The sequence below is a fragment of the Desulfosporosinus acididurans genome, assembly GCF_001029285.1.
GTDB classification, from domain to species: domain Bacteria; phylum Bacillota; class Desulfitobacteriia; order Desulfitobacteriales; family Desulfitobacteriaceae; genus Desulfosporosinus; species Desulfosporosinus acididurans.
Genome location: NZ_LDZY01000001.1, coordinates 57,672 through 115,342 on the forward strand (window position 1 = coordinate 57,672; position 57,671 = coordinate 115,342).

54 protein-coding genes, 10 tRNA genes, 1 pseudogene and 3 riboswitches (2 of these 68 cut by a window edge) are annotated in these 57,671 nt (G+C 40.5%); of the genes and pseudogenes, 14 read left to right on the forward strand and 51 right to left on the reverse strand.

Annotated features, from left to right (window positions below; genetic code table 11):
• The 4 genes from DEAC_RS00230 to DEAC_RS00245 all read right to left on the reverse strand — a co-directional run.
• Nucleotides 1–167, reverse strand: partial view of an FGGY family carbohydrate kinase gene (locus DEAC_RS00230; RefSeq protein WP_047808044.1) — the 5' portion only. It extends 1,357 nt beyond the left edge of the window; 167 of the gene's 1,524 nt are visible here — the first part of the coding sequence; the start codon lies at nucleotides 165–167; its stop codon lies beyond the left edge, outside the window.
• Between the two features lie 101 nt (nucleotides 168–268).
• Nucleotides 269–382, reverse strand: a riboswitch (FMN riboswitch).
• A gap of 47 nt (nucleotides 383–429) precedes the next feature.
• Entirely contained in the window at nucleotides 430–1,158 is a 729-nt protein-coding gene (locus DEAC_RS00235) for a YkgJ family cysteine cluster protein (protein ID WP_047808045.1), read from the reverse strand.
• A 46-nt stretch (nucleotides 1,159–1,204) separates the two neighbouring features.
• Nucleotides 1,205–1,852, reverse strand: a complete 648-nt coding sequence (locus DEAC_RS00240) for a hypothetical protein (RefSeq protein WP_047808046.1) — start codon at nucleotides 1,850–1,852, stop codon at nucleotides 1,205–1,207.
• 86 nt (nucleotides 1,853–1,938) lie between these two features.
• Nucleotides 1,939–2,985: a C40 family peptidase gene (locus DEAC_RS00245; RefSeq protein WP_053006230.1), complete on the reverse strand. Its 1,047-nt coding sequence runs from the start codon at nucleotides 2,983–2,985 to the stop codon at nucleotides 1,939–1,941.
• A 72-nt stretch (nucleotides 2,986–3,057) separates the two neighbouring features.
• Between DEAC_RS00245 and istA the strand changes: the two genes are divergently transcribed.
• The gene (gene istA, locus DEAC_RS00250) at nucleotides 3,058–4,569 is read left to right on the forward strand and encodes an IS21 family transposase (RefSeq protein ID WP_047808047.1); all 1,512 of its coding nucleotides are present in this window, start codon (nucleotides 3,058–3,060) and stop codon (nucleotides 4,567–4,569) included.
• Nucleotides 4,562–5,299, forward strand: coding sequence for an IS21-like element helper ATPase IstB (istB, locus tag DEAC_RS00255; RefSeq protein ID WP_047808048.1), 738 nt, complete (start codon nucleotides 4,562–4,564; stop codon nucleotides 5,297–5,299). Before istA ends, istB begins: the two co-directional genes overlap by 8 nt.
• Here the strand turns inward: istB and DEAC_RS00260 are convergent.
• The 3 genes from DEAC_RS00260 to DEAC_RS00270 form a co-directional block, all read right to left on the reverse strand.
• A complete protein-coding gene (locus DEAC_RS00260; protein ID WP_047808049.1) occupies nucleotides 5,243–5,692 on the reverse strand; it encodes a hypothetical protein in 450 nt (149 codons plus the stop codon). The two genes, istB and DEAC_RS00260, sit on opposite strands and share 57 nt — an antisense overlap.
• 249 nt (nucleotides 5,693–5,941) lie before the next feature.
• Entirely contained in the window at nucleotides 5,942–6,979 is a 1,038-nt protein-coding gene (locus DEAC_RS00265; protein ID WP_053006231.1) for a diguanylate cyclase, read from the reverse strand.
• Nucleotides 6,980–7,205: 226 nt separating this feature from the next.
• A complete protein-coding gene (locus DEAC_RS00270; protein ID WP_047808050.1) occupies nucleotides 7,206–7,889 on the reverse strand; it encodes a DUF998 domain-containing protein in 684 nt (227 codons plus the stop codon).
• A gap of 351 nt (nucleotides 7,890–8,240) precedes the next feature.
• Here DEAC_RS00270 and DEAC_RS23435 point away from each other — a divergent pair, with 351 nt between their 5' ends.
• A complete protein-coding gene (locus tag DEAC_RS23435; RefSeq protein WP_161796402.1) occupies nucleotides 8,241–8,393 on the forward strand; it encodes a hypothetical protein in 153 nt (50 codons plus the stop codon).
• Nucleotides 8,394–8,526: 133 nt separating this feature from the next.
• On the opposite strand, the gene DEAC_RS00275 is transcribed toward DEAC_RS23435, so the two are convergent.
• The 4 genes from DEAC_RS00275 to DEAC_RS00290 all read right to left on the reverse strand — a co-directional run bounded on the left by DEAC_RS00275 (nucleotide 8,527) and on the right by DEAC_RS00290 (nucleotide 11,432).
• Entirely contained in the window at nucleotides 8,527–8,736 is a 210-nt protein-coding gene (locus DEAC_RS00275; protein WP_047808051.1) for a DUF1657 domain-containing protein, read from the reverse strand.
• A 97-nt stretch (nucleotides 8,737–8,833) separates the two neighbouring features.
• On the reverse strand, nucleotides 8,834–9,088 hold the full coding sequence (locus DEAC_RS00280; protein ID WP_047808052.1) for a hypothetical protein: 255 nt from the start codon (nucleotides 9,086–9,088) through the stop codon (nucleotides 8,834–8,836).
• Between the two features lie 168 nt (nucleotides 9,089–9,256).
• The gene (locus DEAC_RS00285; protein ID WP_200903068.1) at nucleotides 9,257–10,420 is read right to left on the reverse strand and encodes an FprA family A-type flavoprotein; all 1,164 of its coding nucleotides are present in this window, start codon (nucleotides 10,418–10,420) and stop codon (nucleotides 9,257–9,259) included.
• Between the two features lie 316 nt (nucleotides 10,421–10,736).
• Nucleotides 10,737–11,432, reverse strand: coding sequence for an MBL fold metallo-hydrolase (locus tag DEAC_RS00290; protein ID WP_047808054.1), 696 nt, complete (start codon nucleotides 11,430–11,432; stop codon nucleotides 10,737–10,739).
• Nucleotides 11,433–11,528: 96 nt separating this feature from the next.
• Here DEAC_RS00290 and DEAC_RS00295 point away from each other — a divergent pair, with 96 nt between their 5' ends.
• A complete protein-coding gene (locus DEAC_RS00295) occupies nucleotides 11,529–11,897 on the forward strand; it encodes a VOC family protein (RefSeq protein ID WP_047808055.1) in 369 nt (122 codons plus the stop codon).
• A 296-nt stretch (nucleotides 11,898–12,193) separates the two neighbouring features.
• Here DEAC_RS00295 and DEAC_RS00300 read toward each other — a convergent pair.
• From DEAC_RS00300 to sigI, 12 genes are all read right to left on the reverse strand, one after another.
• Nucleotides 12,194–12,281: transfer RNA gene (locus DEAC_RS00300), tRNA-Leu, on the reverse strand.
• Between the two features lie 3 nt (nucleotides 12,282–12,284).
• Nucleotides 12,285–12,359, reverse strand: a tRNA-Cys gene (locus DEAC_RS00305).
• An 11-nt stretch (nucleotides 12,360–12,370) separates the two neighbouring features.
• Nucleotides 12,371–12,444, reverse strand: a tRNA-Gly gene (locus DEAC_RS00310).
• Nucleotides 12,445–12,450: 6 nt separating this feature from the next.
• Nucleotides 12,451–12,525 (reverse strand) — tRNA-Asn (locus tag DEAC_RS00315).
• A 7-nt stretch (nucleotides 12,526–12,532) separates the two neighbouring features.
• Nucleotides 12,533–12,623: transfer RNA gene (locus DEAC_RS00320), tRNA-Ser, on the reverse strand.
• Nucleotides 12,624–12,632: 9 nt separating this feature from the next.
• Nucleotides 12,633–12,717, reverse strand: a tRNA-Leu gene (locus tag DEAC_RS00325).
• A 6-nt stretch (nucleotides 12,718–12,723) separates the two neighbouring features.
• A tRNA-Thr gene (locus tag DEAC_RS00330) sits at nucleotides 12,724–12,799 on the reverse strand.
• A 7-nt stretch (nucleotides 12,800–12,806) separates the two neighbouring features.
• Nucleotides 12,807–12,895: transfer RNA gene (locus tag DEAC_RS00335), tRNA-Ser, on the reverse strand.
• Nucleotides 12,896–12,914: 19 nt separating this feature from the next.
• Nucleotides 12,915–12,998: transfer RNA gene (locus tag DEAC_RS00340), tRNA-Tyr, on the reverse strand.
• A 32-nt stretch (nucleotides 12,999–13,030) separates the two neighbouring features.
• Nucleotides 13,031–13,106 (reverse strand) — tRNA-Ala (locus tag DEAC_RS00345).
• Nucleotides 13,107–13,647: 541 nt separating this feature from the next.
• Nucleotides 13,648–14,676, reverse strand: coding sequence for an anti-sigma factor domain-containing protein (locus DEAC_RS00350; protein ID WP_047808056.1), 1,029 nt, complete (start codon nucleotides 14,674–14,676; stop codon nucleotides 13,648–13,650).
• Nucleotides 14,669–15,385: an RNA polymerase sigma-I factor gene (gene sigI / locus DEAC_RS00355; protein ID WP_047808057.1), complete on the reverse strand. Its 717-nt coding sequence runs from the start codon at nucleotides 15,383–15,385 to the stop codon at nucleotides 14,669–14,671. Before sigI ends, DEAC_RS00350 begins: the two co-directional genes overlap by 8 nt.
• Nucleotides 15,386–15,689: 304 nt before the next feature.
• Nucleotides 15,690–15,830: riboswitch (cyclic di-AMP (ydaO/yuaA leader) on the forward strand.
• 3 nt (nucleotides 15,831–15,833) lie between these two features.
• On the opposite strand from sigI, the gene DEAC_RS00360 reads away from it, so the two are divergent.
• A complete protein-coding gene (locus DEAC_RS00360) occupies nucleotides 15,834–16,592 on the forward strand; it encodes a C40 family peptidase (protein WP_047808058.1) in 759 nt (252 codons plus the stop codon).
• Nucleotides 16,593–16,782: 190 nt separating this feature from the next.
• On the opposite strand, the gene DEAC_RS22020 is transcribed toward DEAC_RS00360, so the two are convergent.
• Nucleotides 16,783–18,414 carry a cell wall-binding repeat-containing protein gene (locus DEAC_RS22020; protein WP_083995776.1) on the reverse strand — a complete coding sequence of 544 codons (1,632 nt, stop codon included), beginning with the start codon at nucleotides 18,412–18,414 and terminating at the stop codon, nucleotides 16,783–16,785.
• Between the two features lie 373 nt (nucleotides 18,415–18,787).
• Between DEAC_RS22020 and DEAC_RS00370 the strand changes: the two genes are divergently transcribed.
• Complete coding sequence (locus DEAC_RS00370; RefSeq protein ID WP_047808059.1) at nucleotides 18,788–19,504, forward strand: Bax inhibitor-1/YccA family protein; 717 nt, start codon at nucleotides 18,788–18,790, stop codon at nucleotides 19,502–19,504.
• A 182-nt stretch (nucleotides 19,505–19,686) separates the two neighbouring features.
• Nucleotides 19,687–20,796 (forward strand): GerAB/ArcD/ProY family transporter, encoded by a 1,110-nt coding sequence (locus DEAC_RS00375; RefSeq protein WP_047808060.1) that lies wholly within the window; start codon nucleotides 19,687–19,689, stop codon nucleotides 20,794–20,796.
• Here DEAC_RS00375 and DEAC_RS00380 read toward each other — a convergent pair.
• A complete protein-coding gene (locus tag DEAC_RS00380; protein WP_047808061.1) occupies nucleotides 20,740–21,849 on the reverse strand; it encodes an HD-GYP domain-containing protein in 1,110 nt (369 codons plus the stop codon). The two genes, DEAC_RS00375 and DEAC_RS00380, sit on opposite strands and share 57 nt — an antisense overlap.
• A gap of 93 nt (nucleotides 21,850–21,942) precedes the next feature.
• Nucleotides 21,943–22,026, reverse strand: a riboswitch (cyclic di-GMP riboswitch).
• A 328-nt stretch (nucleotides 22,027–22,354) separates the two neighbouring features.
• Here DEAC_RS00380 and DEAC_RS00385 point away from each other — a divergent pair.
• Together DEAC_RS00385 and DEAC_RS00390 are read left to right on the forward strand one after the other, a co-directional pair.
• Nucleotides 22,355–23,590: a D-alanyl-D-alanine carboxypeptidase family protein gene (locus DEAC_RS00385; protein WP_053006233.1), complete on the forward strand. Its 1,236-nt coding sequence runs from the start codon at nucleotides 22,355–22,357 to the stop codon at nucleotides 23,588–23,590.
• Between the two features lie 25 nt (nucleotides 23,591–23,615).
• Nucleotides 23,616–24,251 carry an MBL fold metallo-hydrolase gene (locus DEAC_RS00390; RefSeq protein WP_047808062.1) on the forward strand — a complete coding sequence of 212 codons (636 nt, stop codon included), beginning with the start codon at nucleotides 23,616–23,618 and terminating at the stop codon, nucleotides 24,249–24,251.
• 92 nt (nucleotides 24,252–24,343) lie between these two features.
• Here the strand turns inward: DEAC_RS00390 and DEAC_RS00395 are convergent, their stop codons facing one another.
• From DEAC_RS00395 to DEAC_RS00445, 10 genes are all read right to left on the reverse strand, one after another.
• Nucleotides 24,344–24,805, reverse strand: a complete 462-nt coding sequence (locus DEAC_RS00395) for a CBS domain-containing protein (protein ID WP_047808063.1) — start codon at nucleotides 24,803–24,805, stop codon at nucleotides 24,344–24,346.
• Nucleotides 24,806–24,877: 72 nt separating this feature from the next.
• Complete coding sequence (locus DEAC_RS00400) at nucleotides 24,878–26,539, reverse strand: MFS transporter (RefSeq protein WP_242847036.1); 1,662 nt, start codon at nucleotides 26,537–26,539, stop codon at nucleotides 24,878–24,880.
• A 420-nt stretch (nucleotides 26,540–26,959) separates the two neighbouring features.
• Nucleotides 26,960–27,082, reverse strand: coding sequence for a hypothetical protein (locus DEAC_RS24445; RefSeq protein WP_014827772.1), 123 nt, complete (start codon nucleotides 27,080–27,082; stop codon nucleotides 26,960–26,962).
• A 392-nt stretch (nucleotides 27,083–27,474) separates the two neighbouring features.
• Nucleotides 27,475–28,524, reverse strand: coding sequence for a M28 family metallopeptidase (locus tag DEAC_RS00415; RefSeq protein ID WP_047808066.1), 1,050 nt, complete (start codon nucleotides 28,522–28,524; stop codon nucleotides 27,475–27,477).
• A 153-nt stretch (nucleotides 28,525–28,677) separates the two neighbouring features.
• Nucleotides 28,678–29,184 (reverse strand): HyaD/HybD family hydrogenase maturation endopeptidase, encoded by a 507-nt coding sequence (locus DEAC_RS00420; protein ID WP_053006234.1) that lies wholly within the window; start codon nucleotides 29,182–29,184, stop codon nucleotides 28,678–28,680.
• 33 nt (nucleotides 29,185–29,217) lie between these two features.
• The gene (gene cybH / locus DEAC_RS00425) at nucleotides 29,218–29,967 is read right to left on the reverse strand and encodes a Ni/Fe-hydrogenase, b-type cytochrome subunit (protein ID WP_047808067.1); all 750 of its coding nucleotides are present in this window, start codon (nucleotides 29,965–29,967) and stop codon (nucleotides 29,218–29,220) included.
• 13 nt (nucleotides 29,968–29,980) lie between these two features.
• Entirely contained in the window at nucleotides 29,981–31,693 is a 1,713-nt protein-coding gene (locus DEAC_RS00430) for a nickel-dependent hydrogenase large subunit (RefSeq protein WP_047808068.1), read from the reverse strand.
• 57 nt (nucleotides 31,694–31,750) lie between these two features.
• Nucleotides 31,751–32,851, reverse strand: coding sequence for a hydrogenase small subunit (locus DEAC_RS00435; protein WP_242847037.1), 1,101 nt, complete (start codon nucleotides 32,849–32,851; stop codon nucleotides 31,751–31,753).
• A gap of 211 nt (nucleotides 32,852–33,062) precedes the next feature.
• Complete coding sequence (locus DEAC_RS00440) at nucleotides 33,063–33,950, reverse strand: GNAT family N-acetyltransferase (protein WP_047808070.1); 888 nt, start codon at nucleotides 33,948–33,950, stop codon at nucleotides 33,063–33,065.
• Nucleotides 33,951–33,987: 37 nt separating this feature from the next.
• Nucleotides 33,988–34,890, reverse strand: a complete 903-nt coding sequence (locus DEAC_RS00445) for a DUF2156 domain-containing protein (RefSeq protein ID WP_047808071.1) — start codon at nucleotides 34,888–34,890, stop codon at nucleotides 33,988–33,990.
• A gap of 293 nt (nucleotides 34,891–35,183) precedes the next feature.
• On the opposite strand from DEAC_RS00445, the gene DEAC_RS00450 reads away from it, so the two are divergent.
• Nucleotides 35,184–36,674 (forward strand): B12-binding domain-containing radical SAM protein, encoded by a 1,491-nt coding sequence (locus tag DEAC_RS00450; protein WP_047808072.1) that lies wholly within the window; start codon nucleotides 35,184–35,186, stop codon nucleotides 36,672–36,674.
• A gap of 178 nt (nucleotides 36,675–36,852) precedes the next feature.
• Here DEAC_RS00450 and DEAC_RS00455 read toward each other — a convergent pair whose 3' ends face one another.
• Both DEAC_RS00455 and DEAC_RS00460 read right to left on the reverse strand, forming a co-directional pair.
• Complete coding sequence (locus DEAC_RS00455) at nucleotides 36,853–37,920, reverse strand: PrpR N-terminal domain-containing protein (RefSeq protein ID WP_047808073.1); 1,068 nt, start codon at nucleotides 37,918–37,920, stop codon at nucleotides 36,853–36,855.
• 305 nt (nucleotides 37,921–38,225) lie between these two features.
• Nucleotides 38,226–38,987: pseudogene (locus DEAC_RS00460) on the reverse strand (zinc-binding dehydrogenase); the annotation flags it as partial.
• Nucleotides 38,988–39,231: 244 nt separating this feature from the next.
• On the opposite strand from DEAC_RS00460, the gene DEAC_RS00465 reads away from it, so the two are divergent.
• Together DEAC_RS00465 and DEAC_RS00470 are read left to right on the forward strand one after the other, a co-directional pair.
• The gene (locus DEAC_RS00465) at nucleotides 39,232–39,492 is read left to right on the forward strand and encodes a hypothetical protein (RefSeq protein WP_047808074.1); all 261 of its coding nucleotides are present in this window, start codon (nucleotides 39,232–39,234) and stop codon (nucleotides 39,490–39,492) included.
• A 132-nt stretch (nucleotides 39,493–39,624) separates the two neighbouring features.
• Entirely contained in the window at nucleotides 39,625–40,797 is a 1,173-nt protein-coding gene (locus DEAC_RS00470; protein ID WP_047808075.1) for an amidohydrolase, read from the forward strand.
• Between the two features lie 239 nt (nucleotides 40,798–41,036).
• Here the strand turns inward: DEAC_RS00470 and DEAC_RS00475 are convergent, their stop codons facing one another.
• Nucleotides 41,037–41,312 (reverse strand): hypothetical protein, encoded by a 276-nt coding sequence (locus tag DEAC_RS00475; protein ID WP_047808076.1) that lies wholly within the window; start codon nucleotides 41,310–41,312, stop codon nucleotides 41,037–41,039.
• Nucleotides 41,313–41,614: 302 nt separating this feature from the next.
• Between DEAC_RS00475 and DEAC_RS00480 the strand changes: the two genes are divergently transcribed.
• Nucleotides 41,615–42,508: a metallophosphoesterase gene (locus tag DEAC_RS00480; protein ID WP_047808077.1), complete on the forward strand. Its 894-nt coding sequence runs from the start codon at nucleotides 41,615–41,617 to the stop codon at nucleotides 42,506–42,508.
• Nucleotides 42,509–42,956: 448 nt separating this feature from the next.
• On the opposite strand, the gene DEAC_RS00485 is transcribed toward DEAC_RS00480, so the two are convergent.
• From DEAC_RS00485 to DEAC_RS00490, 3 genes are all read right to left on the reverse strand, one after another.
• Nucleotides 42,957–43,358: a hypothetical protein gene (locus DEAC_RS00485; RefSeq protein WP_047808078.1), complete on the reverse strand. Its 402-nt coding sequence runs from the start codon at nucleotides 43,356–43,358 to the stop codon at nucleotides 42,957–42,959.
• Between the two features lie 208 nt (nucleotides 43,359–43,566).
• Nucleotides 43,567–43,806 (reverse strand): hypothetical protein, encoded by a 240-nt coding sequence (locus tag DEAC_RS24065; RefSeq protein WP_083995783.1) that lies wholly within the window; start codon nucleotides 43,804–43,806, stop codon nucleotides 43,567–43,569.
• Between the two features lie 73 nt (nucleotides 43,807–43,879).
• A complete protein-coding gene (locus DEAC_RS00490; RefSeq protein ID WP_047808079.1) occupies nucleotides 43,880–44,752 on the reverse strand; it encodes a M23 family metallopeptidase in 873 nt (290 codons plus the stop codon).
• Between the two features lie 114 nt (nucleotides 44,753–44,866).
• On the opposite strand from DEAC_RS00490, the gene lexA reads away from it, so the two are divergent.
• On the forward strand, nucleotides 44,867–45,484 hold the full coding sequence (lexA, locus tag DEAC_RS00495) for a transcriptional repressor LexA (protein WP_047808080.1): 618 nt from the start codon (nucleotides 44,867–44,869) through the stop codon (nucleotides 45,482–45,484).
• A 295-nt stretch (nucleotides 45,485–45,779) separates the two neighbouring features.
• Here the strand turns inward: lexA and DEAC_RS00500 are convergent, their stop codons facing one another.
• The 10 genes from DEAC_RS00500 to mutL form a co-directional block, all read right to left on the reverse strand.
• A complete protein-coding gene (locus DEAC_RS00500; RefSeq protein WP_242847038.1) occupies nucleotides 45,780–46,883 on the reverse strand; it encodes a D-alanine--D-alanine ligase family protein in 1,104 nt (367 codons plus the stop codon).
• 130 nt (nucleotides 46,884–47,013) lie between these two features.
• Nucleotides 47,014–47,559, reverse strand: a complete 546-nt coding sequence (gene lepB / locus DEAC_RS00505; RefSeq protein ID WP_047808082.1) for a signal peptidase I — start codon at nucleotides 47,557–47,559, stop codon at nucleotides 47,014–47,016.
• 68 nt (nucleotides 47,560–47,627) lie between these two features.
• Entirely contained in the window at nucleotides 47,628–48,893 is a 1,266-nt protein-coding gene (locus DEAC_RS00510; RefSeq protein ID WP_047808083.1) for a methionine gamma-lyase family protein, read from the reverse strand.
• Nucleotides 48,894–48,925: 32 nt separating this feature from the next.
• Entirely contained in the window at nucleotides 48,926–50,536 is a 1,611-nt protein-coding gene (gene hflX, locus DEAC_RS00515) for a GTPase HflX (protein ID WP_047808084.1), read from the reverse strand.
• A 21-nt stretch (nucleotides 50,537–50,557) separates the two neighbouring features.
• Nucleotides 50,558–51,523 carry an AAA family ATPase gene (locus tag DEAC_RS00520; protein WP_047808085.1) on the reverse strand — a complete coding sequence of 322 codons (966 nt, stop codon included), beginning with the start codon at nucleotides 51,521–51,523 and terminating at the stop codon, nucleotides 50,558–50,560.
• A 74-nt stretch (nucleotides 51,524–51,597) separates the two neighbouring features.
• Nucleotides 51,598–53,421 (reverse strand): translational GTPase TypA, encoded by a 1,824-nt coding sequence (gene typA / locus DEAC_RS00525; RefSeq protein ID WP_047808086.1) that lies wholly within the window; start codon nucleotides 53,419–53,421, stop codon nucleotides 51,598–51,600.
• A 186-nt stretch (nucleotides 53,422–53,607) separates the two neighbouring features.
• Nucleotides 53,608–53,847 (reverse strand): RNA chaperone Hfq, encoded by a 240-nt coding sequence (hfq, locus tag DEAC_RS00530; protein ID WP_047808087.1) that lies wholly within the window; start codon nucleotides 53,845–53,847, stop codon nucleotides 53,608–53,610.
• 35 nt (nucleotides 53,848–53,882) lie between these two features.
• The gene (gene miaA / locus DEAC_RS00535) at nucleotides 53,883–54,824 is read right to left on the reverse strand and encodes a tRNA (adenosine(37)-N6)-dimethylallyltransferase MiaA (protein ID WP_047808088.1); all 942 of its coding nucleotides are present in this window, start codon (nucleotides 54,822–54,824) and stop codon (nucleotides 53,883–53,885) included.
• Between the two features lie 13 nt (nucleotides 54,825–54,837).
• Nucleotides 54,838–55,638: a class I SAM-dependent methyltransferase gene (locus DEAC_RS00540; protein WP_047808089.1), complete on the reverse strand. Its 801-nt coding sequence runs from the start codon at nucleotides 55,636–55,638 to the stop codon at nucleotides 54,838–54,840.
• Between the two features lie 99 nt (nucleotides 55,639–55,737).
• Nucleotides 55,738–57,671, reverse strand: the 3' portion of a protein-coding gene (mutL, locus tag DEAC_RS00545) for a DNA mismatch repair endonuclease MutL (RefSeq protein WP_047808090.1). Its footprint extends 70 nt past the window's final position; 1,934 of the gene's 2,004 nt are visible here — the last part of the coding sequence; its start codon lies off the right edge, out of view; it ends in the stop codon at nucleotides 55,738–55,740.

Here is a 57,671-nt window from a genome sequence, read left to right on the forward strand (position 1 = left end):
GATAGGTATTCATCAGCATCCATATCCACCCATCCCGGCTGGGGGCAGCTCATCGTTGTCTGATTGGATGCTTTTGCGACACAGTGCATAGTTTCAGTATAAACAGCCACTTTTACGCTTTGTGATCCTGCATCAAAACTAAGATAGCAGCTTTCCAAAGTATACATCTCCTTTAATGTTTATGAACGATAATAAAAAATTCTCTTAAGCATCCTTAAGAGAATTTGACAAGACAAACTTAATACATAATAGCGATTATGTATATGAACATCACCTTCTCTCATCCAGACTATACTGTCGGCTTCGGAATTCAACCGAATCTGCTTTACGGCTCGCGGGCTTTACCGCCGATAGGGAATTTCACCCAACCCTGAAGGATAATTATATTAACTTATTAATAAAGTAACACCATTGCTTCACTTTGTCAATTTAAGCCAATTCCCCAGATATCAGATCTTTTAAGCGCTCAGTACCTAAAGAAAGCAATTGAAAACCAAATTTCATTAACTGAACATCATCATGCCTTATCTCTTCAAATCGTTCCACAGTTACATCCATTTTTTCGAGCAAGGAAGTATTATGCCTTAAATAACTTTTGAAGTTATCCAAATCGTAACAAGCTAAGAAGAATAACTTAATCATCTTATTATCAATTTCAAGCTCACCTGTAAGTTTTAAATAACTAGGGATTTGACTAAACCCTTGTTCCATTTCTTCGTAAATTTCTAACCCCTGGTCAGAAATCCACTCTTTAATAGTTTGGCTTTTTTTCTCATTCAACCCATGGCAACGGGAAGATTCAAAAATAAAGGAGTATTTTCCTCCCCCCAGCATGTCCACCGGCGCAATACGGCAAGACCAGGGCCGTTCTTTATAAACCCTACACCCTTTTGGGGTAATGAAAGGACATGTTAAATTATCCTCCTCAGACATCTTAATCTGAACTATAGAAAAACCGGTGGGCAATTGCACGTTTAGAGTGTATTTATCCAGGAATTCTTCTGAAGAAATGCCGAGCAAATTTTTCATTCTGAGGACATCATAAGGTGTAAGATAAATATTAATGTCGCGGCAGCATTTTTTAAAACAATCGAGACCGTCATGACAAAGAAAATTAAACTCACTGTCCTCATTCAAAACTAACTTTCGCTGATCCATAATTAACTAAGTCTCCTTCCACTCCTTGTCGTTGTATAGCCAGAATTCAGTTCTCATCAACGTAATCAAAACTTACAAACCCACCGCCCAATGCAGTTGTCTGAAACCATTGCCCTAAATCAATTTCTTTTATATACCCGTCATCCAAAATTCTTATCGTTGCTCTGCTGTCTTCTTCGGCGTAAACCATTGAAATGATGGTTACCCAGTGCCAAGAATCCAATCGTTTTTCTTCTCCATTATCTAAATTTAGGAAAGCTACAGGTCTGTCATTGCCCAATGCTTGATCTAAAAACATCAAAAGTTGCTGAAATAAGGGACGAGATTTTCGGCCTTTAGGTACATCTAAAATTTCAAGTTGTATAGTTCGTTTCATTGCTTCAGCATATTTCAGAACGTCATCGCCGAAAAGTTTTGTCGTTGGAATTCCGCGCATTGTTGGTTTCACATATTGATAAACTTCTTCCATTAATAATAAGGCCTTACGCTTTGTCCATAGCCGCTTATCCGATATTGAGCTCTTTCGCGTACAGTTGAGATAATACACAATATTCGTTGCAACCGTCGGTCCGCATCCAGCTCGACGCTGCCACATCGTAGTATACCACTCTTGATTGCAGCCATAAAAACTATTTTGAGTATCTTCTTCCTGTATTTTAAAAATATTTTCGTTAGCAATTGATCGATTTATCATAGGATCCTCCAGAAATAGAATTTGGTGAGGAGATGAAGGCCATTATAGTAATTATACCGTAAAGATCATCCGTTTTAATAGCCGCGTTAGAGTTTTTCTAGAAAAGCCACACGCCTGGCACCCAAATAGCGTGAAGCCCAGTAAGAATTCGTTATATTATCAAAACAAACGCCGTATGCCTCAGAATCAATCATCATATTGTTTCCAATATAAATCCCTACATGAGATGCACCAGCTTCATAAGTGCTGAAGAAAAGGAGATCACCGGGTTTTAGATCCGTTTCGGGAATTCCTATGCCCTCCTTAAACTGATCTTGAGACACGCGATTTAATTTAACTCCAAAATGCCCATATACATACTGAACAAATCCTGAACAATCAAAACCGGGACTTGGAGTAGTTCCGCCCCAAACATAAGGCGTTCCCAAATATTGTTCAGCGTAGGCTAAGATAGACTGAAAATTATAAGGAATAGACACTAACTGCTTGTTTTTGCTATTTAAAAGATCAGCGTCAGCAGCATCACTTGGATTTATGCCGTCCGCACGCCCGGCTGCAGCTAATGAGGTTTCTAAGGATTGTTCTTGAGCCAATTCATCGATATTGGATTGTACTTCTAATGAAGAAAGTATTGTTGTTTTCTCTTGAGAATTCACTTGAGCAAGAAGATTTTGCTGGGTAGATAAGAGCTGTTGCTGTGTTTGTTGTAATTTCTTTTTATCTTCAAGCGAGGCCTTTACTGAAGCCATTTTCTCACTGATTAAGGACTGCTTCTTAGTAATATTGGTATTGGCAATTGAAATCTCCTGATTCAAGTCTTTAAAATCGTCAATAATATAAGAGACATATTCCCAGCGATCAAGAAAGTCTGACATACTCGTGGATTGAAATAACACTTTCATATATGGAAGATAACCCACTTCTTCATTTCCACTTTGATAAAAAGTATTTAGGATATCTCCCAATTTATCACTATCGTCTTGATGTTGCTTTTGAAGCTGAATTTCCTGCGTTTGCAAATCCTTAAGTTGTTTTTGTTGGCTTGTGAATGGTAAACTAAACCATACACATTTACGCCAATGAAAGCATACAGGTTTCTGCCACAAAGCATACAACTTTTTGCCAACAACCATACAACTTAAATCAAATACAGCGATCGGACTTTGTTAGAATAGTGACTAGCAAAGAGGTCAGGAGCTGTTAGAATGAAAGGATTTAAGATGTATAAACAGATACAACAACTTAAAGAGATTGGATTCACTCGGTCTCGGACAGCCAAGCAGCTGAACATAAATCGAGAAACTGTAACACGGTATTGGAACATGACAGCGGATGAATTCGCCAAGCAGCTGTATAGCATTAACCGGGAACTGTTACTTTCAAACTATGAGGAAATTATCATCAACTGGTTGAAACAATATCCAACAATGACAGCCGCCCAAGTATGCGATTGGCTCAAGGAGCATTACAAAGAGGATATCAAGGAACGAACTGTCAGTCGTTATGTCAAAGGGTTACGAGAGGAATATAATCTGAAAAAATCCAATCATCCCAGGGATTATGAGGCTGTAGAAGAGCTCCCAATGGGGCAGCAGTTACAGGTGGACTTTGGTGAAAAGTGGATGCAATCCATTGATGGGCAGCGTGTAAAGATTCGCTTTGCAGCCTTTGTACTCGCTCACGCACGTTACAAATGGGCATTCTTTCAAACTCGGCCATTCACAACAAGCGATCTGGTTTCAAGCTGTCATGAGTGCTTTAGATATATAGGTGGGATGCCGCTAGAAGTGGTATTTGATCAGGATAGTATCGTCAGTGTATCGGAAAACTATGGAGATATTATTCATACCTTTGAGTTTGAGAAGTTCCGGCAAGAATGCAATTTAAAAGTATACCTCTGCCGCGCAGCTGATCCGGAAAGCAAGGGTAAGATCGAGAATGTGGTTAAATTCATCAAGTATAATTTCCTTGAAAACAGACTTTTTGCGGATGAGGAAGTTCTCAACAGTTCGTTCCTAAAATGGCTGGATAGAACCGGTAATGCGAAAATTCACGGCACTACCAAAAAGATACCCGCCAAGGTGTTTGAAGATGAACGTGAACACTTAAGGCCCCTGCTAGACATCCGATCAAACAGTGATGTAACCATCTACAGAAACGTTCGGAAAGATAACACGATCGTCTACGACAGCAATCGGTACTCTTTACCTCTTGGTACATACAACAATCAAAAAGAGGTCAGCATTGAAGCGAAGAGTGAAAAATTGACGATTATGACCGTATTCGGTGAATTTATCTGTGAACATCCCATCGCAACCGGCAGAGGTCAATTAATTAAGAGCACCAGTCATACCAGAGATACTACAGACTCGATGGATAAAGCTCAAACTACTGTTGATGAGTTGTTATTATTCAAGGCAACCGATTTTCTGCAGACAATTCGAACAGAAAAAGCGCGTTATGCCCGTGATCAGTTCCGGTTGCTGCAAACATTATGCGATAACTATGGGATTGATGACGTACTCAATGCCATCAAATATTGTGAGGTGAGCAAACTCTTCGGAATAACGTATGTAAAGGATTTTTTAGAGCATAGTGCCAAACCAAAGCAAGTCATCGTCCTCAATACTATTCCGGTTAGCAACAACAAGTACCATGTAACCACTGAGAAACGCTCTCTGGATGTGTATGCAAAGGCAGGTAGCAGCCATGAATGAACGGATTGAACGTGTCAATGCATTGGTGTCAGGGCTGCATTTGGCCCCTGTTGATTTAGAAAACCTTTATGCTAAAAAGAATAATCTCACACCTCTCGAAAGCGTTGAGGTTTTCCTTTCGGAGCAACAACGTCTTCGGACGGAAAAGCAAAATCTAATTCGCAGAAGAAGAGCAAATCTACCGGCCGAAAAAACCCTGGAAACCTTCGACTTCGGATTCCAACGCAGCGTATCCAAGGAACAGATGCTAAGGTTGTCCGATATGACTTGGGTTGAGCAAGCGTTTAACATTTGTTTCCTGGGACCACCTGGTATTGGGAAAACGCATCTGGCCTTGTCCTTAGCGGTACAGGCTTTAAACCTAGGTTATGCCGTAGCTTTTACGACCTTGGATGAACTCATAATTACACTAAAAACCTCGCAAATCTCGACCGCCAGTAAGAGACGAATAAAAATACTCAACTCGGCATCACTGGTTATTATTGATGAAGTTGGCTTCATGCCACTTTCTACAATAGAAGCCAATTTGTTCTTCGGTTTCGTGTCTTCAATGTCCGAGAAAACATCACTCATCATTACCTCAAACAAAGGATTCGATGAATGGGCTGACTTTTTAGGGGATGCCACCATTACAACTGCGATTTTAGACCGACTTATACACCACTGCGAGATTTTAAACATGACGGGAAACAGCTACAGACTCCAACATAGGAAGACTATTACACAGTAACAAAATGTTGTATGGTTTGTGGCGAAAAGTTGCTGGTTTTACTTGACTGCTTACATGGCTCTCTAAAGCAGATTGATCATTGGTAATTCCCTCATTTATGGTTTGCAGAGATTGCTGCAATGATAAAATTTTCATATCAAGGGCAAGCTCCTGTTCTGTCTGATTACTGAACTGGCTATTTAGTTTTAATTCTTGTTCAGCGAATTGCTGCAATTCATTAGCGTCGTTCTTGTTTGGGGTTTCCTTTGCGGAATTACTTTGAGTCTGTAAATTTGTTAATTGTGAACTTGTCGGAGCATTTGTTTGTGTTTGGGCTTGGGCTTGCACCTGTAAAGGCAGACAAAAAATACATGCCATACAAATAAAAATTAATACTTTAAATTTATTATTCATTATTATTCCTCTTGTTGAATATTTATTATGTCTTAACTACTATTCGCTAAAATCATTCTATATCCTTTGTTTTTAATGTTAAGTTTTTGTCAGCCTTTGCTTTTTTCTTAATTTCAGTTCACCTAAATCTCAAAAAGTTAAAGGACATCTCTTTTGAAGATATCCTTTAACTTTTTATAATAACTTTTATCCAATTGTGAGGCTTTCACCACTTAGTAATCATCTGGGTGGGGAAAAGATACACTATGTTTATGCTTCAACCCGATTTCTCCCCTTATGTTTTGCCACATAAAGCTTGTTATCAGCACATTCAATTAATTTTTCGGCATTAATCCTTGGAGCACGTGAGGAAGGTTTAATACTGCAAACACCCAAGCTTGCTGTGATTTTAATCGAACATTCTCCATATACTATTTCACTGTTTTCTACAGAACTTCTCATATGCTCAGCTATTTCAACGGCCCTTTTAAGACCGGCACCAGGAAGGCAGATTAAGAATTCCTCACCTCCATACCTTGAAATCCAATCACTTTCCCGTTGAATACATCCAGAAAGAATATCTGCAACAGCTTTTAACGTATGGTCTCCTGCTACATGACCATGGGTATCATTAACATTTTTAAAAAAATCGATATCCGCAATAATAATTGATAAACTTTGCTCAGAAAGTGAGGTACTAATAATATCTACTGGCAGTTTCTGATCGATATAACGTCGATTGTAAGTACCAGTCAATGTATCTTTAAAAGCTAAATTGCTCATCTTATCTATTAACTTATAGATTTCAGGACAGTTTCCATTTTCAAACGTTATAGACTCCGTTGTATTCTTCAATAATTCAAAAACAATGTCAAATTCACCATTTGCAGCCTGATCAACTGATGTACCTAAAACTCTAACTTGGTTACGGATAAAGTCCTTTAATTCTTCATCTCGCAGCATCATAATAATCATACCGGCAGCTATTCTCGCTACGGGAGGAACAACTTCCAAAGGTCCAGCAATTCCAAAGGTACCAATTTTGGCACCTTCTGCTTCAATAGCAATACTGACTCCTTCTTTTACTCGACCTTTTGACTCTTCAGCCTCCTGGGCTGTAATAACTGCCGAATCTTTATCCGAGGTTAATATCTGATAACTTCCTTTATGCTTTTGACCAATCCTTACTTGCTCTGAATCAGCAATGATTGTTCCAGTATTATCACAGACTATGACATCGAATCCGCTTTGTTTATGAATTAATTCAACAATCTTTTGGGCAACAGCATCACTGAGCTTTATAACCATTAAAATTTAAACTCTCCTTTTTCTTCTCAGCAGATCCTTCATTAACACTTACCTTAAGAGGATATATAAGCATTGCTATAGTTACTATTCTTCAAAACATTTTTTGATATAATTCTTTCTATATCGACTATTTCCTTCTTTTTATTCAAATAATTTTAACTATTATCATTCTGTTAAACCCTTATGAATTTGACTCCTATAGAGCAAATCTGTATTCCATCATAGTCTAGCCTCTTCTGATCATCCAAAATGCAATTCGCATCAACCAGTAAACAGAACTAATCAGTATTGATCGCTCAACGATACCAGTACATTTAAGAAGAACAAAGCAGATGCGAGGCATTTCTATTTGAAATTTACATGATAAGTCCCCTAGATAACCTAAGAATAGGATCCATCCTAAACTTAATTCTAAAATCGCCATAGTTCCACTCATCCAAGCAAGGTAGAGAATACTTGCATCATTATGACTTGCAGTATTAGATAAAGTGTGAGAAAAGCATATTAAACTTAGTATCGAAGCGATTAATCCAATGATTGTGGAAATTGTATGGATAGCACCCTTTAATGAAAAAGGTTTACATTTTAAATCAACTTTAAAAAAACTGCTTACCAGCCCACAGATACCCCAAACGGCCATGAAAATAAGTCCTGTCTCATCAATTCTATCCCTATTTACCAACGTCTGACGCAGACTTAAGCCCACTCCTAAAATTGATAATCCATAAATTGCAAAACTGCTTGCTGCAATTTTTCCGTATTTGCCAATCGCATATTCACTAATATAACGACTGATTGGATTATAGTCAGGACGTAATTTATGCATACCTAGAATAATGACGATAAAGTATACTAAACCAAGTTCTGAACCAATAGAAATAGCTTTAACATTTCTCAGAAAAAATGTCACCTTTAGCTCTCCCTTATACACCCTGCTATTGACTCAAAGTTATTGACGATTTCAGCTTCAAATCGTAGAACAAATAACTAGTCTGCCATGATAGTAGTCTAGTTTATACTCATAGGAGATTATGCGTATTTTCCCCAAGCAATTGGAAAATATTACACTCAAAGTGATCAGAATTTGAATGGCAATCACAATCGGAATAATTCCTGCTCCCCAAGCGAAACCTGCTCCGCATATTTTTGTTATTTCTGCATCCCTTAATTTGTAGTTCCAATGAGTAAAGGGATTTAAGTTTGGATATTCCTATATTAGATCTGATTATTTAATTCGCGCTAACAGGAAGGAGTGTTAGGTATGGACTTTGCGTCTTGTTCAAAATGTCTATACGGGCAAACAACTATTTGTGATGCATTTATGCTTCACCAGTTTCAAAGCGGCAATGGTGTTACGGAAATAACCTGGCAGGGCGGCGGGTGCCCTTTTTATAATCAATATCAAAAGCCTTAAAGTATCCTAAGAGAAGCAGATATTATAATGACAGCAAAAAAATAGAAACAATTACATACAAAGACTAAAAAGTCGCCCTTGCTGCAGGGCGACTTTTACTGTGTCTGATTTATATTTCACTGGCCTTTTCTCTCTAACTCAAAGGTTTATTCATGCTGTTATTCTGAGTTACATAGGCCAGCCTACCCCTAAGCAGTGCGACATGACGCTCCATGTCGGAAGACATTTCTTTGAACATTTGTTTCGCTGTTCCATCCAGGGTCGACGCTGAAAAAGTTTCATACGTTCCAAGAGCTGATTGAGCAGCGGCTACTGCTTTTTCCAAATCTGCTTGAACAGTCAAATTAAATCCCTCCCTGTAAGTATTTAAACTTAGTATGTGCATAATTCCTAATACTAATCAGCTATGTTTCCCCCTAGATTTATTGAAATTGAATGCCTTAACTACCCGATATTAGCATTATTGCTTCATCTAGGGCACGAAGGTATGCTAAAGGCAAGTCAGAAATTGCCGCTCTGATTTCTTTAAAGGCGATCAAATGAGCTTCTAAAGATTGTGCATTCTGTGGGTAACAAGAATCTGCCAATTGATTGAGATACTTCGCCTCAGCAGGATAACCATTTTGACTGAGATAATCATAAAGGAGCAGTGCTAATTTAAAGACATCACTTTGAGTTTTTATAGTAAATGACATTTTGCAACCTCCCATTCTGAAAATTATGGTATATAGCGGCCCTTGATCCAATCATAAGACTCCCACTTCACCAAGGGGGGCTATACCTTAATCATTATACAAAAAGGACTGGAGTATTTCAGCATCCAGTCCCAAAGTAAAAATAAATTTCTGATTTCCGCTTAAGATCTATTTAAGAGTCATTGCAATCTTTTTAGTTATCTCGGTTAACTGATCAGAATCAGGAATATACTGGATTCTTATTTGCTCCAAGAGATCAAAATTCATACTCTTCAATACATCTTCAACCATGCCAACACTTTGCCCCCCCCAGCCATAAGAACCAAAAGCTAAACCAATCCGCTTTTTAGGAGCTAAACCTTTTAAATATGTTAAAAAAGCAGCTACGGTGGGAAGCATGTTATTGTTCAAGGTAGGTGAGCCTACGCATATATATTTAGCAGTAAGAACTTCAGTCATAATATCAGAGATATGATTCGTTCTTAAATTCCTCATTCTAGTGGTAATGCCTTTCTCCTCCATGGCGTTCTGTATAGCATAAGCTATCATCTCTGTTGAGTTCCACATTGAATCATATACTATTACTGCCTTATCATCCGTCTGATCCGTAGACCACTTACGATATTCACTTAGGATATCCTTTATTTTCGAACGCCATATTACTCCATGGCTTGGAGCAATGGTATCAATCTCCAAAGCAGAGACTAATTCTAAGGCTTTTTCAACTTGTTTACCATAAGGGAGTACAATATTGGCATAGTATTTTGCAGCTTCTTCCATAACAATATCCGCTGAAAGTTGATCGTCAAAGCGTTCCGACGTAGCAATGTGCTGTCCAAAAGCATCATTGGAAAACAATATTTTGTCCTCCTGTAAATAGCAAACCATGTTGTCAGGCCAATGAACCATAGGAGTATGGATAAAGGTAAGACTTCGCTTACCCAAACTTAGCGTTGTTCCTGATTTCATCACATTATAATTCCAATTACCTTTATAGTGGGCTTTTAGACCTTTTTCCCCATTTAATGAGGTATAAATTTGAGCTTGCGGAGCTGCTTCCATTAAACGAGGGAGCCCACCAGAATGATCCATCTCCACATGATTAGATACGATATAATCTATTTTAGAAGGATCAACAACTTCAGAGATTCGTGCTAACATTTCATCAGCTAAATAATGCTTAACCGTATCAATGAGGGTTATTTTTTCATCAATAATCAAATAAGCATTATATGTAGTACCCCTCGGAATTAGATATCCGTGGAAATTTCGAATATCCCAGTCGATTCCCCCGACCCAATAGACATTTTCGGCAATTTGGACAGGTTTCATTTTGAGCACTCCATTCTAAAATTTAATATAGTTCAATCCAGAAAAGACTTAAGAAGTAGTGAGCTCCCAAATACAATAATGTCCAGTGGACATTATTGCCGAGAAGTGGAGATCTTAAAATGCCAAGGGCACTTAGCTTATTTATAATGATTATTATATCATATTAGATATACAGATCAAGAGGTATCCTTTGATTATTCGATTTAATTACTATTTTCTATTTTAGTGTATTTCATCCCCCCAATTCCCAACATAAATTACACCCGTAATGAAATGCAAGGAAATACCTCCTTGAAGTGCTTGTCCGTACTCTTTTTTAAAGGCTTAACTCTTGCCCCTTTTGAGAGAATTTGAGAATTTTGCAGGAGGAGTCTTTCATTTTATATACGAAGTCCTCCAGGATTTCAGGGCTATCGGCAAAGTGCATCGGAATAAGATATTTAGGATTAAGTTCTCGAATAAAATAATCTGCTCCCGCCAGATAATTCTTTTCAAGTCTTGGATCTACCGGAAAGAAAGCAAAATCGATAACCTCACCTTTGATTCTTTGAATTTCATCTTTAAACTCTTTCTCGGCCTTGGCCATCTCTTCCTGAGTATCAATCCAGTACCACCAGTTTAAATCTCCGGCATGAAAAAGACGGGTTTCTTCATCCTGGACCATAAAAGAAACACCTATATCTGTAGAATTATAAGCTTTAATTTTCAAGCTGCCCAATTCGACTTTTTCGTAGGGGGCAAGTACGTTCAGGTTATTTAACTTTGGAGAAACAAGAATATCATTGCTAAAGATATAGTGCATATCCGATCTTTCTTTTTGCCATTCTAGGATCAAAGGATTAAAATGATCAGGATGGCTATGAGAGGAAAAGACAAAAATATTTTTAGGACTTTTCTTGATTAGATCGCCGATACTACCTTGATAATAATCAAAAATAAGTAAATTGTTTGGCGTTTCGACTACAAAACCACTATGATATAAATATTTTATTTTAAGATGTGCGTTTTCCATTGTTATCACCTCATAATGATTATACAATAAATTTGAAGAAATCAAGAGTCTGCTGCTCAAGGACAACTCGACAAAATTTGAGAAAGAAGGTTTCCTATGAAATTTCGATTTAATCATAATAACTTTAACATCCTAGACCTCGAAAAAAGCCTAAAATTCTATCAAGAAGCCTTGGGCCTGGTAGAAGTCAAACGATTTGAACCGCCAAGCGGTGATTTTATCCTTGTTTATCTTGGAGATGGAGTTACAGAACATAGCTTGGAACTGACATGGTTAAAAGAGCGAACAAAACCCTATGATTTAGGGGAGAACGAATTCCATGTAGCTTTTATGGTTGACGATTTCGAAGCAGCATATGAACGTCACAAAAAAATGGGATGCATTTGCTATGAAAATAAAGAAATGGGTATCTATTTTATTAACGATCCAGACAATTACTGGTTAGAAATCGTCCCCCAAAAATAACGAGATCCCCATACACTTTGATACCATCACATCGTTCTAAGATTTGCATATGCTGCTGAGCGGAACTAGCAGATTTTGGCAGGATATTGCACTTATGAAGATAAGAAAAAATGCCTTAGAGAAACTTTCTTTAGGGCATTTTTTCTTACCAATATTAATTTTTAACAGTTAATGAGACCACAACTAAACTCGAAAACAACAAAATACGTTGGCAAATTTCTTTCACAAAGCCAACGTATTATTACGTCAAAAGAAAAGATAACCCTATAACATTTTCCAGTCTATTAATTATGTAATGGTGCCGATGACCGGAATCGAACCGGTACGGGCTATTAACCCGCGGGATTTTAAGTCCCGTGCGTCTGCCAGTTACGCCACATCGGCAATTGGAGGCGGCACCCTGATTCGAACGAGGGGATCGAGGTTTTGCGGACCTCTGCCTTACCACTTGGCTATGCCGCCATAAGTATTACTGGAGCGGGTGATGAGAATCGAACTCACGTAGCTAGCTTGGAAGGCTAGTGCTCTACCATTGAGCTACACCCGCAATAAATGGCTCCCCGAGTAGGACTCGAACCTACAACCTACCGGTTAACAGCCGGTTGCTCCACCATTGAGCTATCGAGGAATGTATCTGGCGGAGAAGGAGGGATTTGAACCCTCGCGGCAGTTACCCACCCTAACGGTTTAGCAAACCGTCCTCTTCAGCCACTTGAGTACTTCTCCAAGTATATTTGGTGCGGAAGACGGGACTTGAACCCGTACGGAGTTACCCACACGCCCCTCAAACGTGCGCGTCTGCCAGTTACGCCACTCCCGCAATAGCTGGAGCCATTGACCGGGATTGAACCGGTGACCTTATCCTTACCAAGGATACGCTCTACCGACTGAGCTACAATGGCAATATAATGGCGGAGGGGGTGGGATTCGAACCCACGGCCCCTTGCGGAGTCACTGGTTTTCAAGACCAGCTCCTTAAACCACTCGGACACCCCTCCAAAAATAACACTTTTTAATTGGTGGGCAGGGATGGATTCGAACCATCGTACCTCGCGGAACAGATTTACAGTCTGTCGCCTTTAACCACTCGGCCACCTACCCATTTCAATTCTTAAAATACAGAAGTTTTCTAATGGTGGAGGTAAGCGGGATCGAACCGCTGACCCCCTGCTTGCAAGGCAGGTGCTCTCCCAGCTGAGCTATACCCCCAAACAAAAAACAATCCACCACAAGTTTACCGAGCCTCGGCAAAGCTTCGCTCAAAACACTTTTTCAGTGAAAGAAGGTGTTTCAGCTATTTGAGGTCGGAACTTTACAATAGCACTTTAAGTTAACCTTGTCAAGAATTAAACTTAATAATATAAAATTAAGATAAGACAAGATAAACGCCTAAGTGATACGCAATTTCTGTCCACCTTGACCGAGATCAAATACTACCATTAATAGAGCAAATTGTCAATAGCACTATAACCAATTGAGCTTTAAGTTCTTAAATTTTTAGTAATTTTAATGAACAATACTTACATCATATTGTTATACATTTTAACATCCGCTATCCCAAAGATGCAATGTTTATTTAGTTCAATTGAATAAATCTTAGAAGATTTAGCCCTGACAGCCAAATCTCACAAATTTTTTCAAAGCAGCAACAGCTAGTCCAATACGCCGAAAATCATCTTATCAGTTCATTAGCTGCTTATTTGAACATGTTTAATTTGGGTTTATGCTTTTACTATTTGTTAATACTCTGTTATCCTTTTGAACTCTCGTTGGGTGTGCCCTTCTCCGCCTTTTTCTTGAATTCTCCCGGAAAACGATTTGAGCCTTTATTCATCTGAGGCTTTTCATGTCTATTATTCATAGAATCATTGTCATTGCCGGGCATTTTACCTGAGGAGGGCGGCAATTTATCAGGCTTTAGTTTTCCTTTTGTTTCTTTATTTGATTGATCAGAGGATCCAGAATCAGGCCTTACATTTCCATTCGTTTGAGGCGTACTTGATTCCATCCCATGTTTACCAGTCTTGATCTGCTCTTGAACCTGGGGATTTTCAAGTAATCGATCCCGTTCTGAATTATCTTTTAGCTTCTGAGCTTGCGTCTCGACTCCGGCCTTTTGAGCAGTCTGCCAAAGCGCATATTCCCCAAGAGTCAATTCTCCTTGTTGTGCTAGCTCGCGCTCCTGGGAGGTCAGAGGAAAAACTGCAACCTGTGGAGTGAACCCATTTTTCTTAATTGCTCTCGTGACCCATAAAGCGATTTGCTGATCGTTAAGTTCTTTAGGCATTTGATCTGAGGTTTTATCTGACATTGGAGAATATCCCACCACGACCCAGTTTTGTTGGGAATTTAGGAATTTATGATCATAAGATTGGGTGATAATTTGTTCAAGGGCCTTATCTAGTGGCTGTCCTTTAAGATCTAACTGACTTAACATGCTTTTGGCGTCATCATTTTCGCTCTGGAACTTTAATAAGCGCCCTTGGGAGTCAATCGTAAATTGTAAACTTGGATTAATGTCTACTGAGAGCAACGCAACTGCAGTTGGTGCTTGATAAAGATTCCATCCCAAACAAGCCATCAAGACTAAAAGGAATAATGCGGCTACCCCTGCCCCAATTCGTAGGCTGTTTGCATTCATTATAACTGTCCGAACTTCGATTTCCTCGCCTACTTCAATGTTCTGTCGCCTGTAAACATGGCGAAAAGCGCCGTCATTACCTAAAACAGTGTAGCGAAACCCAGACCTTTCCAGTACCACAGCTTTCAACTTACTCATTTTCTCCCCCCTTTTCCCGCGAGATGACATATTCTCTTAAATATATATAGTCATGTTGATTGGCTATAAGCAAAGCTACTGCTAAGATATATTTCCGTCCCCTTTCCAAAACTTTAGCGTGAATCTGAGTTTTCAGTGCTAAAGCTTGCATAGGGACTTTTCCGGTTCGTTCAACATGAGCCCATAGTTCTTCGTCAAATGCCAGTTCTCTTGCCGCCCTAAGCAATGTCTCACGAGAATCTCGATGCTTGGGTGAAGCTGCAACTAAATCTTGAAAGGTAAGGTTTACTGCCGCCAAAGCTTGCGTAAACTGTTGGATTTCCGCCGCCCTCTCCCGGTTTTGTTCTTTCTCTTTGAATTCATTTAAACTCAGATGAATTTCAATGTCTCGTCCAATATCCTCTTGGTCGAGTGAATTTGTCAGCTGTGACCGCTGTTTCCGATGATAATCAATAAGGCGCCTTTTGATTAAAACTCTGGCAAATGCTAAAAAAGGCACGCCTTTATCAGCAATAAACAAATCGATGGCTTCATTAAAAGCGATCAAAGCCTCGGATAATTCCTCATCCCTGCCCCATTCCAGAAAATGAAAACACGCCTGGCTAGCGACATGACAAATAAACATTTGAGATTTGGCCAAAAAATCCTCTCGGGCTTTCGAATCCTCTTTCAAACGCTGCCACGTCGATTGGTCTTCCCATTCCGGCATGCTTTCTTCCTCCTACCCTCTTATACGATAGGGTTTCTACTTTTTTAGGGGGGCTCACCCCAAATTGCCTTCAGATTCTTCTACAAATACAAAAATACCGGTAGTTTAATCACCTAACTCTAAACATTCGATACATTGTTAGCCATTTCCTCTCGCGGAAACCAAAAGCTCTCTCTTATCCGTATGGTAATTATTACAATGGTATCGTTATGTCTAAAAATGGCTCCTTACCAAATATTACACATTTCGTTTTAAAGGATATTGACGAATTCTGTCGAAATCTTGTTTATGAAAAAAATGAAAAAGAAAAATAAAGCTGAATCTAGAGATTACTCTAGAGCGGGGGATTTTATTTCTATACCGGGGTGAATCGCCACTATGGCGTAGGGCTGTTACCTTCGCCCGAATCCGACAACTAACCTCGTAAGCTATGAAAGGTGAAAAGGGAATGAAATTGTCTCCGGGCCTGTTTCGACTATCAGGTGTCATTCTATCAGGAATGCTCTTGGTGGGGAATGTTTTAGTGCCATCAACGTCTCAAACCTTGGGTTTGAATTCTTTCATGAATCCTAGCAAATTGGATTCCTTTTCAACGTCGTTCATTGTTCCTCAATTTATTCACCAACGGTTATCTTCAGCGAAAACAGAGCCAATCTTTAAAGCAGCAGCAACAACCGTTACGGCAGCTGCTCCAAAGAATAATCAAGTTCAGACGAAAACTACTCAAACAGCAGAAACCTCTCTGCCTAAAGGTACATCATCAGTACATATAACTCAAGTTGCTCAGGCTGTGTCAAATAATACTATGACTGATGAGACCAATGTATCTCGCGGCGTTATTAACCATTCTGACATCATCGACCATGCTGTAGGTTTAGTGGGTAAGCCCTATATTTTTGGCGGGACAACGTTAAAAGGATTTGATTGTTCCGGATTTACCCAGTATGTTTATGCTGGATCAGGTATTTCCCTTCCGCGAACATCTTATGCCCAATATGCTTCAGGCGATTCTGTCAGCAAGAGTAACCTCCAACCGGGAGACTTAGTTTTCTTTTCTACGTATTCTAAGGGAGCATCGCACGTAGGTATTTACATCGGCGGCGGAAAATTTGTTCATGCTGATAACCCTAAAAAAGGGGTAACTATTACCAACTTGAGTGACAGTTTTTATGTTAAAAATTATCTTGGAGCTCGAAGGTATAAATAATCCGTTAATAATTAACAGAATAATTTAAAAAAACTGTTAAAGGGAGATCTCGAAAATTCACACATAATTAATGACTATTCAATGACAAATCTATAAAGTATCCTTTAATATTAAAAAAAGTGCTTTTGGCATACTACTTTGCCAAAGCACTTTTTTCTCGTACATCCCGCAAAATATAAAGTTATCTACGTCAGTTTGTCTTAGTAAAAATAAAATTAACCGGATTTGTAGAGGTAGAAAAACTCGTTGGATTATTTAGGTAACCTGTATAAGCGGAAGTGCCTGTTATTATATTATTACCTGTTATATGTGGAACACCCATATTATAAATTTCCAAATACTTACCGATTAAAACAAAATTATCTTCCTCAGTCCAGCTGGAGTTTGTAATTTTTATTAGTGTACTATTTGGAAAAGAATACTTAGTTTTATAATTAGTTGTATATCCGGTGTTTTCTTGAGTAACTTCTAAAGTTCCATCATTTTCAAAGTTCAAAGTGTATTTTCCGTCAGATGTTGTCCACGTGCCCAAAATATCTTGCTGAATTTGATCAACTGTGAGAATAGGATCTGGATTCTCATGCATAACCTCAACGGTAGCTATAGGCTTAACCACAGTGGATTCAGCAATTGTACCTGTCACGCAAAAACTACCCGCAGAGAGATACCTGCTTGATTCTATAATTGGCCAGGTGACATTAACGGTTTTGGTTGTCCCATCCATCATAGTAGCCGTTACCGATGAAGGCAGCACTGGGGCAATTCCGATTGAAGTTGTTACACTAACAGGACTTAAATGACTTACTCCGGCCTTTCCCTGTCCTAACCCTGATATAACACTATCAGGGATAACAACTGTTCCGCCAAATATATCAACGGTAGGTGTTACATTGCTATCACCATTTAAACCATTAGCAATTCTGTCTTGATAATAACTTCTTGTCACATCTGCTGGAGAATTATTAATTAAAATTATAGGAGCAGCAATTTTTGAGGCGAGCGCACTTCCGCTTAGGGCATCAGAAAACTGTTCACCGGAAGCTACAGTTGTAACTTTAGGGCCAAAAACACCGGCGAATTGATTGTTAACAGCAATATTTGTGCTATAGCTGTCATTACCTGCAATCCTTTCATAATTGGGAAATTGATTAGCAACACTATCACTAATTTCATCGGAATCACCGATAACATAAGTCTTGACAATACCGTTGTTTGCAGAAATATAGTTTTTAACCGATTCAGGGATACTATCTTGAGATACAAGAATGATTGGATCCTGTTTAATTGCTGCGACAGGTGAAATAGAAAGAGCGTCGGTAAAATCGTCTGAAGTACAAACAAACAGCATCGTTGGTGACGTTGTCACTTGCTTAGCTACAGCTATTGCGGTTTCATATTTATCGTACCCATAAATCCTATTGGTTGTTATCCCCATTGCTTGTAGTTCAGTATCTATAGCATCAGAGATCACTCCAGTACCACCTATTATTGTAACATTTTTGGTTTTCAAATCAGTTAATGTTTTTTTAGTGATTGCCGGCAGCGTTGTGCTCTCAGTAAGTAATATCGGGGCATCAAATTTTTTAGCCAGGGGTACAGCAGCAAGACTATCCGTGAAATTACCTCCAAAGGCTAAGATACAATTTGTTGAACCATTGGGCCAACCTTGTTCGGCAATTGTGCTTGAGGTTTCATAACGATCTTGACCTGCCATTCTATTGATAATGGGAGAAATGGTTGACGTATCCGTCGAAGCCAATACGGGGAGAACAGACGAAAATGTAAATAACGCGGTTAGAAACAAAGTCGGTAATTTCCTCATAGAATCATTCCCTACTTTCAGGTTTCTTAATTCACTATAGTCTGCGTAACTTTAAGAACAACTCAAAAAGGCCAGAGTCGAGACACTTCTTCAGTTATTAAAGCCTTATAAAATTTACGTTATGTATGCATCAACTCCTTAAAATCTCAAACAATATACTAAAATCAATAGAATTGAAAAACTAAACTTCGTTTTGTAATAGATAAAAACATAGTTCAGGTATTTTGTATTATAGGCGAATTTAGAAGGAATTTGGTAAAGAACTTTTTAAGGTTTTGTGAAATTTTAGAGATTTGTTAGTAAAGTAAGGAATGTCGTGATACTATAAGGTTAAAGCCGCTAATCTAAAAAAAACGAAAGAGGTGTAACGCTAATGTCACCATTTGAAAACTCATCCCATTATTATCAAAATCCCTATGTTATTGACATTAAAAAGGTCAAGACTGTTTCGTTATCCCAGGTCATGGGCCTTTTATCCTTTATGTTCTTAGCGATGGCTGCGGGAGCTTTTCTAGTACCTCCACAATATTTTATGCCTGCTGCTATTTTGGAATTTTTGTTGCTCTTTATTATTCCGATCGTGAGCCGACGAGCTGTTGTACGAGGAGACGATCCTGCTGCCGGTTTAACTGCAGGATTGGCCCTGCTCTTTGCAGCATGTGCGGGAGCTGTTCTTGGACCAATCGTCCAAGCTCTGACCGCAACGACTGAAGGACTTTTAGTACTTGGGCAAGCTGCTTTAGTAACCTTTATCGTCTTTGCCGCTTTTGGTGCTTATGGGCTCATGACAAAGCGTAATTTAAGCAGTATGGCAAAAGCGCTCTTTATTGGCTTGTTAGTCCTGCTGGGAGTTACAATTCTTTCAACGATTTTCAGCAGCTTTTTCAGTCCTTTCGGTTTGCTGATCGGTTTAGGAGGCGCTATTCTTTTTTCCCTGATGACGGCCTTAGATTTTCAAAGAGCAAAATATAGCCTTGCTGACAATGCTGTTTTAGTCACCCTAAGTATCTTTTTAGATTTCATCAATTTGTTTACATTTATTCTAGATATATTTCTTATCTTTGGCGGCGGCGGAATTCGCAAACGTTAATACGCATAATATTCAAAAAACTAAGCAGCCCTGTTTCGGTATTGAACGAAACGGAGCTGCTTAGTTTTTCTGTTGGAGGATAATTGAATGATTGACGGGTAAACTAATGGATACCATGTTTGTTTTCGAAATTTGACACAACTGTTAAACAAACGTGAGAAGCTAACAACGGGAAGGGAACTATGGAAAGAATTTCAGCACACCAATTCATGACCTTAGGAGCATCTGTACTCATGGGCGGAACTTTCCTTCTCATAGCTACTTTTGTTACCGAAGCAGGCGGACGAGACGGTTGGATGTCTATTATGCCTGCCTTTGCTTTAACAATTCCTTACGGTATTATGATACTTTCATTATCAACCCAATACCCCCGAAAGAGTTTGTTGAATATTTCGGAAATTATCTTTGGAAAATGGACTGGCAAAATTATAGGTTCTCTCTATATTGTAATATCTTGTTATTATGGCGGGTTACTTTTGGCTTTTATCGGAATTATTTATGAACAATCTATCATGCCCTTGGTGCCTCGTTGGGTCTTTTACCTTGGTGGTCTGCTTCTAGTATTCTATTTGGCATCTTCCGGAATCGAAGTCTTTGCTCGCTTTTCCGAAGTCCTCTTGCCCATCATCGTTGTTGCCTTAGTTTTTAACATTGTCCTAACAGTTCCGCGAATTGAACAGAACGAACTTCTTCCTTTTTTGGGAAACGGAGTGAAGCCTCTTTTATGGAGCGCTATTAAAGTAATACCTTTTCCGATGGTCTATTCCATGTTCTTAGCAGGAATTATAACATTTCTGCCTCATAACGATCAGCAAGGAAAAAGTCAATTTAAGACGGGGATTTGGCGTGCAGCTTTTCTAGTAGGAATTTTAAATACCATCGTAGTCTTAATTCAAGTTCTTGTCTTCGGACCAAGAGAAACAGTTCGTTTATCCTTTGGCATTCTCGAATTGGGCAAAATGGTTGAATTAAGCAGGACTGTGGCCGGCGTGGAATCGTTATTTATGGGAGTTTGGCTTGGAGCCTTAGTAATAAAATGTTGTGCTTTCTTTTATATGACGACCTGGGGATTAGAAACTGTGCTAAATCTTAAAGGCATAAAATGGCGGCTCCTATTATGTGCCGCTTTTCTAGGAATTGCTTTCGGGGTAAAAAAAGGATTCTATTTAAGTACAAAGCTTTCTTTTGCTGAAAGTTACCTTATTTTTCCTTTTGTTTCTGTTTGGATCCCCATCCTATGGATAGCCTCGCATTGGAAGGTTAAACTCAATACGCCCAATAAAACGAGTTAAATCTTGCATTAAATCTATATATTGTTCCTTGTTGATTATCCGCCCTTTATTATCTTTTAACAGACGTATCAAAGGCCGTGTAGGCATTTGCATGGGAACAGCCGCAACTACTCCTATTTCACCGGTATTAAGTGTTATAACTGCGTTTTCCGGATATAAGATTAGACTTTCACGAAAAGCTTTCACTACTATGGGATCATAACCCTTTCCCGCCCCTGCAATGATCATCTCCAAAGCATAGTAAGGCGGCAAACCTTTTCGATAGGGTCTGTCAGCAGTTAAGGCGTCAAACACGTCGGTCACAGCTACAATTTGAGCATCGAGATGTATGTCATTCTTTTTTAAACCGCAAGGATAGCCTGTGCCATTCCAGCGTTCATGATGTTTAATGACTGTCTCTAATACACTTGGCAATACCCGAGAGTTTTTAAGCATCTCCGCACCAAACTGTGGATGCTGTTTCATAAGAAGGTGTTCCTTCTCTGTCAAAGTTCCAGGTTTATTCAAAATTTCTTTAGGAATATTCAGTTTACCCAAATCATGCAAAAGTGCTCCCAAAGTTAAATACTTAAGTTTTTTCTCACTATACCCCAAACGCCTAGCCGTCAACGTCGCTAAAATAGCCACGTTCAAACTGTGCACAAAGGTCCCATAATCATGATGTCTAAATTGTTCTACATCAAGTCGAACCATATTTAAATTCAAATATACATTAGTAGCTCTTAATTGTTTGATAATTATTTCCACAAGTTCGATTGTCTTTTTTATCTGTTCTTGACTAATAAGTTTTGCCTCATGATAAATATTCCATAAAGAACCAACTAATTTTTCATAGACATCCTTAGGAAAGGGTTTAATGATATTAGCCGAACGATTTTCATCTTCTTTTTTCTCCCAAATAAAAACCTCCCTATTTTCAAGAAGTTTTTGGATGCTTTCTGTAATTGGTTGTCCTTTATGTAATAACAATACACCAACCTTATCAAATAAATCGGCACTCGCTGTCATACTTGCAGCTAAATTCGTATGAACTTGCTTCAACAACCAATTCAAGAATTCTCCCTCCTCTTTATCTCTCTTAAACCTTCCTTATTTTATTAAAAATAAAAGCCGCCGAACTCAATGAACGGCGACACAGTTTCTTTGTTTGGTAACCCGGCTATCTATCATCTTTTAGCTAGACCCGTGGCTTTGCGTCCTCAGCTCTCACTGAGTTTGCCTTTATCACTGAATGTTAAATTATCTCCTTACTTCATTAAAACGATTATTGCATCACTGGAAAGTAGTATATTATAAGATATGATAAAGTACAACATTCTTTAACTATTATAACGTATTTTTATCATATTATCATATTATTTATCATTTTATGACATACATTAAGTTTAATTTGACATTATCTGAGTATATTTGACCTATTTCACTTCGATAGATATACTAATTGCCTATAATAAACTTATGCCCAAAATAAATATATTACTCAGAAACCATTTGTCGAAACCGAACTCTTCCTGTAAAATTAAACTGTTCCTATTAATCTATTTAAGGAGGTTTTTTTATGTCTGGGACTCCGTCCACTTCCCCATCTCGCAAGGTTTCGATGGTTCCCATCAAAGGAATTTTGGTTTTACTCATTGCTGTGTTAGTATGCGCATTGGCCGTTGGTCGTTACAATGGTCCTCTGCCAACCGTGGAAGCGAAACTAACTACCACATCCTCTTCATTGCCCGGTCATTTTTCGGTAACATTTCCTGAACAGGGTGAATCAGCTGTTGGCACAGAAAATTTAGGTGTTATAACGTCAACACCTAACCAATCACCCGTTCCAATTGCCAGCGTGACAAAAATTATGACTGCTTATTTAGTCTTAAAAACTCATCCTTTACAACCGGGTCAATCCGGTCCCGCTTTAACTATGAGTGCCCAAGATTTCGCTGGTTATCAAAATGCTTTAAGCAATGGCTATTCATATTTAAAGATTGAAGAAGGGGAAACCCTCACTGAAAAGCAACTCCTGGAAGGTCTATTACTCCCTTCGGGAGACAATGTTGCCGATACCCTGGGGCGATGGGTATCCGGATCAGATGAAGCATTTGTTGCCAAAATGAACGAAACCGCAAAATCCCTTGGTATGACTAAAACTCACTATGCAGATGCCAGCGGTGTCAGTGAAACAACGGTCAGCACCGCTGTAGATCAAATAAAAATTGCTCAAGCAGCCATGCAAGACCCTGTTTTTCGTCAAATTGTTGCTATGCCGCAAGCGACTCTTCCTGTTGCCGGAACAGTATACAATGTCAATAGCATGGTTGGAAAACATGGCATTACAGGCATTAAAACAGGATCAACAACAGCAGCAGGCGGTTGTTTTGTCTCGGCAACACCCGTTGTTGCTGGCGATGAAACCCATTACATTATTGGTGCAGTTTTAGGTCAAGTTACTCAACAATCTCTCCAAAGTGCGCTTCAAGCAAATGCTGACATACTGGATCAAGTTCGCTCTCAATTCAAACTCTATACTTTAGACCAACCTGCCTCGGGTTACGGCGAACTTACAACGGCTTGGGGCAGCAACAGTCCGTTAAAGGCGTCTAAGTCTGTACAAATCTTTGGATATCCTGGCATGAAAGTCAACTATTCCATAGATCCCCAAACTACTAAATTACCAATGCCAGCCAACAGTAATCGTGCCACCTTGAAAATTAAATCTGGTGAAGAAGTCCAATCTATTCCGCTTCAGAATTTACAGCCTATAAATCCACCCGGATTTTTATGGCGGCTTATTCGTTTTTAATCATTTCCTAGGAGAGGTGAAAACAATGCATATTCGTTGGTTTGGTCACTCCTGCTTTCTTTTTACTAATCAGGAGGGCCTAAAAATCCTAACAGACCCCTTTAATGAAAAAGTGGGATACCCTCTTCCTCAAGTTAATACGGACATTATTACCGTGAGCCATCATCACCATGACCACGATCATGTTCAAGGTCTTCCCGGAAAACCTCTAATTATTGATGAAGAAGGTCAGCACAATATTTTCGGTCTATCGCTAACAGGCACAAAAACATTTCATGATGACGACCTGGGATTCAAACGCGGCAAGAATGTTCTTTTTTCATTTACAATGGACGGCGTCACCGTTGTCCATTTAGGGGATCTTGGACATGTTCTAACCCCAGAACAGTTGTCAAACGTCGGACAAGTAGATATCGTCTGTGTTCCCGTGGGGGGCTTTTATACCATAGACGCTGAACAAGCTTATCAAGTAATCCATCAGCTGAATCCCAAGATTATTTTACCAATGCATTATAAACGGGATGATACAATTTCATTGCCTATTGCCGGTGTTGATAGTTTCCTCAAACACTTTGATTTAATTAAAAAAGCAAAAGATCTAAATATCTCTTCTTCGTCTTTGCCTCAAAGCCAAGAAGTTGTTGTCCTGGAGTTATCATAGACAAAAAGCCCCCACCTTGGAACTGATAAGGATCAGTTTCACAAGATGGGGGCTTTGCCGTGCTGTCAAATTAATCGGATGCTCTCCTAGGCTTAGTGGATAAAGTTATTTACGATATATCGCACAATGTCTCCGCGACTAATAATACCTACAAGTTTCCCCTGGGAAACAACAGGGACCTTCTTGATTTTTTTATTGCCTAAAACTTTTGCCACTTGATCCAGATCCTCTTCTGCTTCCACGGTTATAACCCGTTTGGTGGCAATTTCCATAACATTGCAATTCATGAGATTTTTTATTTTGTCATCAAAGGTTTCCGTATCTACCCACGAGGCCGAATTAAAAGCGTCGATAAAGAAAATCTTTGGATCCTGATAGCCGATATTTTTCATGATATCACCATCGCTGATAAAACCGATTGGTTCATTCTTGTCATTGATGACAGGAACTCCGCTGATCCGATGTTCAACAAAAGCCTGAAGAACCGTTTTTACTGAATCATGATTACTTACCGATACGACCTGCTTTACCATAGTTTCAAATGCTTTTGCCATAATTACCCCACCTCTTTAAAGTAATTGTTAATTTCATCGTAGTTATTATCATAAGAAAAAAATTTTATTTTACTATTGAAGGGGCTGAGTCGTCTTTCCTCGCATATAGGAAGCCACCGCCCCAATGATTGACAACACGGCAGAAATGTAAAAAGCAATTCGCAAACTAGACATTACTGCAGGAGCAATTAGTTTAGGAAAGAAAACCGTCCCGAGAATCAGCTGCTGACTTGCTTGAGGCAGATTATGGAGAACAGCCGCAGGTAACAGTTGGGCCATCGGGTTATAACCTAAAAAGGCGGCGAACAAAGCTCCCGTCGGCGGTAAGTTGGCAACCGTTTGGGCGGTCGCTGCCGGAACGCCTGCACTGATAAGTCCTTGGTACATGGTGGCAGGCAAATGATGAGCTAAGCCAATGATCAATATACTGAAATATAATGTCATACTTAAAGCCGATCCTGTATTTTGTAAGGTAGCACGCATCCCGGAAGAAGCTCCTCGATGCTCGGGAGGAACAGTATTCATGATAGCCGTTGTATTAGGAGCAGCAAACATCCCCATTCCTATACCAGCAATCAGCAAGATAATAACAAAGGGCAGATAACTGAAGTTGGCCGGTAAAAAAGTTAATAAGATAAAAGCAAGCGTTGATAAGAGCATACCAATCGTAGCAAAGCCGCGGGCACCGAAACGGTCTGAAAGAAAGCCGCTTACCGGTCCCATGACAAAAAAGCCTAACATCATTGGGAGCATATAAATCCCCGCCCATAAAGGTGTTTGCTCAAAACTATAGCCGTGGAGAGGAAGCCAAATTCCCTGGAGCCAGATGATCAGCATGAACTGTAATCCGCCTCGAGCTACTGATGATAAAAACAAACTGAGATTGCCGGCTGCAAAAGCTCTGATTTTAAATAATTCTAGGCGAAACATAGGCGTCTCGGTAACGAGTTCAATATATATAAAGCCGGCTAAAAGAACAACTCCAAGAATAATGCCGCCAATAACCCAAGGATTACCCCAACCCATTTTCGATGTTCCATAGGGCATAATACCATATGTTAACGCTAGAAGAAGGGCTGTTAAGCCAACGGCAAAGGTACCATTTCCTAACCAGTCGATCTTCTCTTTTCTCAACAATAACCCTGTATCCTTTAATTTAAGATAGGCCCATATTGTACCCGTAAGGCCGACAGGAACACTGACTAGAAATACTAAACGCCATTGAATATCTGCTAAAAGACCGCCTAGGATTAGACCTACTAAGGAACCGCCGATGCCTAGGATTTGATTTAGTCCCATTGCCATGCCCCTTTGATTAGGTGGAAAGGCATCCGTAAGAATCGCAGTGCTGTTGGAAAACAGGAATCCTGAGCCAACCCCTTGCAAAAGGCGAAAGAGAATTAATTCAGTTGCTCCTATGCTCCCCTTTCCCGGGGTAAGAGCAAGTAAGATTGAAGCTGCCGTAAAAATAGCGAAACCTAGATTATATAAGCGGGCCCGGCCATATATGTCGGATATTCTGCCAAAGGAAACTAACAGCGTGGCTGTCACCACGGTATACCCCATCAACAACCAGAGCAAATAAGCAGTACTTGCAGGAGCCATGGGATTAATTTGGATTCCTCTAAAAATTGCCGGAAGAGAAATCAATACAATATTTCCGTTGAGCATCGCCATAAATACTCCAAGTGTTGTATTTGACAATGCAATCCATTTATAACGTGAATTTTGCATAAACTTTGATCCTTCCCTAAATAAATTCGCCAAAATTACTAGCATAAATCATAATTGTCTTATTTTGCACCTTTTAAGTATTACCATTCTGCAAATCATCAATTCTCTTTTGAATTAGAGATTTTATAGTCTGCAACTAGAGAACGATAACCGCATCAACATTTTACATTTAGGCATTTAGACATCCAATAAAATTCAGGCCTTTTATTAAACAATAGCAATAGTTGTCGTCTTCCTTTCGCATATCTCTTTAAAAATGGCTTCCTCTGCAAACCACTTTATTTATAGTTTACGTCAACGTTACTTATTTTACAAATGTTATTTTTCTTAGTTCTTATACTGTGGTATGAATTAATACAAACAGACTGCCAGCATTGCCAGCAGTCTGTGATATTTTAGATTTACAACTCCGATCTAAATCTAAAAGATAACTCCAAGTGCAATTAAAATAAGAACTGCAATGGCAATAATCCCTGCTCCGATACAGCTGCCACCATATCCATAGCCGCCGCCAAAACCTCCAAAGCCTCCATATCCATACATAATTTATTCTCCTCTTTCTTTTTTAAATTCTTTAGAATACAATCCCCATAGCAATTAAAAGCAAGATAATTACTACAACGATTCCAATACCTGCTCCCCAGCCAAAACCTGCTCCACCGCCAGCTGCTCCAAATGCCATTCTGTTTTCCTCCTTTCTTGCAACCTAGTACACAATATGCTAAATACCCATATTTTTCCACTAGAATACAAAAAATTTCTCGCTGACACTGGCATCACTAAATAACCTTTCAGCTGTAAGAACGAACAAAAGAAGTTTGCACGTCATTACAGCCCTCAAAAATTAAAAGCCTAGCCTTAATGGCTAGAAGCTTTTAAAGACATTTTATCAATTCGTACTATTACTCGCTTATCTTAATTTGCATTCGAGTCGACTAAAAAGCGATGGCTTGAACAGCGTTATAGAGAATTTTATTCGCCAAAGCAATTTTTTCCGGATTTACAAAATCAGGGACATCAGCCGGAGTATGATTCTTATAAAGCCAATCTTTAGCCATCATTGTTACTGCCGGAATATGATCCATATTGAAATACAGTTGATCACTATTATAACCATCATGTGAAGTCAAAGGTATGCTTATTTTTTCTGTGGAAGCGGCAGTCTGTACAGCTTGTACGGCCTTATTATCACTGCTGGCCCAAATAGAAAAATCCCTCAAAGGACCATTACCAATGGTGTCAACATTAAATACAGCTTGAATTCCTTGAAGAGGAAACGTTGGCTTTTGCAAAAAGGAAAACGATCCCACAAAACCCATTTCTTCCGCACTCCAAAAAGCTAATATTACATTGCGTTTTGGTTTGACTCCTTCTTTAAGCAAACGACGCATGACATCAAGAATACAACCTACTCCGGAGGCATTATCATTGGCCCCGGGATAAAGAGAACCTTGAAATATACCTAGATGATCAAAGTGAGCGGATAAGATTACCGATTCATTCCTATTCGTTCCCATAACGCCCCCGATGACGTTTACACAGGGCGTGCGCAAATCTTGGGGATTTCCGGGGCGAAACGTCAAACGCCCATGGAAAAATTCTTCAACGACAGGATAAACTGTAAAAGCATTTGTATAATTACGGGTATTATCTTCCATCAAATCGCCCAGAGGTTCCAGCCCTAAGCCTTCCAATTGTTCCATCAGATAGGCAGCAGCCTTTTCTGCCCCGACCGTTCCAGCCCGTCGACCTTGAATGTCTGACTTAGTTAGGGCAAAAATATCATCCATTGCCGTCTGGTTCAGATAGGAATCATCTTTGACGAGAATAGAATTCTCCGGCTTTAGGGACGAGTCCTTGGTCAGAATCGATGCTTGTACAACTTGAAGATTTACAAGTTCAGATATCTTTGACCAACCTAACCAGGGAAGTAATCCTGCTCCAAAACCTGCTATACATTTTAAGAAACTTCTTCTTGTCGGCATACGAACTTCCCCCTAACATTATAGCAGAAGCCTAATCTAACCTGCTCAAATTACCAGGCTAGTGATATTTTTAACGCAAAGATACTCTGTAATTTCTCATCCGCAAAACTAACTGCTATTATGAATATCGGCCAGTTCGTATGTAAACCTTAGCTAAAGTGTCTTCTTGAGCAAATTATCATGGCGCCATTCTTCCAGACAGTTATTGACTCGAGCAACGGCCTCCGGAATACTTCTCTGCAGCGTCTCTGTTAATTCAGTCCCCCAGTCCAGACTCTCAGGCTGGATACCAATAACAACAATTTCCTCCGGTGTACGTCCTTGGAATCCGGCCCAGTACAAAACCTCTGCAAAGCTCATTTGATGTACAGAAAGTTTATTGCTTGTATACTTCGGCACTTCATCTCCACGCCACACAACTACCTCTCCTGGCTTTTTTCCCGCCTCAACAGCATCCAAAACGATCAGCCGTTTCGTATTCTCGACGAATTCTAATAATCTCAAGCCATCCGTTCCTCCATCAAGAAGGACAATTTCCGGAGGAAGATTATTTCGAAGCCGTTCTAAAAGATGAATACCAGCCCCTTCGTCCTGGCGGATAGAATTTCCGAGTCCAAGTATTCCAATTTCAATTTGGTCTTCTATATTAACCTTATTCACGAATATGCCCCCTCGATCAATGCTCTGTACCCTTTATAAGGAATTATTTTGCGAGCTGACAGCTCCTAAAGCTCCTAAAGCTCCTGCTGAAATTGTCTCTGAAGAAAGGTCCAAATCAGGCGAGGCGCAACTATTAGTCTCAACAAATTTATAGCCGGTTATAATGGAGGAGACAGTTCCGTCTTTATCCAAAATGTCCTGGCGAAATAACATATAGAGATGACCGATCAAAAAGAGCGGGTACCCCCAGGCCAGAAGATGATGCCAGATCCTAACGTTATATTCTCCACCTAAAACCGGAATTATCCAGCCAAATAGAGCAAACCAAGTTCCGTTCGGATCACTGCCGCTTTTCATCGCCATCCCGGTGATGATCATCATACTACCTGCCAGCCAGATAAAACAAAGATACAATAAACTGGCTAGAGAATTATGACCTACATGAGGCGTCGATTTTTTTGAGAGAAACAGGTAATACTTAAGGGTTTTAAAGGTATCTTGCCAAAATGATTTTCTCCAAAAGCGGAGTTTTGCATAGTCATTGCCTGCCCAAAACCAATAGAGACGAAACAGCATATTAGCTGTAAAAATCAATGCCGTTACTACATGAACATAATGACAGGTACCCATGAGAAAATGACCGGCAGCCTCACCGCTGACAGTAAACGCCGGATGCCCGATATACATCCCTGTTATGAAAAGAATCGTAATGCAAAAGGCGTTGACCCAGTGAAATAAACGTATGGGAATCTGCCAGACATAAACTTGTTCTTTCTGAGTCATCAACTCTCCCCCCTTAACGTGATCTTACTCTTAGCATTTCCTGCCCGTTCTTGTTGAGAATATGCGTGGAACAAGCCAAACAGGGATCAAAGGAGTGAATGGTTCTTAAAATCTCGAGGGGCTGATTTTCTATAGCCATGGGGGTATCAAGGAGAGATGCTTCATAAGCCCCTTTTTGTCCCTTAAGGTCACGCGGAGAAGCGTTCCAAGTTGTGGGTACGACTGCTTGGTAATTGCTGACCTTACCATCTTTGATACGTACCCAATGGCCGAGGGCTCCTCTGGGGGCCTCAGAAAAACCAATCCCCTGAGCTTCCTTAGGCCACGTCTGAGGTTCCCATTTTTCGGAGTTAAAGGTTACAGAGTCACCGGCTTTGATATTGGCAATAAGCTCATTGTAAAACCCGGCCAGATGATCCACACAATATTTAGATTCCAGAGCACGAGCCAAGGTGCGGCCAAGAGTTGAGAATAAAGCGCTAATTGGTAAATCGAGTTTGCGTAGTGCTTCATCAACCAGACCTTTCATTTCTTGGTTTCCTTTGGCATAGCCTATAACAAATCGGGCTAAGGGACCAACTTCCATGGCTTGTCCTTTCCAGCGGGGAGCTTTAATCCAACTATAGGATTTGTTTTCATCAAGGTTAGCATAGGGCGGTTTAGGTCCATCATACGAAGGGTTTGTTTCGCCATTCCAAGGATGGAGCCCAATAGTTTTGTCATCATACTTATACCAGGAATGAGATACAAATTCTTGGATTTGGTTAGGATCTTTGAGGTCAACATCATAGACTTTGCTGAGATCGCGATTCAAAATAACGCCACGCGGAAAGAGGAAGTGATCCGGGTCATTGATATCTGTCGCGGGAAGCCCGCCATATGCCAAATAATTACTCACTCCGCCTCCCCAAAGCTCGTTTTTATAAAAACCGGCGATGGCCAGGATGTCCGGCATAAGGACTTGATCTACAAAAGTCCGAGCTTCATCAATCTTAGATTTAACAAGATTTAATCGTTCCATATTTATAACATCATTGTCGTTTAAGTTAATAGCACAGGCCATTCCGCCGACGGCATAGTTGGGATGAGGATTCTTTCCGCCGAAAATAGTATGGATTTTAACAATTTCCTTTTGCCATTCTAATGCTTGGAGATAGTGCGCAACCCCCATTAAATTAGCTTCAGGCGGAAGCTTGTATGCCGGATGTCCCCAGTAAGCATTTGCAAATATCCCAAGCTGTCCGCTTTCTACAAAGGTTTTAATTTTCTGTTGAACATCCTTAAAATATCCCGGCGATGACAAGGGCCAATTAGAGATTGAAGCGGCAAGAGCCGATGTTTGTGCCGGATCGGCTTTTAGGGCGCTGACAACATCAATCCAATCGAAGCCGTGGAGATGATAAAAATGTACGATATGATCATGTAAATGAAGAGCAGCAGTCATTATGTTGCGGATAAGGTTAGCATTTTTGGGTATTTTGATACTTAATGCATCTTCGACTGCCCTGAGGGATGTCAAAGCATGAATATGCGTGCATACACCACAGATTCTTTGAACGAAAGCCCAGACATCTCGGGGATCGCGGTTTACGACTATTTTCTCAATTCCGCGAAAAATTGTTCCAGAGCTTAAGGCATCTGTAATTTTTGTGCCATCAAGATTAACTTCAATTCTCAAATGTCCTTCAATACGTGTAATAGGGTCAATGACTATTCTTTTGGCCATCTACAATCCCTCTCTAAATCAGTTTTTTTCCCTCAATAGATTTCGAGTCAACTAACGTTAATTACCAGATTTATCTTTAGGAGAATTATGTGTGGAAGTTTTGCCTGCCTTGCCGGCTGCTGTAGCCAAAGCATGGGCGCCAGCAGCAGCACCGGCAACTCCTAAGCCAATAAGACCTATTTGATCAGGGTTCTTTCCAATCACATGGTTGGGTACATCCGCGAGATGAGTGTAGAAAGGTCCCTTATCAAAGAAATGATCTTCTGAACAGCCCAAACAGGGATGGCCAGATTTAATGGGATAGCTAAGGCCATCATTCCATTGGGTAATCGCACAGGCATTATAAGTTGTCGGACCTTTGCAGCCCATTTTATAGAGGCACCAACCTTGCTTAGCCCCTTCATCATCAAAGGATTCTACAAACTGACCGGCGTCAAAAAAAGCCCGGCGGTTGCAATTATCATGGATTCGGTGTTGATAAAAAGCTTTGGGACGGCCTTGATTGGTCAATTCAGGCAGCGTACCGAAGGTTAAATAATAAACAATCGTACCTGTAATGACTTCGGCGATCGGCGGACAACCAGGAACATTAATTACTGGCTTGTTGGTAATAATTTCTTTAACGGGGACAGCATTCGTCGGATTAGGTGCTGATCCTTGAACACAGGCATTCACAGCGCAAGAGCCATAGGCTACAACGGCAAGAGCACCTTCGGCAGCTTCCTCTAAGACGCTCTGGGTCGTTTTCCCCCCAATGGTGCAGTAGACTCCTCCATCACCGGTGGCTACACTGCCTTCGACAACAAGCAAGTATTTGCCGAAGAAATCTTTCATAGTTTTCTGCTTGGCTGCTTCGGCTTGATCCCCTGCGGCAGCCTGAAGAACTTCCATATAATCAAGAGAAATCATGTTCAAAATCAGATCTGCCACTAAGGGATGTCCGGAACGAATAAATGATTCCGAGCAACAGGTACATTCTTGCAAATTAAGGTAAATGACCGGAATACGCGGTTTTGTCTCCATGGCATTGACAATCTTTGGTAAAGCTGATGCTTCTAAGCCTAACATTGCCCCCATAGCTGTACAAAATTTAAGAAAATTACGGCGTGAAATTCCTTTCTTCAGCGCCCATTGGTAATAGCTTTCTTTCTCTTCCAAGCTCATCGCCCCCTCTTTATAACCATTCGCTCTCTATATTTCCCTTATTATTTAAATATTCGCCAAAAAGAGATAAATTCCTTCGTTCAATTTAAAATAATTTTCAACTAATATTTATTAATACAAAAAACCTCCACCCGCAATTTGGAAGGAGGTTTTAGAATAACCATAAAAAACGCCCCAACCATTTTGACTGGCGGGGCGTTTTTATCTAATCAAAGGCTAAGCCCAGATATCCAAAATTCTCCTGAGAATTAGTCCCTTCAAATTCCTCAGGTGCCTTAATCATTCCAAAAGGACGCACAATTCCCTCTAAATACTTGCCAAAACGAGGATGGGTACGCAGAACATATTCATCTGCCGGTATTTCCTGAACTATCTGTTTAATAGCTGGGACCATTAAATCTGCCGGAATTAAAATCTCTTTGATTAGTACCTTCTGAGGACTTAGTCTTTCAACCGCTAAGCATCCCGCAATTTTTTCAATATTTATGGCATAAATGTCTGCTCCGGAAAGTTGAGACAGTTTTTTTTGGTAAACAATGTCCTCATCTGAGTAAGAAATATAGGAACTACCCTGAAGTTGATGATTCCTGCGACGATTATAATCCTCAGGTGTGATAGGGTAAATTCGACACTCGCCCTGTTGATAAACCGGTAAGGCAGCTACACTGCTGTAATTAAGTTGAGTCTCCTTAATATAGAATCCATTACGGAACCCCAGTTTACGGTAAAAGTCAAATAGTTTCAGACTTGCCGGAACCAGCACGAAAACCTCGGCTTTAGACGGTTTAAGATATTGGCAGCTGTAGTCAATTAACTTAGAAGCCAGACCTTGATTCTGGTATTCCGGGACTGTAGCAATAGCATAGAGCATAGCGGTACTATAACTACAATGTTCAGAAATCACGGTTTTAACCGGCATCATTGTGAGCATTGCTAATATTTGCCTGTCATTAAGCAAAACAGCTGTTTCATCTGCCTTATACCTATGGGCAAAAAAGAAATTGATATAACGCTCAGGATCACCAAAACAAAGTTTCCATATTTCTTTTTGTTGTTTTTCCTCACCTATTTCAGCCAACCGCATTTCATGCATTGAACTTTAATCTCCACCTGACTGTCTATAAAATTATTTACCCTTCAAAATAAGTACCCAGATGTTTTTCTTCCATTTTGTCCGGATGATAAGACAGTTTTGCTTTTCTTAACCCTTCAACACCCATATCTTCCTCACGATTTACATACACTAGATCAGGGTACTTCTCCTTAATAGTTGCCGCAAACTCACGATTTATCATTTGATAAGCCCCCGGAATGTAACCAAATGCTTTTTCAACATGAATAACATACGTATCTGAATTTAGTTTTTCCCCCATTGTATAGGCGATTACTTTGCCTTCTAACCGAATCAGTCCGCCCTCTATACTTAGTTCGGCAAAATTATTGAAGCAACGGCGGACAGCGCAGTTTTCCTCAGCAATACTTCCTTCATCGCAGGGATTAATTTTACACCATTCTTTATTCATTTCCCAACAATCAGAAAGGTTATCTAAGGTGATTTTTTCAAAAGCCCAGTCCTGATTTTCCTTCTTGAATCGATTAATATAATTTCGTTTTGAGTGAAGAGAATTGCCCGCAAGAGAAACAAGCTTGTCTAAGAAATAAACATAATCGAAACTATCGCGCATCTCACGATATTCAAAGTGCTCGGGATACAAGGAATTTAGCTGTTTTATATTTTCAGGTGAAAGCCCGGCTAAAACAAATTCATGTCCGCAGGAGACGGCATCTTGCTTCATAGCCTCAAATACAATCATAAGATTTCCTGACCCAGCAGGGTAAAAATAATAGGTTACATCATCCATAACTCCTTTGACCACCAAAAAACCATCTACCTGGGCAACACGATAGTGATAGATCTTTGACCAGGCAAATATATTGGTAAAGTTCTGATGGCATCCACTCAAATCAGCTGCAGTAAGAAGTGGTTCCATCCATTTTTTGTCGTCTAAATCTACATCTTTAAAGTCAATCATATTTTCTCCGCCAATCTGTCTTAGTTCATCTTAATCGACCAAAATATACTATACCACATCTTACAAAATTCCCTTAGCGGAATTTAAAAAAAGTCACAGATTCACTATTGTTCATTAGTATTCCCCATACCATAGTTCGAATAGACACCCACAAGAATCTAAATTCCAAATTACATTTACCATAATACAGGGTAATTAATCAATATATTTAATCTATGCCATTTTTTGCATTTTATTTTGATTAGGTTTATAATCATAAAAATTAAATTTTATTTAACAGAAGGGAGTTAGCTATGAGAATACTTTTTGTTTACCCACAATACCCAGTTACATATTGGGGATTTCAGTATGCCTTGAAATTTGTATCAAAGAAGGCTAGCTTTCCGCCTCTTGGACTGGCTACTGTTGCTGCCATGTTTCCAGACGATGATGAAAAGCGCTTGATTGACATGAATGTAACGACACTAAAAGATAAAGATTTATTGTGGGCTGATTACGTAATGCTTAGTGCCATGGCCGTTCAGAGAGAATCAACGAGAGAAGTGATTGATCGCTGCAAAGCTCTCGGTATAAAAACAGTCGCTGGCGGACCTCTATTTACCGCTGAACCTGAAATTTATGATGATGTTGATCATCTTTTATTAAATGAGGGTGAACTTACCATACCGAAATTTATCCATGACCTTAATGAGAATAAAGCACAACATATTTATACGTCTGATCAATGGGCAGACCTGCGTGATACTCCTGTACCTATATGGAAACTTATCGATCAAAAAAGGTATTCAACGATGAACATTCAATATTCACGCGGATGTCCTTTTAACTGCGATTTTTGTAATGTAACCAGCTTATTTGGACACATACCACGAACAAAGGACGCCCCGCAATTAATTAGGGAGTTAAACGCCCTTTATGAATCCGGTTGGCGTGGCGGAGTTTTTTTTGTCGATGATAATTTTATTGGCAATAAACGAAAGCTTATGAAAGATATTCTCCCAGCCCTGATTAACTGGATGAGGGAAAAAAACTATCCGTTTGCCTTTTTAACTGAAACCTCAATCAACCTTGCCGATGACGATACCTTAATGGAAATGATGGTTAAAGCCGGTTTTAATACCGTATTTATAGGCATCGAATCTCCAAATGAAAGCAGTTTAGCCGAGTGTAACAAAGTACAAAACAAAAACAGAGATTTAATTTCAAGTGTAAAGAAAATTCAGCACTCTGGTCTACAAGTTCATGGCGGCTTCATTGTTGGTTTCGACAATGACAATAGTTCGATCTTCGATAGCCTTATTGATTTTATCCAGCAAAGTGGGATCGCTGCTGCTATGGTTGGGTTGTTAAACGCTCCTAACGGAACTAAATTGTATCAGCGTTTAGCCGGTGAAGGCAGATTATTAAAAGGGTTTACAGGAGATAATACAGATTTTAGTATGAATTTTATTCCCAAGATGGATCGAGAAACTCTGGTCAAAGGATATCAAAGAATTGTCAACACTATCTATTCTCCGAGTCGTTATTATGAAAGAATCCTTGTGTTTCTGAAAGAATACAAACCCATCGCCTCCACCACAGGCCCTTTAAGTTTTAATCATATTTTAGCCTTTTTAAAATCAATCATTCGCTTAGGAATTATTGAGAAAGAGAGGCGGTATTATTGGAGACTTATTTTCTGGTCACTAATGAAACGACCTAAAGTCTTCCCTTTAGCGATTACTCTGTCAATTTATGGTTATCATTTTCGAAAGGTGTTTGAAAACACAGCTCTAGAGAGCTAATAGTTCGCTTAAATACACATCAAATTTTTTTTCATTTCTCGGATCCTGAAAAACTAAGTGAGCAGTTCGAATACAAATTATAGGTTTTTAACGAAAACCTTAGACAAAATGCATTAAGCAAAAGTCCGGCAATATGCCGGACTTTTGCTTAATGCATTTTGTTGTTCCACTTCTCAAATTATTTTGACACGGAGGTTAACTTTTCCCCTACCAATTTAAGGCTCTCTAATTTCTGGGACAAATCTTGAGTGGCAGTTGCTTGCTCTTTAGTTATCACATTACTCTGCTCAACATTTTTTTGCACGCGAATGACTGAATCACGAAATCTCTTAAGCATCTCATCAATATCCTTAACCGACTTATTGCTCTCCACGGCCAGTTTGCGTACTTCCTCAGCCACCACAGAAAAACCCCGTCCATGTTCCCCTACACGAGCAGCCTCAATTGCCGCATTGAGGCCCAATAAGTTCGTTTGCTGAGCCACCCTGCGAATTACTTGTAATATTTCTGAAATACCATTAACCTCTTGAGTGGCAATTTGGGCGATATTAAAGGATTCTTCGCTTGAAGCGGCTAGTTCCTCAGAAGAGGCCGCTAATTCCTCAACAAAAGCAGCTGATTGTTCCAGTTCCGAATAAAGTTCTGTTAACACCTGTTCGTATCGTTGCGTTTTTTCTCGCTCTCTCACTGAGACTTGCGCTATTTTTAACGCCTCGGTTATAGCACGCTTTACTGCCAATTGACCCGATTCAAGGAGGTCCAACATGTATCCGCCCTGTTCCTTAGCTGCCGTATATCCGCCTTTGTCCCCTGTAATAGCCTTAACACCGATTTTGCTTAATTGTTCCAATATTTTGGGAATTTCTTTAATAGTAGTCCATGGCCTAACATATATTGCCGTTTCACCGACAACGAAGTCTGAATCATCCATATCATCTAAAAATCCTTTATGAGCCACCACACCCACTTTTGCCGCTCCACCGGCAATCAAACGCTGAACTGCTTCCAACATCTCAGCAATAGTCATGGTCAGCCCAACAACAGGCTTATCGGTATACTCTTTTAACATATCAACCATAAGGCCTCTGCTGATCATAACATCCGCTTGAGGATTGGCTCTAACTACCTCTGAACCTCGATCAAAGCTTACCACTTCGATAGGAAACGATAAATTGAGCTCATGCATCACCTGTCCCGCAACTTGAGCCATATCAGGCGTCAAAGCTACAAAAAAAATGGAATTCATGATTTTGTTTCCCCCTCGTTAAACTAGGTTATTCCCCTTTTTCTGGATTTTTGGGCGAACATTTATGAATTAAACCGGAGCAATAATGAAAACGACCGGAGTATTTTCATACTTCTATAATTTATATTATTAATTCATATAATTCTACTTCCAACAACAAATATCCTGCATTCGTTACATAATTCGTAAAATATTTGCCTGAAGCGACGTAATATGTGAATACTTTTGTGAATCATCATCCTCCAAAAAAGTTAGCCCTGGCGAACTGCCGGGGCATGTATTGACCATCTGGGGATACCTTTAGACTAAGGTCTCAACACGACTTTGATGCAACTGTCAAGCTTTTGGTCAAATAGTTCATAAGCCTTTTCTCCCTCGGTTAGCGACATTCGATGAGTTATTATATCCGTTGCATCAAACTCATTCTTAATGATCATCTCTAAAATACGATCTATGTACGAATGTGCGGGACATTGGCCCATTTTCAGGGTAACATTTCTGGAAAAGAAATCGCCAAAGGGAAAATTATTATATCTCGCTCCATAGACACCAACCACAGATATTGTTCCCCCCTTACGGACTGCCTGTGAGGCAATTTCAAGGGCCGATTTTGAGCCTCCTTGAATTTTCAGGAGAGTTTCTATTTTTTCGACTGAAGACATTTCCCCATCCATCCCAACACAATCAATAACTACGTCCGCTCCGCCATGGGTTATTTCTTTGATGTATTCTCCGGTATTATCATAGTCATCAAAATTTATCACTTCAACTTTGTTATACTTTCGGGCATGTTCCAACCTGTAATTCAGATTATCCACTGCTATGATTCTATCTGCCCCCATCAAGGCAGCCCACTTTTGGGTAAGTAAACCTACCGGTCCGCAACCTAAAACTACTACGATATCCCCCTTTTTCACACCGCCATTTTCTACCCCCCAGTACGAAGTCGGCAGTATGTCTGTTAGAAAAAGCACTTGTTCATCGGAAAGATTTTCCGGAACTATTCTTGGCCCAACGTTGGCATAGGGTACTCTCAGGTACTCTGCCTGACCACCGTCGTAGCCGCCCATTATATAATGTCATCGGCCTTCATAATTGTAGAATCTTCAACATTTTTAACCTCGACGTGATTGACTCCTTGAAATGTAATTGCTTTCATTCCCTTAGTTCCTTTCTGGTATTTTTATTATCTTTTCATTTTCGTAATAATTCATACCTTCTTTCTGCCCCATCTTCTGTTTTAAATGGCAGTGTACAATTTCAGGAACCTTGTTCACTTAAATCCATAAATTGAATTAAGGGGGGATAAGAATGACAGAAGAGATTCGATGTGTCCATTGCGATAAAAAAAGCAATCAGGATCAATGGTTTATCACAACAGCTTATGCTTTAAACATAAGCATTGAAGAGGTTATAAATCGAGATCAGCCAGTTTTAGTATATTTTTGTCCCAATTGCGGTTTGCCCAATACACGAATAAAAGAAAGCCATGAAGAAATGCCCGCCGAGGAAGAGATTGAAGCAATCAATGAAGAGGTAACCAATAACAAGTCAGATTTTGAGAGCGAGTGAACCCTAGATTATTCATGTTAAGCAAAAAGACGCCGAAAGCGTCTTTTGAGTTTAAGCTTAATTTTATCTGGATAATTTCATAATCTCCTAATGATTATGACAAACTAAAACTACGAAAGGGGGAAAGATCTTTTGGACTCACTGCTTCTTAAACATTGTCTGCTTTTCGAACAAGATGGAAGAACTGTACATAAGGACATTCTAATCGAGATGGGTAAGATTATATCTCTGGAAGAGGATCTTTCTTCTGCTGGTTGTTCTTCAATAATTGATGTTCAAGAGCAATACGTTTTGCCTGGATTTATTGACTGCCATACTCATTTAGGTATTATTGAAGAATGCACGGGAAAAATCGGAGTTGACAATAACGAGACCTCCAATGCGGTTACCCCCCATCTTCGAGGCATCGATGCAGTCAACCCCCTGGATGTGGCTTTTAAAGACGCGGTTAAATCCGGAGTTACAACAGTTATGGTAGGACCAGGGAGTAATAACGTTGTAGGAGGCCTCTCTTTAGCGATTAAAACCTCGGGACGCATCATAGATCAAATGGTCCTAAAAAATCCAGTTGGCTTAAAAATTGCCCTAGGCGAAAATCCAATCAGTACTTATGGCATTGAAAGTATATGCCCCGTTACGAGAATGGGAACGGCTGCTTTAATCAGAGAACTTTTTATGCGAACAGAAGATTATCAAGAATTAAAGCAACAAGGCAAGATTAAATATCGAGATCTTCGTCTTGAGGCAGTTATTCCTGTCCTACAAGGTGAAATTCCTTTAAGGGCCCACGCTCATAGAGCTGATGATATTGTTACCGCAATACGTATTGCTGAAGAATTCAAAATTCATAAACTCGTCATTGAACATGGAACCGAAGCCGATTTGGTCGAAGACTATCTTAAAGAACGCAAAATACCGGTAGCTTTTGGGCCTATGTTAACACCGCGAATTAAGATGGAATTAAAAAGCCGAAATTACAAGACTGCCATTAATCTAGTAAATGCCGGCATAAAAGTAGCTCTAATCACTGATCATCCCTATAATTCTATAGACCAATTGCGTACTATTGCCGCATTGAGTATCGCTGAAGGGCTGAAGCCGTCCGAAGCGCTGTGTGCTCTTACTTCGAATCCTGCAGAAATTTTAGAATGCGGTCAGCAAATCGGGGCTGTTAAAATTGGCTGCGATGCTGATTTGGTTGTCTTCGACGGAGATCCATTTAATCTTAAATCTAAGATCATCTATACATTTGTTAATGGTCAACTGGCATATTCGAAAAATGGAAAACTGTCTTTCAAATCTTAGTATTTTTAAGGAGTTTTCAATATGGTATTACGATGTCCAAAATGCAACAGTAATAAGTATTATTACACCTATATTAACGAGCAAGAAATTGTGCTATGCAGAAGCTGCGGCTATTGGGAATCGATGTCTTTAGATGACTGGGAGAAATTAAGTAATTCTTAAATCTCTGCTTATAACCAAAAGTTCAAATACTTCCGATGCTCATATAAAGTTTAGAGGCGAGTCTTAGGGGTAACAAATTACTCCTCTGGGATAATTTTAGCTCTGTCGAAAGGCAAACGTTTCTTGATATCCATGATCTCTTCCGAAATCGATGCAAAGTTATTAGCGCAGGTTTCGTTGTGGGTTGGCACCTTTTTCAAGGAAGATGCTTTTGGTTCCATTCTCTTTTGAACGTTCTTTCTGTCAAAGTGATACATCGTTTCCCGCCGCCCTTTACGAGAATCGGCAAACCCGATCTTTCGAGCCGGGCGGATGCTGCTTATAGGTTTTATTTCCTCAACATGCTCGTCCAAGTAATATCACCTCCATTTTTATGCCTCTTTGATTATCATTTTATCATTATCCCATAACTTAACTCTAGATAAGATTGTCCATCGCCATCTTTTTTTCAGCTCTTAAGGTTATATTTCCAGCGTCAGAAAAGTAAGTGTGTGTTAATCACTTTTACGTTCCGGATAAATTTTTTTAATACGAATAATTCTCAGCAAAAAGGGTGCACTTAAAGTGCACCCTTTTTGCCTGCAGCCAATATATTAGATTATAAGCCAGCTGCTGCTTGGTTATTGTTTTGATTTAAGCTAATGAGGAGGATGACATGGATAAGTTAGAACGTATTTCAATGATATTTCAAACTGCGGAAGAGATTCTGTTTGACAACTCCTCAAAAATCATCCTAATGAGTGACATCCATAGAGGAGACGGAAGTTGGGCTGATGATTTTTCCAAAAACCAAAATGTTTATTACGCTGCCTTAAACCATTACTACCATGAAAACTATACCTACATCGAAGTTGGTGATGGTGATGAACTCTGGAAAAATAACAAACTAACCGATATCATTAATATACATAATGATACTTTTCTGCTCCTCTCTAAATTTTACAATGAAGGCCGGCTTTATATGATCTGGGGGAATCACGATATCGTTAAACAATCTGAGAATTATGTATTCAATAACTTATATCAATACTTTGATGAACAAGAAAAAAAGTTTATCCCCTTATTTAAGGATCTAAAACTACATGAGGGGTTAATTTTAAGATATCAAGAAACAAATCAGAAGATCCTCTTAATTCATGGACACCAGGTAAATATTATGGATTATGAGCTTTGGAGATTATCAAGATTTCTTGTCAGATATTTATGGAAACACCTCGAGTTATTCGGTATGAATGACCCTACAAGTACAGCAAAAAATTATGAAAAAAAAGAAGATGTCGATCAAGTACTGATTGAATGGGTAAAGGTAAATAAACATCTGCTCATTGCCGGGCATACTCATAGACCTATGTTCCCGGATGTAGGCGCCCCCCCCTATTTTAATGACGGGAGCTGTGTCCATCCGCGAAGTATCACAGGAATCGAAATCAATGATGGATCAATAGCACTTGTCAAATGGAGTGTCAAAACTAAGGACGACGGAACATTATTTATCGCCAAAGAGTTTCTGGAAGGGCCAAGAAAGTTATCCGACTTTCAATATTCCTAGGACAATTTAGCCAAAATCCCTATATGTATAGTTTACTTCCGATTACATTGGTTTATAACATCGTCGGATGCAATTAAGTGCCGTAGAAATGCCTAACATTAAATATGGTATCAATCTACTGATGTATATTGATACCATAAAGATAAGATTAAAATCTGCAGATTGATGATTTTAAGATCTGTAAATTTGAGATGAGAAAGGTCAGTAAAAAAGTGCTTACCACCACCTCCGACCTAAGCCTGGATAACACCCGCACCCGAAAGCGCCGCCATATGGTCCTCCCCAATAATTAAGCCAGTATGGCCACGTCCATACAAGACCCAGAGTTGGCATTTTCCACCCCCTAATCATTACGATCGTATCATTTTGAAATTGCTTGACTCAGTAATAGCATATTCATAATGTTGGTTTTATGTTAATGACTACCTTTTTAGGTGTGGCTTCATCATCACGCTGTAGTGCGTATCGCTCTTTTCTTTTCAAACTCCGCCCATCGTTCTTCCATTGACATTGCTCGAGTCTTCTTTCCTTTAGGAACATTATTATCGGTTTCTTTTTTACTGGAAACGAGGTCTGTTGCAGAGTTCTCCGCTTGGCACGTTTCTTCGATAGACTGCCCTTTAATTTCTTCTTTTGATTCTTCTATTTCCGCCACCACCCGTGCTATTCTGGCGCTTGTTTCTCTTATCCGCTCATCAATTATACTTTCCTTTCTTACATAACTAAGAATTTTTCTCTGTAGCAAAACAATCACTGCTATTAGTACTAAAATGGACAGACCTTCCAGTAATTCGAATAAATTAACCTGAAAACTGATCCTGCGACAAGATTCAATTATTTGATTAATCATATGTTTAGTCCACCTCAATCCTAATTCAAGTGTAATTAACACAGATACTAAAGAAATTGTTAATCTTATTTTCTATAAACAGTCAATAATTACCTTCCGGAATATTGTAATATATTGTAAAATTGCTTCTTTTTTTAGATGCATCACAACAGAACCCCTATATTGGAGTTTCCAACATAGGGGTTTTGCTCTTCTCTTCTTAAGACCCTTATCGATGTTTAAAAGTATAGTTTATGCCTTTTCTACGGAGTCTTTTTCCAGAACTTCGATCTTCCTTATTTATTAGTATATCATCAATTCCGATCTCGGCATAATCACCTTCAAGAGTGTCTAGACACTGACAACAATTATCACATATTTTACTAGGGTCAAGATCGCAGCGATCACACTCACCACAATCTGTGCAAAGCCGGTCTTCCAAAACACATGGTTTACCAATTGTTTTCAAGTTTATCAATCCCTCAGAATTTAGTTATTTTTATGAGTTATCGGCTATTGGATTTATGTTACTCTCTATCATATCATAAAATACCGAATCTGGACAAAATTAATAAATTCCTTTCATCCTTGGAAAGATTATGAATCGCCGCATTGATTCGCTGATCAGCCCAATATTGCCAGACAACGAGAAAAGGATACGGATTTATCCACTGACCATTTGGGATTTCAATACCTAAATGAAGATGATCAGGTGTCGTCAAAGCATCTCCCGTATGACCCATAGTTCCAACGTCTTCACCTGCTTCAATTCGTTTTCCTTTTACCAATTTAGATGATATTGTTTCCAAATGTGCGTAATAATAATAATTCCCATCATCGCCGCGAACTCCAACTCGTTCTCCACCCAGGCGATTCCATCCCAGCTGTTCTATTCTTCCTCCACAAATGTTGATTATCGGAGTACCCTCCGGAGCAAAGAGGTCCGTCCCCTCATGAGCACGTTTGCCTCCTTCACGATCCGCACCGAAACTATCTTCAAACCATGTCTTTCCAACTACCGGGAATCTGTACCTGCCTGGCGTGAGATATTGAACGTGAACTAATATATCTCGACGTCTTGTTACTAGATTTTTTATTGGCAGAGGAATATTCCCCCAGGATAAGTTTTGGAAAGAAATCTTATTTTTGAGCTGTTCGATTAAGAATTGACCCTCTTGGGGAGAAAGTGTTGAACGGATTGCCAGCAAATCCTCCCAGGGAACTACTTTGCCAGACCGATACTCTTGGGAACATTCCTTCACGAGGTTGGGAGAAATCGAGAGCAAGTAAGGATATATATCCTTATCTTGGCTGGGAGAACGATGGAGTAAGTTCCAAAAAACCAAGGCTGCAGCCATCAGACAAAGAATTTGAGTCAATGCTATGAAATAATTCCACTGAACCTTAGTTCGCAAATTATCATCTCCTTTTCTCTAGCTTCCTTCTTTAATCACTGGTTTCGAACATTTGTTTGCGCTTTGTTTTAAGGAATGGTAAAATATACATAAGTATAAGTAGGGAGTGAAAATATGTATCCAGATTTATCGGAACGACAAACTAGAATCTTGGATTTTATTAAGCTAGAAATCCACAAAAAAGGATATCCCCCTTCCGTTAGAGAAATCGGCGAAGCTGTTGGGTTATTGTCTAGTTCTACAGTTCATGGGCATCTTCAAACTCTTGAGGATAAAGGATATATTCGGAGAGATCCCACGAAACCAAGGGCCATCGAGATTTTAGACGACACCAGTGACACTCTCGACTCAAGGAAAGTTGTTCACATTCCAATTATCGGTCGTGTAACGGCAGGGCAACCCATTTTGGCTGTAGAAAATATGGAAGGAACATTTCCCTTGCCTGCTGACCTAGTCCATCAGGAAAATGTTTTTATGCTGCGAGTTCAGGGAGAAAGCATGATTGAGGCTGGAATCCTAGATGGAGACTTAATTATCGTTCATCAGCAAAATGAAGCGCGCAATGGAGAAATTGTCGTTGCCTTAATTGGAGACGAAGCAACAGTAAAGCGATTTTTTAAGGAAAGAACACTCATTCGTCTTCAACCTGAAAACTCGGCAATGGAACCCATCTACTCCCAAGATGTTTCGATTTTAGGCAAGGTCATCGGTGTTTTTCGCACCCTGCATTAACTCCAAACTCCCTAATTAAGATATGCAGCATCCCTCTTACTTAGGTTAAGTACTCACGAACTTAAGTGAACTCGTTCAGCTAAAGCTGAACATCGGGGCTTCGGTGAGGGACTCTAAATAGTAAAGTGAAAAATAATGGGCTGGAACAAACGTCTTTCTCGTTTGCTCCAGCCCATTGCCTTATAAACTAATTCAATTGTAAGAATCCCACTTCTACAAGTGGGCGTAATTCCCATACCATGAACCATGCTTCGTTTTGGTACAATCCATCCTTCAGCGCGATAGCATTTGTTCACTAATCTTTTGATATTTTGCTCTTTTGTTTTTCCTCAAACCGTTCAAATCCCAAGGTAATTAAATGATCAATCAGTTTGGCGTAGGGAATGCCTGTTGCATCCCAAAGTTTCGGGTACATTGAAATCTCAGTAAATCCCGGCAAGGTATTAATCTCGTTGAGAATAATTTCATTCTTGTCTGTCAAGAAAAAATCCACACGGCTGAGGCCGCTTGCATCAACTGCACGATACGCTTCAATGGCCATACTCTGTAATTGTTCAATGATGAATTGAGGAAGAGGCGCCGGTATTTTCAAACTGGAACCAATATCCGAATATTTTGCTTCATAAGAATAGAATTCCTCTGCTGGCAAAATTTCACCGGGCAATGAGGCTTTCGGATCATCATTGCCTAAGACAGCAACTTCGATTTCTCTGCCCACGATATTCTCTTCGACGACAACTTTACGATCATAAGTTGTCGCAAGGTTTAAAGCTTGAATCAGTTCTGAACTGTTATGGGCCTTGGAAATACCCACGCTGGATCCTAAATTGGCCGGTTTCACAAAACAGGGATATCCTATTTTAGCTTCAATAGCTGACACCCAAGTCTCCGGCTGCTTCAAGTAATCAGAACGCAGAAATGTCAGGTAATTGGCTAAAGGAAGTTTTTTATCCAGGAATACCACTTTCATACGGTCTTTGTCCATGCCGAGAGAAGACCCGAGGACACCTGAACCTGCATAGGGAACATTGGCCATTTCTAAAAGTCCTTGCAGCGTTCCATCTTCCCCATAGGGTCCATGAAGGACTGGAAAAACAAAGTCAAATTTACCCTCATTAGGAAGCGTTCGGCCATCTAGGGCAATAAAGCGCTGATCGGACGGATCAAGTACAAGAGTTACTTGAGGAGACTGATTGCTCCCGGAAAACCCCTCCCTAATAATATCTTGAGGGAGAACACCCCAGAACCATTGGCCTTGCTTGTTAATTCCGATAGTTTCAACATCATAGCGATTGCGATCAATCGCTTTAAAAATAGATTGAGCAGAGTTTAGAGAAACTTCGTGTTCCCCTGAACGCCCGCCAAAGATTAGAATCACACGGATTTTGTGATTTTCCACAATCCCCCACCCTCTCATAAGTATTCGTTTAACTATAATTTTCTGCTTGATTATGTTAGTAAGTAACACTAGTTATGGTGATAAGATTCATCACTTTAGTATATGACGCAAATTTAAAAAAGCTCCCACCTTAGCGGGCGAGAGCTCCAAAATGATCAAGCGGCCAATAGCGGAACAATGTACGGCCCGTAATATTTTTTATCGGTAAAAAACCCCAAACCCTTGAATCATCACTGTTATTTCTGTTATCACCCATGACGAATACAGAATCCTTAGGAACAACAACGGGACCAAAATCATTTTTTGATTTTTCTAAGATATAGGGTTCATAGAGTGGTTTATCATTGACATATGTCGTGTGATTACGTATCTCTATCTTATCTCCGGGCAAACCAATAATACGTTTAATAAAATCTTCCGTTGCATGGGCACTCGCAGGCGGTTTAAAAACCACAATATCCCCTCGGGTCAAATGACCGAACTCCTTAAAGAAAAACTTATCAACAATGACCCGGTCTTGAAGCTGAATTGTCGGAAGCATCGAACCGGTAGGTATTTTACGTGCTTCAACAACATAAGTCCGCAACACCCAGGAAAGGGCGAAGGCAATAAGGACTATTTCTAGTAATTCTACAAAAAAGCGAGTCGTGCTTTTCTTGGATTCTAACTCTTCCATAATCCACCCCTTTTCTGTGTTTAATAGTATCACAGGATGGTCAAAGTTCCAAATATCAAGATCAATACTTAAGCTAAGAGTCCTTGCTGCCATAAATTCAGGGCTGCTAAAATATTTCCCGTTTGAATATACCGTTGAGAAATACCCCCTTGCTGGTAGACAATATAAGGTTCTCTTAAAGGACCATCCGCAGAAAATTCGCTCGTTGAACCTTGGACAAATGTCCCGCCGGCCATAATAATTTCGTCTTCGTACCCCGGCATGCCGGAAGGAACAGGTTTAATGTGAGCATCAATTGGAGAACCTTTCTGAAGTCCCTGACAAAAGGCAATCATTTTTTCTCTCGACCCAAGCTTTACAGCCTGAATAAGATCTGTTCTGGGCGATTCAGGTTCGGGATTAACTTCAAAACCTAAAGCTCGCCAAAAAGCCGCGGAAAAAACCGCTCCCTTTAGAGCTTCAGATACCGTTAAAGGACTAAAGAACAATCCTTGATAAAATAAGCGCTCCCATTCCAGGGTTGCACCCATATGACCGCCAACTCCAGGTGCCGTTAAACGCTGTGCAGCCAAACTGACTAAGTCAGACCGTCCGGCAATATACCCTCCGGTAGGGGCAATACTCCCGCCTAAATTTTTGATGAGCGATCCGGCCATTAAATCTGCCCCAATGTCGCCAGGTTCCATAGGTTCTACCAATTCACCGTAACAATTATCAACAAATATTACCACATTAGGAAAGTGACTTTTTACGAAGTCAACAAGTTCTTTGAGTTGGGCAATCGTTAGGGAATTTCTCCAAGCATAGCCCCGCGAACGCTGGACGATCACCATTTTGGTTTTAGCCGTAAGAGCCTCTTTCAACAATTTTAACTGCATATTTCCTTGGCTGTCTAAAGGGATCTCCTGATAGCTTACCCCAAAATCCAGCAAACTTCCTTGTCCTTTTCCTCGAAGTCCGATGACTTCCTCCAGAGTATCATAGGGTGTACCACTTACTGAAATCATTTGATCGCCAGGACGAAGGACACCAAATAAAGCAGCGGCAATGGCATGAGTACCCGAAACGAATTGCCCCCGCACAAGAGCCGCTTCTGTCCCCAGAATACGAGCTGCCACTCTGTCAAGGACGTCCCGTCCGCTGTCGCCAAGACCATAGCCCGTCGTTCCCTGGAGATGATAGGCAGAAACACGTTCTTCTTGAAAGGCTCTTAGTACCTTTTCGTGATTTTGTGCCGAAACTTCTTGCAGAGAGGGCAATTGTTGGCGGAGAACTTCTTCTGCCTCTGCAACTGCTTTATGAATAAACTCCGGCCAGTTAGGATTCAAAAACACGATGCTCCTCCTTATAACGTTTAATGGATAAATTACTCTAGCATAGATTCCAAGACAGTCCAGACAGGACTTAAAGAATCCCCGCGTTTAAGCGATAAAGAGATAGGATAAGGCAAAACCTGGGCCAGCTTTGAGATTTCCTCATCATCCCGAACTTTATCAACTTTGTTGAGAAGTGTGATGATCGGCTTTTCTTGACACTCCAATTGTCCTAAAACCTCGTGGACAGTCTCAGCCTGTTGAATTGCCTGCGGATGGCTTACATCTAGGACATGAATGAGAACATCAGCCTGCTGAACTTCTTCGAGGGTAGCCAAAAATGCTCTAAGCAGCTTAGTAGGCAGTTTGCGGATAAAACCAACTGTGTCACTCAGCAGAATTTCAAGCGCAGGTTTAATTTGAACTCTGCGGACAATAGGATCTAAGGTCGCAAATAATTTATTTTCTCCGCTGGGAATATCAGAACGAAAGCCTGCCTGCTCCATAGCATTTTTCATAAACGTCGTTTTTCCGGCATTTGTATAGCCCACCAAGGCTACTACCGTTAAACCGCTTTTAGCCCGTTGACGCCTTTGAATCTCTCGATGCTGCAGGACAGCTCTCAGCTCTTTCTCCAGAAGATTGATTCGTTCGCGCATTCTCCGACGGTCAAGCTCCAATTTGGTTTCTCCAGGACCGCGTGATCCAATTCCGCCGCCTAGCCTGGATAAAGCTTGTCCTTGTCCTGTTAAATAAGGCAGCAAATGTTTTAGCTGTGCCAGTTCCACTTGAAGTTTACCTTCACGAGAACGAGCACGCTGGGCAAAAATATCTAAGATTAGCCCCGTGCGGTCTAAAACTTTCAATCCCGTTTCCATTTCCAGGGTCCGCAGTTGTGTCGGGGACAATTCATCATCACTAATCAGGACCTCAGCCCTTGTTTCCTGAAGCCGATGAACTAATTCTTCCAGCTTACCGCTGCCTATATAGCTTCGTGACTGGCCGTAACGACGCAGTTGGACAAGCTGCCCAACGACCTCGACTCCCGCAGTAAGTGCTAACTCTGCCAGCTCTTCCAAATCCTCATTAAACTCCTGATCTGCCTCTTGCAAGGCCAGAAGAAAAGCACGCTCTTTTTCAGGTTTCGTCTCTGTCTTTTTCCGCCCCTTGCGATCGTGAGAAGGATCTGGTATTGAATCGTAATAGTCAAACTCCTGCCAGTTATTCGGACTAAGATCAACTACGAAAGGATTACCGTCACTTGTAAGATAAGCAAGCTGAAAACCCGTCAGTTCACCTTGGCGTACTCCAATAGCTGTCATACTTTCCAGCCTTAACGATGTCAAGGCGCTATAATCAAGAGAACTAAGCGTTGGAACTCCATTGGGATGGGTATGCAGACAGCGCAAATGTTTGCTTTGTGATCTTCCCTTAAGAGGCGGGAGAGTAACTGCAGCATGTCTTCCCACTGCTGCCGCAATCAGTACTCCCCCGCGGGAAAGGTAAACACAAATCTCCCGGTTCCAGAGCTGTGTCAAACGGTTTAGGCCTCTAAGAATTTCGGGATGAAGCAATTGCTGCCGCTCCGTTTGATAGTCGGAGAGCATTTTAAGTTCCTGTATCTGACTCGCCTTGATCCCAGACAAATCACCCGAAATTTCCATAGTTCATAACCTCAACTTTAACTATATCGTTTCCATATTAATATCTTCCGGTAGTATTTGAATAAGTTCTTCCCGACTGGACGTTGATTTCTGAAACAAGCGAACAGCCTGCTTGCGTACGGTTTTCTCGACAAGGTTGCGCACTAAGCGTGCATTCCCAGCATAAGGGTGGGAATGCAGCAGGAATTGCAGGTAGCTGCGGAGTGCCTCATTCGCTTCTTTCGTTAACTCGTACTGTCGAGTTTTGAACATCAGATTGCCAATAGCTAACAACTCGTCCAACGTATAATCCGGAAAATCAATATGAATCGGAAAACGCGAACGCAGTCCCGGATTGGTCTGAAGAAACCAATCCATTTCCTGACGATAACCGGCAAGGATCAGGACAAGATTATCCTTATTATCCTCCATGGCTTTAACTAAAGCATCGATAGCCTCTTTGCCAAAATCCTTCTCACCGCCGCGAGCTAAAGAGTAAGCTTCATCAATAAAAAGAACTCCACCTAGAGCCTTTTTGATTTGCTCCCTTGTTTTCTGCGCCGTGTGTCCGATATATTCACCGACAAGATCTGCTCGTTCACATTCAATAACATGCCCTTTTTGCAGAACTCCCATTTCTTTATAAAGGCGACCGACTAAGCGGGCTACCGTTGTTTTTCCCGTCCCTGGATTTCCTCGGAAAATCATATGCAAAACCAAAGGCTCTGATACAAGCTTCTCTTGAACTCTGCGCTTTTGAATTTCCACAAAGGCTTGTAAATCTAGAATAAAACGCTTCACCGTTTCAAGCCCAATATAGGATTGTAATTCAGCAAGAATTTCTGCGATTTTATCCTTATCTTTCTCCGTTGAAGAAAAATTATTTTTTCGGATACGTATCCCTATCCCCTCTGTGGAATGAGCCGACACTTCAGGTTTGGGGGGTATGGGTGTTTGAATCACCGGCGACTGCTGATTTTCCGGATGAAACGTTACTCGAATTGTCATATGTACAGGCACACCTCCCATCCTTACTACTATACGCAGTAAAGAATAAAAGGTGTCCTGATTTTCGTATGGTATTATTTTCCAGTTAGGCTCTTGGCATACTTAACACGTGAGGCATGGTCTAGGAATTTCTTCCTCAGACGTACACTTTTGGGGGTGATTTCAACAAACTCATCATCATTAATAAATTCTAAGGATTGTTCTAAGGACATTTCTTTGGGTTTTTCAAGCCGTAAAGCATCGTCGGCAGCGCTCGTCCGCATGTTGGTGAGGTGTTTTTTCTTACAAACATTTACTTCAATATCCTGTTCGCGGTTATTTTCCCCCACAATCATGCCTGCATAAACATGAAGCCCGGGATCAACAAACAAGTTTCCTCTTTCCTGAGCTGCGTATAACCCATAGGTTGTTGTCTCACCCTCTTCAAAAGCGATCAAAGCCCCTCGAGTTCTTCCGGGAATTTCTCCCTTAAAAGGTTCATACCCAAGGAAGACGTGGCTCATCATACCTTCACCCCGTGTTTCAGAGAGAAACTCGCTTCGAAAACCGATAAGACCTCGGGCAGGAATATTAAACTCAACCCGCAGCTGTGTCTCTGACAGACTGGTCATATTAGCCATTTCTGCTTTTCGTTTCCCTAAGAGTTCCATAACTGCTCCTAAAGATTTCTCCTGAACGTCACAAATGAGAAATTCCATTGGCTCACATTTTACCCCATCAATCATCTTATAGATGACTTCAGGCTTGGAAACTTGCAGTTCATAGCCTTCACGGCGCATGTTTTCAATGAGTATGGAAAGATGTAATTCTCCCCTGCCGGAAACTTTAAAACAATCTGCCGAATCCGTTTCTTCGACTCTTAAACTGACATTCGTCTCAATTTCCTTCCAAAGCCGTTCACGCAGCTTCCGGGAGGTTACGAAATTCCCCTCACGTCCCGCAAAAGGGCTTGTATTAACCATGAAATTCATGGATAAGGTTGGTTCGTCAACCTCAATAACTGGCAAAGCTTCGGGATTAAGAGCACAAGCTACAGTTTCTCCAATATTGGCACTGGTTAATCCCGTTAAAGCAACAATTTCTCCTGCTGACGCTTCGGCGACATCTTGACGCTTCAAGCCCTCAAAAACCATGACCTTGCCAACCTTTGCCCGTTCAAAACTCTCATCACGTTTAATAAGAGTAATAGTTTCGTTTTGATGAACTGTTCCTCTTACGATTCTTCCGACGACAATTTTTCCTACATAATCATCATAATCGAGAGTCGTGACAAGCATTTGAAAAGGAGCTTCAAGGTCCACAACGGGCGCCGGGATATGATCAAGAATAACGGAAAATAAAGGTTCTAAGGTATCCTCAAGAGCATCAGAGGAAAGCCCCGCAATCCCGGCTCGCGCTGAAGCATAGACGACGGGAAAATCCAATTGATTATCCTCTGCTCCCAGTTCTATAAACAGATCTAACACCTCGTCGACAACTTCTGTGGGACGGGCATCGGGACGATCAATCTTATTTATAACAACGATAGGAATCAGTTTTAATTCTAATGCTTTACGCAAAACAAAGCGAGTTTGAGGCATCGGCCCTTCAAAAGAATCGACGATGAGAAGAACGCCGTTAACCATTTGTAAAACTCGCTCAACCTCTCCTCCAAAGTCAGCATGACCCGGAGTATCAATAATGTTAATTTTTGTTCCTTGCCAATGAACGGAGGTATTTTTAGATAAAATAGTAATACCACGTTCCCGTTCTAAATCATTGGAATCCATAACACGTTCCACAACCTGCTGATTTGAGCGAAACGTGCCGCTTTGTTTTAACATCGCATCAACAAGTGTTGTTTTTCCATGATCTACGTGAGCAATAATTGCAATATTTCTTAAATTTCGAGTTTCCATAGTTGGATTGAATTCCTTTCTTTTACCTTAATTAATGCATACAAAGCTAAGATATCATAGTTAGGTATCGAATTCAAGTAAAAAGAACTAAGCCCGGCATTTCCGAACCTAGTTCTTTCGTCCAAAATTAAAATCCTTCAGATCGTTATGTTCGAGAATTAATTTCAGCGAATTATGCTTAGCGTTTTATTCTACAGCAGCTGCAGTTGCTAAATTAATCGGACGTATCGGCATAACCGTAGAGATAGCATGCTTATAGACCATTTGCTGCCGGCCTTCAAATTCAATCACAACCGTAAAATTATCAAAACCTTTGATAAGTCCTTTAAGCTGAAATCCGTTAACCAAATAAATGGTCACGGGAAGGTTCTCCTTACGCACCTGATTTAAGAAGGTGTCTTGTAAATTGATGGGCGATTTATTCATATATTTCCCTCCATCACCTTATATTTCTACGCCATCTATTCTACACGAGTTTGCTGGGCTCTGCAAGTCTGGATTAGCTCTTCAAGGATTTGGTCAATTCCCTCTTCGGTATCATACCAATGAATTCTGGGATCACGGCGAAACCATGTTAATTGACGCTTGGCAAAATGGCGGGTATCCCTTTGTAAAATTCTGAGCATTTCATCCTTTGTCACAAGGCCTTGCAAACACCAGACAGCATGCCTGTACCCAATACTTTGGAGCGGTTTCAACGTCGGAGAGTATCCTGTCTTAAGCAGGTTAAGAGTTTCTTCAAGTAAACCTTCGGCAAGCATTATTTCACACCGTCGATTTATCCGCTCATAAATGATTGCACGGGGAGCAGTTAGCCCAATATAGAGCACCTGAGGATCTAAAGGCCGGTATTCATCATCCTTGAACTGACGCTGACTGGACAATGGTTTACCGGTCAATTCTTGAACTTCTAAAGCCCGAATCACGCGCAGCACATTATTAGGATGCAATTGACGGGCAGTTTCCGGGTCTCGCTGCTCCAGCACCTGATGTAAGGCTTGATTGCCATGATTTTTAACGAATTCCTGCCATTTAAGTCGTATTTCTTCCGAACCATGCTCCCAAAAATCATATGGATCCAGCAAGGAACGAATGTATAGTCCTGTTCCTCCGACCACAATGGGAACATGACCTCGATCACGTATTTCCTCTATCAGAGAACTTGCCGATGTTTTAAACTGAGCAGCTGTAAAAGGTTCCGTAGGATCTAAACAATCGATGAGATGATGGGGGGCGAGTTGCAGTTCTTCCGGAGAAGGTTTGGCTGACCCTATATCGAGTTTTTGATAAACTTGGACAGAATCTCCGGAGATAATTTCTCCCCCGACGTTTTGGGCAAGAGCTAACCCCAATGAAGACTTGCCAATGCCGGTTGGGCCAATAATGATAACCAGTGGTAACAAGACAACTCCTCCATTAAATTATAATAAGACCATAATCAACGGAACTGTATCGACCGCCAGACATTAGTTTGAAACCAAGGCGATTAAACTCCCCGCTGTCCTTCCGTTCCTTAAGCACAACTCTTTTTCGAGCAACTCGGCAGGCATCCTTCACAGTCTGCCGATCAAGAGGACTATGCTCAGACCATTGGTGCAAGGGCTGGATACCATCGGATTCACGAAACGTTCTGCGAAACATCGGATCAAAGTATATCACATCAATAGACTTCGAGGGACAACGGCTTAGAAATTCCTTGTGGTCTGTCCAGCGAACGTCAATCCTTGAGGCGGCATGCACTAAGGATGTCCAAGCTTTTTTCTTATGTTCGGTTCTGGCTTGAAAACTAGTTTCGGAAAGATGCTTTAGACCGTCTTGAATAACTGCGGCCAAAATTGGGGATTTTTCCAGTCCCAAAACATGACCGGACTCTCCTACAACAAGTGCTCCAATTAGAGCGTCAGAAGCCAGCCCCAAGGTTGCATCCAGAAAGGAATCACCAGCCTTTAATTGAGTCGCATCAAGAAAACGGTCTGAACCGCCCCGTAAAATGTTAATAGCCCGAATCAAAGCCATATTAGGATGAAACGCTAAACGGCTTTTCCCCAGGATTAGTTCTGCACCGCGCCTTGAAATTTTTAGTTCAGGAAGAGATCTTAAATTGTTTTGTTGATCAACCCAAGAACATCCCGGTTGTTGTCGGAACCACTGAAGCCGTTCCCAGAGCTCGATGTCGGGCTGAGTAACTCTTAAGCAAATTGGAATAGGCTGATCCATGAATCTCCTCCCTTTAACCCCCCCATTATAACAGTCTCTGCACAAATGTTCTTCTTTTTTATAACACTAGTATGTCCCTGCCAATGCAGGCTCAACCTTCTAAAGAACTCGGTAAAAACGCTTCTCCAGCTCTGCACGGGTGATCTTGATGGTTGTAGGACGCCCATGCGGGCAGGTATAGGGGTTCTCTGTCTGACTTAAGCGGGAAATTAATTGTTCCATTTCCAATAGAGAGAGGGAATCCTTAGCCCTGATTGATTCCTTACAGGCCAAAAGATATATCCACTCTTTTAAAAGCTGATCAAAACTCGGAGAGGTGTTTTTTTGCAAAACCTCTTCCAAGAATTGCCGCAGCAGCTCATCCGCCGGAACACTCCCCGTTTGGACAGGAACGCCCCGCAATAAATAGGTTTGATTTCCAAATTGTTCAAGAACAAAGCCCATTTCCCTGAGAATCCACATGTGCTCGATTAACATTTGTTCTTCCTGAAGCGTGAGCTCCAAAGGAATCGGTATTAAAAGCATTTGGCTTTCTTGCTTTCTCGCTTTAAATTCAGCAAGAATACGTTCATAATTTATCCGTTCATGGGCTGCATGTTGATCAATCAGCAAGAGAACTTCACTATCAGTTGCTAAAATATAGGTATTAAACAGCTGCCCAATTGGCCAGAAACGGCTGAGGCTATGACCGTCATTATCCGCTTTGTCCATTGTCGCCGAATCATTCGTTCCTTCTTCCCTGTTCTTTGGAATTTCTCGATCTTCCGAAAAAACCGGAGAAATTGGAGTGACATTGTCATCAGAGAATAGATTACGTTGCTGGAGGAACGTCTTTTTGACCTCAGCCGTTGATTCGACATTCACAGGTGAATGTGAAGATCCTTGATCTTCAGAGACAATAGGCTCAGCTTCTTTTTCTGATAATAAAGCTTTAGATATCGATGGATCTCTCCTAACCTGGTTTTCGCGAATTTCTTCCCTGGCTTGATGCGCAGAATTTTGTGGACTGTTATAAGTCTCAGTCAGGATCCGAATAGGTTTTCCCTGAACAACCGTATTTGCTTGAGTTCTTAGCACTGATTCCATAGGCCTGCCAAAGGATGGCAAGGGTTGACTCTTTAGCAGCGTTTGATAAATAGTCTTGGTTATAAATGACGCAAGCTCCTGTTCGTTCTTGAATTTCACATCCATCTTAGTAGGGTGGACATTGACATCATAATCTGAGGGAGATCCGTGCAGGTGAAGGGCAACTAGAGGATGAAGTTTAACAGGGATCAGCGTACGATATCCTTCTTCTAAGGCATTACTTAAAAAGGAGGAACGCACAACCCGTCCGTTAATCATAAAGGTCTGCGCTTGTTTGGTTTTTCGAACCAGATCGGGAGGACTGATTAAGCCTTCCAACCTCCAATCCTCGCTTTGAGCATCCACGGTTATGAGCTGACGAGCTATTGATTGACCAAAAATAGCTCCCATCGTTTCCTTTAAATCTCCTCGCCCTGAGGTTTGCAACACCCTTTGAGTAGGATGGGCTAAAGAAAAGGCGATTGTCGGATGGGCAAGGGCAATCCGACCCACTGTATCGCTGATGAGACCAAATTCAGTCGCTTTGGACTTCAGAAATTTCAAGCGAGCCGGTGTATTAAAGAAGAGATTGCGAACTGTCACGGATGTTCCGGCAGGACAGCCCACTTCTTGAAGAACCCCCTCTCCTCCTCCGGTCAAAGTGTAGGATATACCTGAAATCTCTGTTCCTGGGCGAGATATAATTTCCAGAGTGGACACTGAAGCGATGCTCGCTAAAGCTTCTCCACGAAAGCCAAGAGTTTGCAAATAATCCAAATCTTGAATTCCGGTAATTTTACTGGTAGCATGGCGAAGCACTGCTAAGGGCATATCCTCCTCACTCATTCCCTTGCCGTCATCCCTCACTCTAATCATAGGTACGCCATTTTCTTCAATGGAGATATCGATATGTTTTGCTCCGGCATCTAAAGCGTTCTCCACAAGTTCCTTAACCACAGAAACAGGAC

Bases quoted from the DNA above. Each gene is read 5' to 3' on its own strand.
- DEAC_RS00235 (WP_047808045.1), bottom strand. From the start codon at position 1,158: ATGGATCAGCGAAAGTTAGTTTTGAATGAGGACAGTGAGTTTAATTTT.
- DEAC_RS00240 (WP_047808046.1), bottom strand. From the start codon at position 1,852: ATGATAAATCGATCAATTGCTAACGAAAATATTTTTAAAATACAGGAA.
- DEAC_RS00245 (WP_053006230.1), bottom strand. From the start codon at position 2,985: ATGGTTGTTGGCAAAAAGTTGTATGCTTTGTGGCAGAAACCTGTATGC.
- istA (WP_047808047.1), top strand. From the start codon at position 3,058: ATGAAAGGATTTAAGATGTATAAACAGATACAACAACTTAAAGAGATT.
- istB (WP_047808048.1), top strand. From the start codon at position 4,562: ATGAATGAACGGATTGAACGTGTCAATGCATTGGTGTCAGGGCTGCAT.
- DEAC_RS00260 (WP_047808049.1), bottom strand. From the start codon at position 5,692: ATGAATAATAAATTTAAAGTATTAATTTTTATTTGTATGGCATGTATT.
- DEAC_RS00265 (WP_053006231.1), bottom strand. From the start codon at position 6,979: ATGGTTATAAAGCTCAGTGATGCTGTTGCCCAAAAGATTGTTGAATTA.
- DEAC_RS23435 (WP_161796402.1), top strand. From the start codon at position 8,241: ATGGACTTTGCGTCTTGTTCAAAATGTCTATACGGGCAAACAACTATT.
- DEAC_RS00280 (WP_047808052.1), bottom strand. From the start codon at position 9,088: ATGTCATTTACTATAAAAACTCAAAGTGATGTCTTTAAATTAGCACTG.
- DEAC_RS00285 (WP_200903068.1), bottom strand. From the start codon at position 10,420: ATGAAACCTGTCCAAATTGCCGAAAATGTCTATTGGGTCGGGGGAATC.
- DEAC_RS00290 (WP_047808054.1), bottom strand. From the start codon at position 11,432: ATGGAAAACGCACATCTTAAAATAAAATATTTATATCATAGTGGTTTT.
- DEAC_RS00295 (WP_047808055.1), top strand. From the start codon at position 11,529: ATGAAATTTCGATTTAATCATAATAACTTTAACATCCTAGACCTCGAA.
- DEAC_RS00350 (WP_047808056.1), bottom strand. From the start codon at position 14,676: ATGAGTAAGTTGAAAGCTGTGGTACTGGAAAGGTCTGGGTTTCGCTAC.
- sigI (WP_047808057.1), bottom strand. From the start codon at position 15,385: ATGCCGGAATGGGAAGACCAATCGACGTGGCAGCGTTTGAAAGAGGAT.
- DEAC_RS00360 (WP_047808058.1), top strand. From the start codon at position 15,834: ATGAAATTGTCTCCGGGCCTGTTTCGACTATCAGGTGTCATTCTATCA.
- DEAC_RS22020 (WP_083995776.1), bottom strand. From the start codon at position 18,414: ATGAGGAAATTACCGACTTTGTTTCTAACCGCGTTATTTACATTTTCG.
- DEAC_RS00370 (WP_047808059.1), top strand. From the start codon at position 18,788: ATGTCACCATTTGAAAACTCATCCCATTATTATCAAAATCCCTATGTT.
- DEAC_RS00375 (WP_047808060.1), top strand. From the start codon at position 19,687: ATGGAAAGAATTTCAGCACACCAATTCATGACCTTAGGAGCATCTGTA.
- DEAC_RS00385 (WP_053006233.1), top strand. From the start codon at position 22,355: ATGTCTGGGACTCCGTCCACTTCCCCATCTCGCAAGGTTTCGATGGTT.
- DEAC_RS00390 (WP_047808062.1), top strand. From the start codon at position 23,616: ATGCATATTCGTTGGTTTGGTCACTCCTGCTTTCTTTTTACTAATCAG.
- DEAC_RS00395 (WP_047808063.1), bottom strand. From the start codon at position 24,805: ATGGCAAAAGCATTTGAAACTATGGTAAAGCAGGTCGTATCGGTAAGT.
- DEAC_RS00400 (WP_242847036.1), bottom strand. From the start codon at position 26,539: ATGCAAAATTCACGTTATAAATGGATTGCATTGTCAAATACAACACTT.
- DEAC_RS24445 (WP_014827772.1), bottom strand. From the start codon at position 27,082: ATGTATGGATATGGAGGCTTTGGAGGTTTTGGCGGCGGCTATGGATAT.
- DEAC_RS00415 (WP_047808066.1), bottom strand. From the start codon at position 28,524: ATGCCGACAAGAAGAAGTTTCTTAAAATGTATAGCAGGTTTTGGAGCA.
- cybH (WP_047808067.1), bottom strand. From the start codon at position 29,967: ATGACTCAGAAAGAACAAGTTTATGTCTGGCAGATTCCCATACGTTTA.
- DEAC_RS00430 (WP_047808068.1), bottom strand. From the start codon at position 31,693: ATGGCCAAAAGAATAGTCATTGACCCTATTACACGTATTGAAGGACAT.
- DEAC_RS00440 (WP_047808070.1), bottom strand. From the start codon at position 33,950: ATGCATGAAATGCGGTTGGCTGAAATAGGTGAGGAAAAACAACAAAAA.
- DEAC_RS00445 (WP_047808071.1), bottom strand. From the start codon at position 34,890: ATGATTGACTTTAAAGATGTAGATTTAGACGACAAAAAATGGATGGAA.
- DEAC_RS00450 (WP_047808072.1), top strand. From the start codon at position 35,184: ATGAGAATACTTTTTGTTTACCCACAATACCCAGTTACATATTGGGGA.
- DEAC_RS00455 (WP_047808073.1), bottom strand. From the start codon at position 37,920: ATGAATTCCATTTTTTTTGTAGCTTTGACGCCTGATATGGCTCAAGTT.
- DEAC_RS00465 (WP_047808074.1), top strand. From the start codon at position 39,232: ATGACAGAAGAGATTCGATGTGTCCATTGCGATAAAAAAAGCAATCAG.
- DEAC_RS00480 (WP_047808077.1), top strand. From the start codon at position 41,615: ATGGATAAGTTAGAACGTATTTCAATGATATTTCAAACTGCGGAAGAG.
- DEAC_RS00485 (WP_047808078.1), bottom strand. From the start codon at position 43,358: ATGATTAATCAAATAATTGAATCTTGTCGCAGGATCAGTTTTCAGGTT.
- lexA (WP_047808080.1), top strand. From the start codon at position 44,867: ATGTATCCAGATTTATCGGAACGACAAACTAGAATCTTGGATTTTATT.
- lepB (WP_047808082.1), bottom strand. From the start codon at position 47,559: ATGGAAGAGTTAGAATCCAAGAAAAGCACGACTCGCTTTTTTGTAGAA.
- hflX (WP_047808084.1), bottom strand. From the start codon at position 50,536: ATGGAAATTTCGGGTGATTTGTCTGGGATCAAGGCGAGTCAGATACAG.
- DEAC_RS00520 (WP_047808085.1), bottom strand. From the start codon at position 51,523: ATGACAATTCGAGTAACGTTTCATCCGGAAAATCAGCAGTCGCCGGTG.
- typA (WP_047808086.1), bottom strand. From the start codon at position 53,421: ATGGAAACTCGAAATTTAAGAAATATTGCAATTATTGCTCACGTAGAT.
- hfq (WP_047808087.1), bottom strand. From the start codon at position 53,847: ATGAATAAATCGCCCATCAATTTACAAGACACCTTCTTAAATCAGGTG.
- DEAC_RS00540 (WP_047808089.1), bottom strand. From the start codon at position 55,638: ATGGATCAGCCTATTCCAATTTGCTTAAGAGTTACTCAGCCCGACATC.